Source organism: Rhizobium esperanzae (assembly GCF_014197615.1).
Classification (GTDB): domain Bacteria; phylum Pseudomonadota; class Alphaproteobacteria; order Rhizobiales; family Rhizobiaceae; genus Rhizobium; species Rhizobium esperanzae_A.
In genome coordinates this window covers 57,672-112,898 of sequence record NZ_JACIFY010000012.1, presented here as the reverse complement: position 1 = coordinate 112,898, position 55,227 = coordinate 57,672, and the positions used below count along the sequence as shown (strand labels likewise).

Below are 55,227 nucleotides of genomic sequence, written 5' to 3'. Positions count from 1 at the left end.
GTATTCCACCGGTACCCAGGCGCCCATCACAGGCATGTTCATGAACTCCGGCGGGAAGGCGTTCTTGAACTGGTCGTAGGTGTTCTTCGAATATTTCGGATGCTGGGGTTTCAGGATATGCGACGGACCCGGGCAGAAGTTCGGGTAGGACATCGTATAGAGATATTGCTTCGGGAAGGCCTCCTTGAAGGTCCACTCGACGGTATAATCGTCGATCTTCTTCAGCGTCGTGCCGACGCCGAAAGCCTCGGGCGAGGCGCCGCCGCCGAGCGGCGAGACGTTCGGATCGACGACTTCGTCGTCCCAGTAGAACATGATGTCGTCGGCGTTGAACGGCGCGCCGTCGGACCATTTGGCGCCTTCGACCAGGTGCATGGTCAGCTTATGGCCGTCCGCGGACCAATCCCAGCTCTTGGCCAGGTTCGGCAGCGGCTCGGTATCCTTGGCTTCCACCTGGAACAGCGGCGCGGTGCGCGTCAGGCATTCGGAAAGGCCGATATCGATGCCGCCCCAGCCCTGCGTCTGGCCGGCGCCGTAGTTCCAGCCTTCCGGCCGGCCGCCGATGACATGGCGCATCGTATCGCCGTAGACGCCGATGCCGTCGGGCATATTGCCCGTCTTAAAGACCAGCGGCTCCTTCGGCAGCCGGTCCTTGACCGGCGGCAGCTTGCCGGTGGCGACGAAACTCTTCGTGACCCAGTCGGGCTCGTGATATTCGGGCAGCGCCTTGAACTCCAGGATGGAGTCGCGCGCCACATATTTGATCTTGCCTTCGGCCGGGAAGTCTGCCGGCGCCGGCGGAACGGTTGCTTCGGAAGCATAGGCATTCAACGCCAGCACCGAGACGCCGAGCGCCAGAGCGGCCAGAATGCCTGTTTTGCGGATATTCATCATCGTTCTCCCTCTTGTTCCGGAGCGCGGGTCACACGGGCTCCTTTTCCTCGCACGATGTGATGGCGGGCCTGATGTCATGGATTTTCCTCCCGGAAACCCATGACGACCCATCCGTCACGAAATTCAGACGGCCTGTTTGAGCGCCGCCTTTTCGGCGCGCAGCTCCTCGATCGAGCGGACGGTGCGGCGCGCAGCCCCCGCCCAGTCGCGGGTCTGCACCTTCGATTTCGACAACCGCTCCTTGGCGGCCGGCACGGCATCGGCATATTGCGGCAGCCAGCGCGCCTGGGCAACGACCATCTCGTCGACCATCTGCCAGACCTCTTCCGGCGTCGAGACGGCGCCGACCAGCGGATCGTGCAGCACGGCGAGCTTCAACAGGTCGATATCGCCCGAGATCGCGGCATGCACCGACATGCGCTGGACGTTGATCGAGGCAATGCAGGTCGCCGCACAGGCTTCCGGCAGGGTGACGCCGGAGACCATGTTGATGCCGAAGCGATCGACGAAGCCGGGCGATTCGATGATCGCATCGGCCGGCAGGTTGGTGATGACGCCATTGTTCTTGACGTTGAAATGGCCGCGATAGACCCGGTTGGTCTCCAGCGCCTCGAGGATGTGGCTCGCATGTTCGTTCGAGCGCCTGGCCGGGTCGATCGGCTTCGATGCGGATTCCAGGAATTGCGGAAATTCGGTCTCGAACCAGTTGCGCGTTTCGGTGGAGTGGCGGAGATAACCGCCGGTCTCGCCGTGGATCCAGTCGGACATGTCGATCCAGCGGGTGATTTCCTCCGGCCGCTTGCGGTACCAGGGCAGGTATTCCGAGAGATGGCCGTTGCTTTCGGTGGAATAGACGCCGAAACGCTTCAGCACGTCGATGCGCAGCTTTTCCTGCTGCGAATAGACCGGATGCGCCTCGAAGGCGGCGACCAACTCGTCCTTGCCGATCCTGCGGCCATTGAGGCGCAGGTCGATGAACCAGGTCTGGTGGTTGATGCCGGAGCAGATGTAATCGAGTTCACTCAGCGACTTGGCGCCGAGCACCTCGGCGATCTGTTCGGCGCCGTGCTGGACGCCGTGGCAGAGGCCGACGGTGTCGACCTTGCCGTATTCGATCGCCGCCCAGGTGTTCATCGCCATCGGGTTGGCGTAGTTGAGGAACTTGGCGCCCGGCTCGGCGACCTCCCTGATATCCTTGCAGAAGTCGAGGATGACGGGAATGTTGCGCTGGCCGTAAAGAATGCCGCCGGCGCAGATCGTATCGCCGACACACTGGTCGATGCCGTATTTCAGCGGAATTCTGATATCGTCGGCATAGGCTTCGAGCCCGCCGACGCGCACGCAGCTGATGATGTAACGGGCGCCTGCCAGCGCCTGGCGGCGGTTGGTCGTCGCCGTCACCTTGGTCGGCAGCCCGTTCGCCTCGACGATCCGGTCGAGGATCGCCTTGATCATTTCGAGATTATGCTCGCTGAGATCGGTCAGCGCGAATTCGACGTCGCGGAACTCCGGCACGCACAAGATGTCGGTGAACAGCTTCTTGGTGAAACCGACGCTGCCCGCACCGATGATAGCGATTTTGAAACTCATGATCTTCACCTCGACCCAATGGAATGCTAGAGAAAAGATTGATGTGGAAAAACAGGCCGCATGCCGGCGCATGGGGTTGAAAAAGCCGTAAAACTGCCTGTTTTCCTCCCGGCCGCTCGATCGACCGTGGTTCTCTTCTTTGTTGTCGAGCGGGATTATGCCCGAAATCGGCGGGCCGACCAGAGAAGGATTATGCTTTCAGGGGTAATTTTGTGCTGCATGATTTAATCGCCAACGGACAGTCGATGAGAACGGTTTCGCTGCCCCGCGGACGGCAGCGGCTGCATGCCATGCCGACCAGCACCGGCTATGAAGTGCGCGAGAACGAAACCTATGACTGGGACGGCAGAAGACGCGGCCAGACGCCTTTCACCGTGCTGCAGCACACGATCAGCGGCTCGGGCCGGCTGCGCTACCAGAACCGCAACTATCGCCTCCAGGGCGGCGATACGCTGCTGGTGCTCGTCCCGCACAATCACCGCTACTGGCTGGAGAAGGGCGAGCGCTGGGAATATTTCTGGATCTCGATGAACGGCGAGGAAACGCTGCGCATCCACCAGCTGGTGCTGTCGACCGCCGGTCCGGTCTTGAAGCTGCAGCGCTCGACCATCGATCATCTGGCCGATTGCAGCCTGCGCCTCGTCAAGGGCGCGACGTCGCCGGGTGCGGCCTCGGCGGTTGCCTATGAGGCGGCGATGGCGCTCTACGACGACGTCTTCGGCTCGTCGGCCTTTGCCGCCGAGCCGAGCCTGATGCAGCCGGTGATCGACCATATCAATGCCAATCTCGAAAAGCCGCTGCCGGTCAGCGAGCTTGCCGGCATCGTCGGCCTCAGCCGCGCGCATTTCTCACGCAGCTTTGCCGAGAGCGAGGGCGTGCCGCCGGCCGAATTCGTGCTGCAGCAGCGCCTGCAGCGCGCCGTCAAGCTTCTGACCAAGGCCGACTTCCTGCCGGTCAAGGAAGTTGCCATCATGTGCGGCTTCGAGGACGCCAACTATTTCTCAAAAGTCTTCCGCCGCGTCTACGGCACCAACCCCACCGAATTCCGCACGACCGGCATGTATGCCAGCATCGGCAAGCTGAAATAGCCGGTTTCCCCGGCTTCTTCAGGCCCGAACCTCGAACACCATGTTGAACGGGGTTTCCGTGGCGCGGCGGAAATGCTTGAAGCCGGCGTCGAGCGCGACCTTGCGGAGCTTCATTTCCCCCGCCTGGGCGCCGAGCCCGAGCCCGACTTCCTGGGAGAGCGATGCCGGCGTGCAGATCATCGTCGAGGCGCCGTAGTAGACGCGTCCCACCGGATTGAGATTGTCCTTCAAATGGTCGTGGGCGAAGGGCTCGACGATCAGCCAAGTGCCGTTCGGCGCCAGCGTTTCCCTGACATGCCGGCCGGCGCCGACCGGATCGCCCATGTCGTGCAGGCAGTCGAACATGGCGACCATATCATAGCCGCGCCCGGGAAATTCCGCCGCCTTGCCCTGCTCGAAGGTGACACGGTCGGCAACGCCAGCTTCTTTGGCGGCGGCCTTTGCTCTTTCGATCGAGGGCCCGTGATAATCGAAGCCGGTAAAATGCGAGGCAGGATAGGCCTGCGCCATCAGGATGGTCGAGGCGCCGTGGCCGCAGCCGACATCGGCGACACTGGCGCCTGCCTTGAGCTTTTCGTCCATGCCGGCAAGTGCGGGAATCCATTCGTTGACCAGGTGGCTGTTGTAACCCGGGCGGAAGAACCGCTCGGTGCCGCGGAAGAGGCAGGTGCTGTGTTCATGCCAGCCGAGCCCCTTGCCGGTGCGGAAGGCGTCAGCAATCTTCGGCTCGTCCATCCACATGGATTGCACCACCTCGAAGGCGCCGACGAAGAAGGCCGGGCTGTTTTCCTCGGCAAAGACCATGGCCTGTTCCGCCGTCAGGCTGAAACGATCGGTTTTTTCATCGTAAACGACATAATCGGCAGCCGCCTGGGCGCTCAGCCATTCCCTGAGGTAGCGCTCCTTCACCCCCGTTTTCGCGGCAAGCTGCTCAACGGTCAACGGCGTGCCGTCGGCCATCGCCTTGAAGATCCCCACCTTGTCGCCAAGCACGACCAAGGCACCGGACATGGCGGCGCCGACATCGCCGACGAGACGACCGACCAGCGCATCGAGTTTCTGCATATCTGGCTCACGCATTGTTACCTCCCGGCGTGACAAAGGCAGTTAGATTAGGCTTTAATAATATTCCGTCAATCAACCTCCCCCATCGCCCAATCAGGGTAGAGCAATTGCCCTGTTCCGCCCCGGCAAGACATGCGCTTGCCTTCTTCTCCGGCGGTCACATCTCTAATAGTGCTGATCGAGAGCAGGCCGTGAATTCCGGAACGACGGCAATGCTCCATTCCTTTTTCGACATCAGGTGGTTATTTTGTCCCTATCTCCAGCTCAGTGCAGGGCCGCGCGTGCTCTCGTCGGATGGTCCAAAGACGACTTGTCTTCAGCTGCGAAAATCGCCAAAAAGACGATTGCCGATTTTGAGGCAGGCATGCTTTCCCCGTCTGCGCGAATCCTGCAGGATGTGAAGCGTAGCTTGGAGGATGCGGGCGTGCTTTTCATTCCGGAGAATGGCGGCGGCGCCGGCGTTCGCCTTGCGAAAGGCGCGAATGCCTCGATCGACACGAACGAAACCGAGACGGTTCAATACGAAGAACATCTCAAAAACGACGCCCCTCCCGGCGCTGGCGGCTGAATGGCAAAGAAACAAAAGCTTGAGCACTCCGAACTGGCAGGGGAATTTTCCGATGACGGGATTACCGTGCTCGTCGATATCTTCCGTACCTCCGGCAGCAACGAAGACTGGACGATGGAAGTCGTTACCCAGGCGGAGGATCTGATCCGCTGGGACGAACCCTTTGCCACCGACCGGGATGCCTTCGACGAATTCCTGGCCGTGGTGGCGCGCGACGGCATTCGCTCCTTTCTCGAAGACGAAGAACCTTCCGTGCATTGAGGACCATTCGTGAAAAGCATCAATGATCTCATCGCCTCGGCGAAAACCGTCTGCGACCGATACCGGGCCGGGCGGATGGAGCGGGAAACCGTGCGCGAATGGGTCCTCGGCCTTGGCGCCTATCCGGCGCCGCACGGAGACCGCGTGCGCGAAGCGGCCGAATGGTTTCGCCTGCACAATCGCGAGCCTGTTTCGGAAGAGATCGTGCTGGTGGATATCGATCGGCTCAAGGCGATTTCAGCGCCCTGAACCCGGCCGCGCGAGCGGACAGGCGCAAGGGAAGATGAGGGGCTGATGAGCCGAGCCTTGAGAAGTGGAATTTGCAGGAACCGACTGGAAGCATTATGTTTGTGGCCGAGATTGGAGATCGACGATGCTCTTGCAGAAGTACCACGAAAACAAGGAAGCCCTGAAGCAGATCGGTCGGGAAGCACTGGCCGAAAGCCGCCGCATGGGCCTGACGATTTCTGCCAAGGATCGCCAGAACGAGGCCAAAGACCGGCAGAAGCGTGAGCGCAAGGACCGCGCCCAGGCTCCTGTGAGATAACACTGTTTCATGCCGGAATTGTTCTGCATCCTCCTTGCCGGACCAAACGGCTCCGGCAAGTCCTCAGCTTTTCCAAAGCTCAAGCTCGAAGGCGAGCTGATCAACGCGGATGAGATCTCAAAAGCTCTGCCCGAAGCCGACGACGGCCAGTCAAAGGATTGGCGGGCCGCTGAGATAGCGCTCGACAAAATCGCGGAGATGCTTGAAACCCGGCAATCATTCATCTTCGAAACGACACTGAGCAGTGCGCATTCCATCCGGTTGATGCGCAAGGCAAAGGCAGGCGGATTCACGGTCGGCCTCTATTATACCGCATTGGATTCCGTGGAGACGAACATCGAGCGCGTCAGGCAGCGTGTTCTCAAGGGTGGTCATGACATCCCTGAAGACGTAATACGGAGACGACACAGGGGATCCTTCGTGAAGCTATCCGAAGCTCTGAAGATCGCGGATGAGGTCCTACTGGTCGACAACAGCGATCTCGAACCTCACGTGGTTTTCGAGATCACTTCCGGCGAGGTCCAGTCCTTCGACATCGACGAAACCCAAGAGCTGCACGCCCTGTTCGCGGCCAAGGTCTGCGAGGCGTACGATCTCATCCGGCAGGACAGCGGCTTCAGGAAACGATAGCTAAGGCAAGAAGCTTTGCCCACGTCATCGTCGCCGATCATCGCTTGGCCGTTCGATCCGGGCTGACGCAATTACGCCGTTACTCGACGGCGTAGGACCAATGGCGATTGTGAGCCTTATGCATAATGGCCTCTTCGCAGCTTCCATGCTGAGAGGTCTAGGGGTTCCGCAGCTTCGGCAAATGTGACAAACCCTTACGAGGCTGACATGGCTCTGCATCTGACGCGCATAGCGGAAGTCACGCGCGGCCAGGCATCTTTAATTCGTCCGATAAGTAAAAGGAACAGCACGTGGCAGCATTTCCGGAAAAGGCAAAGGTCGTCATCGTCGGCCTCGGCGGCATCGTCGGCGCCTCGATCGCGCATCATCTCGTCGAGCGCGGATGGGACGATATTGTCGGTATCGACAAGTCGGGCATACCGACCGATATCGGCTCGACGGCCCATGCCTCGGACTTCTGTTACACCACGAGCCACGACTACCTCTCGGTCTGGACCACGCAATATTCGATCGATTTCTACGAGAAGATGGGCCACTACGCCCGCATCGGCGGCCTCGAAGTGGCACGCACCGGCGACGATGCCTGGATGGAGGAAATCAAGCGCAAGCTTTCCTCGGCACGCGCCTTCGGCACGCGTGCCCATTATGTCAGCCCTTCCGAAATCAAGGAAAAGTTCCCGCTGATCGAGGAAGATCAGGTGATGGGCGGCCTTTTCGATCCGGATGCCGGCCTCGTCATACCGCGGTCGCAGACCGTTGCCGGCAAGCTGGTCGACGCCGCCGAAAAGGCCGGCAAGCTGCAGGTCTTCGGCAACACCCCGGCGAAGTCGCTGATCGTCGAAGGCGGCCGCATCAAGGGCGTCGTCACCCATCGCGGCACCATCATGGCCGACCATGTCATCGTCTGCGCCGGCCTCTGGGGCCGCCTGATCGCGGAAATGGTCGGCGAAGACCTGCCGGTCATGCCGGTCGACCACCCGCTGACCTTCTTCGGTCCCTATAACGAGTTTGAAGGCACCGGCAAGGAGATCGGCTTCCCGCTGCTGCGCGACCAGGGCAACTCCGCCTATATGCGCGATACCGGCGACCCGTCGACGACCGAGGGCGGCCAGATCGAGTGGGGCTATTACGAAGCCACCAATCCGCGCATGTGCCATCCGCGCGATCTTCTCGAAAAACACGAAGCGCGCCTTTCGCCCTCGCAGCGCGACCTCGAGATGGAACAGATCATCGAGCCGCTCGAGCGCGCCATGGAACTGACGCCGATCCTCGGAGAACTCGGCTATAATGAAGGTCACTCCTTCAACGGCCTGCTGCAGGTTTCCGCCGGCGGCGGCGCATCTTGCGGCGAAAGCCAGAAGGTCAGGGGTCTGTGGTATTGCGTTGCCATCTGGGTCAAGGACGGCCCGGGCTACGGCAAGCTGATCGCCGACTGGATGACCGACGGCCGGACCGAAATCGACCACAACAGCATCGATTATGCCCGCTTCTATCCGCATCAGCTGACGGAAGAATTCATCGAGGGCCGCTGCTTCGAAGCCGCCCAGAAGATCTATTTCCCGGCCGTTCACACCCGCGAACCCTATGCCTCCGGCCGCAACGTCAAGCGCTCGCCCTTCTACGAGCGCGAAAAGGAACTCGGCGGCTACTTCATGGAACTTGGCGGCTGGGAGCGCGCGCATGGCTACGCCGCCAACGAGCACCTTCTGGAGAAATATGCCGACCGCGTTCCGGTGCGCGAGAACGAATGGGACAGCCGCCATTTCTGGCGCGTGTCGAATGCCGAACATCTGGCGATGAGCGAGGATTGCGGCATCGTCAATCTCAGCCACTTCCACATGGTCGATATCGAGGGGCCTGACCATGTAGAGCTGATGGAATGGCTGTGCGCCGCCAAGGTCGGCGGCGATGCCAACATCGGCAAGGGCGTTTACACCCACTTCCTCGACGACGAGGGCATGGTGCGCGCCGACTTCACCGTCTTCCGCATGGCCGACCGCTGCCGCCTCGTCAACGGCGCCGATGCCGGCCCGCGCGACCTGCACTATATGAAGCGCGTCGCCCAGGACCGCGGCCTTGACGTGACCGTCACCGACGTCTCGGAAAAATTCGTGACGATCGGCATCTGGGGTCCGAACGCGCGCGACACGCTGAAGAAGGTCGTGGCCGATCCGGCCGGTCTCGATCAGGAAAACTTCGCCTTTGCGGCGATCAAGCCGATCGAAATCGCCGGTAAGCCGGTCACCGCTTTCCGCATCTCCTATGTCGGCGAGCAGGGCTGGGAACTGCACATGAAGTACGAAGACGGCCTCGCCGTCTGGGATGCGCTGCGCTCGACCGGCGTGATGGCCTTCGGCGTCGAGACCTATGCAAACTCGCGCCGCATGGAAAAGAGCCTGCGCCTGCAGAATGCCGACCTGCTGACCCAGTACAACCTGATCGAAGCCGATCTCGCCCGTCCGAAGGTCAAGGAAGCCGATTTCCGCGGCAAAGAAAAGCACCTGGAATACAAGGCGCGCGAACATCAGCCCGCCATGCTCTGCACACTTGTGGTGACCGAGAATACCGACAAATCGGGCGTGAAGCGTTATCCCCTCGGCAACCTGCCGGTTGTCGATCCCGCCACCGGAGAGGTTCTGGTCGACGAGCTTGGTCGTCGCTCCTACACCACCTCGATCGCCTACGGCCCGACGGTCGGCAAGAACATTGCTCTGGCCTATCTGCCCTGGTCGCATTGCCAGGTCGGACGCAAACTCAATATCGAGTATTTTGCCGAGACCTATCCGGTGGAGGTTGTCGGCGTCGGCTACAAGCCGATCTACGACCCCGAAAATCTGAAGCCGCGCACCTAACACATCGGCCCGAAGTCGGAATCGATTTTCGGAAAGCACGATGCGAGGATTACGGCGCCGCGCGTTAAAAAGCGCGGCGCCGTAAGCACTTAAGAATCTCCTGCCATGAATGTCAGCTTGACAAATTATGAGTCTTTACTCATAATTGTGCCAGATGGAAAGCTTGCCCCGCCCTACCCGAGCGCTCCTTTGGATAGCGTCGAGCCGCAAAGACTATGCGGAATTTCCGCCCAAAGTGCAGGAAGCTTTTGGCTTTGAGCTGTTTCTGGCGCAGACGGGGCAACATCCTCCATCGGCAAAGATGCTCAAGGGACTCGGCGCGGGTATAGTAGAGCTGGTCGAAGACCACGACAGCGATACCTACCGCGCCGTTTACACCGCCCGTTTTGATACGGCCGTCTACGTGCTGCACTGCTTCAAAAAGAAGTCCAAGCGCGGCATCAAAACACCCAGAGCGATATCGAGCTGATTAAACGCCGTTTCCGTGATGCGGAAGCCGATTATGCAGCGAAACAAAATGAGGAGTGCAAGCGATGAAAACCGAACATGTCGAGGTTCATGCCGGTCATCCCAATATCTTTGAAGAGCTGGGACTACCGGACGCCGAAAACCACTTCTTGAAAGCGCAGATTGTAGCAGCTCTGCACCGCCTCGTTAACGAGCGCAAACTCAACCAGGCGAATGCCGGAACCCTTATGGGTATTACTCAGCCGGAAGTGTCCCGCCTCTTCCGGGGCCATTTCCGGGAATACTCCGTTGAACGCCTCATGAGCTTCCTGACAGCTTTCAACCAGGATGTTGAAATTGTCGTAAGACCTCATGCCAAGGCCGGAGAAGCCGGCCACATAACCTTCAACGCCGGCATGGCTTAACGAGATCGGCCCGCCCGACATACTCATTATTGTTGGCAGGCGGCGTCGAGTTCACCCGCCAGTTGCGTAGAATGTGGAAGCGCTATCTGCCGTCGTCGTTTTCAGCTTCGGCAGAAGCGTCGGGAGCGCGGCTCGGGACGAACCGTTTCGAAATCAGCCAGCAGCCGAGCGCCCACAGCGCCCCGGCGCACCACCCGGCGAGAACGTCGGTCGGATAATGAACCCCGAGATAGATCCGGCTGAGCCCGATGATGACGGCCAGGAAGACGCCGGCGCCGATCACGAAGATCCGCGTCGCGCGGTAACGCTGGGTGCGCGCCAGCAAGGCGCCGAGCGTCAGATAGGTCACCGCCGAGACCATGGCGTGCCCGGAGGGAAAGCTGAGATCGCTGACCTCGACGAGATGCGGCACGATATCGGGACGCGGCCGGGCGATCAGGATCTTCAGGAGCGTGCTCGCCAACCATCCCGATAACACCGAGGAAAAGACGAAGATCGCGATCGGCCAGCGGCGGTCGAGCAGGAGATAGACGGTGACGAGAACGGTCATCAGCGTCAGCACGGTGACGCCACCGAGGCTGGTGATATCGCTGACGGCATGGGTCAGCCAGGCGGGACCGATCGGCACGCCAAGTTCGCCCTGATGTCTCAGCGCCAGCAGGATGGCCTTGTCGAAACCAAAGGTCTCGCCCTCGAGCACCTCGCTCGTCAGCCGCTGCAGCACGAACAATCCACCGGCAACGCATGCCAGTGTGATCAGCGTCAGCGGCTCATATGCGGTGAGCCTCGCCAAAAATCCGCGTCGTTGAACCTCGCTCATCGCTGCCGTCGAACTCCCTTCACACCGTCTCCTTCATCGCCAGATCGGCAAGGTGAGCCGCAAATTCAAGACCTTGGTGCCCGGTAGCAAAAGCTCAACCTTCTTTTGTTATGGCTGGAGCGATTGTCCTGGAGATGGTTTCGCGATGAAAATTCTGACCGCGATGGTTCTGATGGCAGCCGTGCTGCAGCCGGTCGCAGCCCTTGGCGAGACCGAATGGATGGGCGACGCAAGACAATGGTCGGTCGGCTATGCGAGCGAGAGCCCTCCCTATTGCCGGCTGCTGTGGAACAGCGAGATCGGCAAGACCGTCGAATTTCGCCAGAGCGCCACCGAAACCTTCTGGCTGGTGGCAAAGAACAGCTGGGACATTCCGGCCGGCACCACGACCGAGGTGACGCTGACCGATCGCAATGTGACGAAAGTCGTTGCCGCCGAATTCTTCGATAAGACCACGCTTCGCCTCTGGCCGCCGGCGAGCAAGGGAAGCGGCGGGCTGAAGAAGATCATCAAGAATTCCTTTTCAGGAACCCCTGACGTGCAGTTGACCTTTGCCGGCGACGAAGGCGACTGGACGCTGCCGCTCTCGCGGGTGGACCAGCTCTACCCCACCTTCGCCCAATGCCTCAAGCGCCTCGAAGCCATCGGAAAGCCGAAGCAGGATTCCGACACCAGCAAGCCGTTCTGACGGTCTGCCCGATCAATCCATCGGTGGCGGGGCAGTCTCGCGGATCAGGCTGCGGACGGATTCGATATCGCCGTTGAGCGGCCGCTCGTCGCCATAGTGGGAGATACGCTCCCGCACGGCCTGATAGACAAGATCCGTTCCCACCGCCCGCGGCGCCGTCGCCGCCAGGAAATCATGCGCCTGGGCGGCGGCCATCAATTCGATCGCCAGGATATATTCGGCATTGTCGATGACCGCGAGCAGCTTGCCGGCGGCGGCTGTCGGATGGGCGAGGAAATCCTCCTGCAGGCCGGAGGTCAGGCCGCCATCCATGGCCGCGGGCGCGGCAAGGCGGCGGTTCTCGTTGCTGAGCGCCGCTGCGGTATATTGGGCGATCATGAAGCCGGAATGGCTGCCGGCGTCGCTTGCCAGAAACGGCGGCAGGCCACTGACCAGCGGATTGACGAGCCGGTCCATGCGCCTTTCGCTGATCGCGCCGATCTGTGCCAGCGCAATGGCGAGGCTGTCGGCCGCCTGCCCGAGCGCCGGGGCGACGGCATGCGCCTCGGAGGAAACGATCGGCTGCTCCGGCGTGCCTGAGACAGCCGGATTGTCGGTCACCGAGACCAGCTCCTGATCGGCGATGCGGGCGGAATTGTCGAAGACGTCGCGGGCAGCGCCATGGGCATGCGGCACCGACCGCAGGCTGAGCGCATCCTGAGTGCGCCGGCCGAAAGCGGCGGCGACAAGGCCACTGCCCTGGAGGCGCGCGCGCAGCGTCGTTCCGACCTTTTCGATGCCGGCGGACGGGCGCAGCTTCAGCACCGCCGCGTCGAAGGCAGCGATCTGGCAGCCTGCCGCTTCCAGCGTCAGCGCCGCGATGGCATCGGCCCAGTCGAGCAGCCGTTCGGCACGCAAAAGTGCGGTGGCGGTCAAACCGGTGGCGCAGGCCGTGCCGTTGACGAGGCTCAGCCCCTCCTTGGCGCCGAGCACCAGCGGCTCGAGGCCGATCGCGGCAAGTGCCTGGCGGCCGCTCAGACGTTGGCCGCCGAACGTGGCGCTGCCTTCGCCGATCAGGACGAGCGCCGTATGGGCATTATGGGTGAGGTAGCCCGCCGAGCCCTTGGACGGCACGTCGGGAATGCAATCATGCGCCAGCAGGGCAGTGAGATGCTCGACGATCTCGCGCCGCACGCCGGAATGGCCATGGGCGAAATTGGCGATCTGGGCGGCGATGATGGCGCGCACCGCGCGGGCATCGAGCAACGGGCCGACGCCGCAGGCGTGGCTCAGCACGATGCTGCGCGACAACAGGCTCTGCGAGGCGCGATCGACGACGGTATCGGCAAGCGCCCCGACGCCGGTGTTGACGCCATAGGCGCGCACGCCTGTTTCAACGATGCTGGCGACGATACGGCTTGCCTGCTCGACCCGCGCCCAGGCGGCCGGCGACAGCGCAAGCGCCTCCCCTGCCCCGACGCGCGCGACGTCGCGCCAGGTCAGCACCTGATCGATCGTGATGGTCATTGGCCGCTTCCGAAATGGCCGATGAACTGTCGGAAGGCGGGCGTGGCGCCGCTGGTGAACATTTCCTCCGGCTTGCCGCTGCTTTCGATCAGCCCCTGGCGCATGAAGACGACGCGGTTCGAGACGTTGCGGGCAAAGCTCATCTCATGGGTGACGACGAGCATGGTCATGCCCTCCTCGGCAAGCGCGCGCATGACACGCAGCACCTCGCCGACAAGTTCCGGATCGAGCGCCGAGGTCGGCTCGTCGAAGAGCATGACCTTCGGTTTCATCGCCAGCGCGCGGGCGATGGCCGCGCGCTGCTGCTGGCCGCCGGAGAGATGGGCGGGATAGGCATGGCGCTTGTCTGCGATGCCGACCTTTTCGAGCAGCGCCTCGGCCTCGGCGATGCAATCGGCGCGCGGCCGCTTCAGCACGTGAACGGGACCTTCGATGACGTTCTGCAGGATGGTCATATGGGACCAGAGATTGAAGGACTGGAACACCATGCCGAGTTCGGAGCGGATATGATCTACCTGCTTCTGGCTGGCCGGCTTTGTCTTGCCGTTTTTGTGAACCATTTCAATATGCTCGCCGTCGACCCAGATCTCGCCGTCGCTGGCGGTTTCGAGCATGTTGATGCAGCGCAGGAACGTCGATTTGCCGGAGCCGGAGGCGCCGAGCAGCGAGATCACATCGCCATCCTCTGCATCGAGGGAAATGCCGCGCAGGACCTCGTGCGTGCCGAAGCTCTTGCGGATATTGCGGACCGAAAGTCGGGTAACGCCTGGCATGATTGCTCCAATCAGGTCAAAAACTGCCTATGCCTTCAGCGGCTGCGGGGCCGCGCGGCGGTGTCGGGACAGCGAATATTCGAGCAGGGCCATGCCCTGCAGGATGATGAAGTTCAGCACGAGATAGATGATCGCCGCACAGAGGAAGACTTCCATCGTGCGGTAAGTCTGCGAGATCAGCCGCTGGGCGACACCGGTGACCTCCCAGACGGTGACGAGACTTGCGAGCGCCGTCGACTTCATCATCAGCACGATCTCGGTGGAATAGGCCGGCAGCGCGTGGCGGAAGGCGATCGGCGCCAGGATGCGGCGCACCAGCAGGAAGCCGGACATGCCGATCGAGCGCGCCGCCTCGATCTCCTTCGGCGAGACGGCGCGGATGCCGCCGCGAAAGATCTCCGCCGTGTAACCGGCGGTGCAGAGCGCCAGCGACAGGATGGCGCAGACCATCGGCTCGCGCAGGAACGGCCACAGGAAGGAATAGCGGATGACGCCGAACTGGCCGAGGCCGTAAAACACCAGGAACATCTGGATCAGCAGCGGCGAGCCGCGGAAGACGAAGATATAGCCTTTGGCGAAGCCCGAAAGCACTCTGTTGCCGCTGACCCGCATCGAGACGATGACGAGGGCGAGCAGGCCGCCGAAGAAGATCGACAGCGAAAACAGGATCAGCGTCGTCGGCACCGCCTTCAGCAGCGTCACCATGGTCGAAGCAAGAAAGGTGAAATCCATCGTCGCCTCCTTACGCCTGGCCCATGGCCGATGCCGGCATGCTGCGGTTGGCCCGGCGTTCGGCACCGTTGAAGATGCGGTCGGAAAGGCTGGTCAGGATCAGATAGAGGCAGCCGCCCGCAATGAAGAACAGGAAATACTGCCGGGTCGAGCCCGCCGCCACCTGGCTGGTGCGCATCAGTTCGGCAAGGCCGGTGACGGAGATCAGCGCCGAATCCTTGAGGCTGAGCTGCCAGACATTGCCGAGGCCGGGAATGGCCAGCCGCAGCACCTGCGGCATGATGATGCGGCGAAAGCGCAGGCCGCGATGCATGCCGATCGCCGAGGCCGCTTCGAGCTCGCCCTTGGAGATGGCGAGGAAGGCGCCGCGGAACACCTCCGCCTGATAGGAGCCGGAGATGATGCCGACGGCAAGCGCGCCGGCGGCAAAGGAAGGCAGGCCGAGGAAGCCCTCATAGCCCATCGCCTTGCCGATCGAGGTGACGGCCGAGGAGCCGCCGAAATAGATGAGATAGATGATCAGCAGCTCCGGCACGCCGCGAAACACGGTCGTATAGACATTGCCGAAGGCGACGAGGAAAGGGTTGCCCGAGAGTTTTGCCGCCGCGACGATTGCGCCGAGCACCGCGCCGATCGCCAGCGCCGTCGCCGTGACGGCCAGCGTCATCAAGGTGGCGAGAATGAGCAGCGCGCCCCATCCGGTCGAGCCGAAGCCAAGCAGTTCCAAACTTGCCATATCGTCCGTTCCCCGTCCGCGGCAGTGTTTTGTGGATTGACAATAACATGCTGTCTCCGGCCACAAAGCCGGAGACAGGTGTTTGCGGCCGGAAGGCCGAAACGCTTATTGCTGCGGGCTGACGTCGACCTTGAACCACTTCATCGACAGGTTCTTGACGGTGCCGTCGGCAAGCGCCGACTTGATCGCCTCGTTGAACTTGTCGCGCAGGTCCGTATCGGCCTGGCGAATGCCGAGGCCTTCGCCCTCGCCCCAGATCGAGCCGACGATCTCCGGACCGGTGAAATCAAGCGTATCGTTGGCGGACTTGAAAGCGTTGGCGAAATAGACGGCATCGTCGAAGCCGAGGTCGATGCGGCCGTTCTGCAGGTCGAGGTCGCGGTCGGCGCCGGTCTTGTATTCGCGGATCTCGGCAATGTCGCCGAAATTGTCATAGACGAACTTGGCGTAGACGGTCGCTGCCTGGATGCCGATCGTCTTGCCCTTGAAGGCGGCCTTCAGCGCATCGATTTCCTTCACGCCGGTCTGGCCGGGCGTCATCTTGATGGTGGCGCCGGTGCCGGCGGCCTTGGCGAGCGGGCTGTCCTTGGCGGTGGCGAAGGCAGCAGGGGTGGCGGCATAGGGAATGGTGAAGCCGATCACCTGCTTGCGCTCGTCAGTGATGGACAGAGCATCCATGATGACATCGAACTTGCCGGCATTGAGCGCGGGGATCATGCCGTCCCAGTCGGAAGCAACAAGCGTGCATTCGATCTTGGCGCGTTCGCACAGCACCTTGGCAAGCTCCGGCTCGAAGCCGCCGAGCGTACCGTCGGCATTGGTGAGGTTCCACGGCGCATAGGCGCCTTCGAGCGTGATGGTCGCCTTCGTCCAGTCCTTGGCGAATGCGGGTGCTGCGAAGGCGGAAAGAGCGGCGACGCCGCAAAACAGGATTGTGCTGAATTTCATTGATGAATTCTCCTCTGGAGTTGAAACAGACCTTGCGGCACCACGCCGATCTTCGCCGGCTTGCCCTTTCTATCCTATTTCTGTGTCCAGGACCGATTGGGAGGTTGTATATGGTACCATATGAGATATTTTGTGATATGCAAGAGGAAAGTCGGTTAATGCGGCGAATTCCATTCGTGCAAAAGGAATAGGCAATGAAGCGTTCCGGGGAGATGAAGCGCGAGCTGGCGGAAAATGATAGCACGCCGCTTTATGCCGGCGTCAAGCAGGTGATCCTCGACCGCATCCACAGCGGCGAATGGCCGCCGAAATACCGCGTGCCGTCGGAAAACGAGCTGGTCGTCGAACTCGGCGTCAGCAAGATGACCGCCAACCGGGCGCTGCGCGAACTCGCCAATGAGGGCGAACTCGTCCGCATCCAGGGCGTCGGCTCCTTCGTCGCCGAGCGCAAGGGTTATTCGGCCCTGTTCGAGGTCCGCAACATCGCCGAGGAAATCGCCGAACGCGGCCATATCCATGAGGCTTCCGTCGTCGTGCTCGCCCGGGAAACGGCCTCTCCCGAGATCGCCGACGCGCTCGAACTTGAAATCGGCGCGGCGGTTTTCCACTCGCTGATCGTCCACAGCGAAAACGGCGTTCCGGTGCAGATCGAGGACCGCTTCGTCCATCCGGAGGCCGCTCCCGAATATCTCGACCAGGATTTCACCACGCTGACACCGAATGCCTATCTGACGGCCGCCGCCCCGCTCAGCGGCTCCGAACACGTTGTGGAGGCGGCAATGCCGCAGGCCTGGGAATGCAAGCTGCTGACCATCCTAAAGACCGAGCCGTGCCTGACGATCCGCCGGCGCACATGGTCGGCAAAACAGGTGGTGTCGACCGCCCGCCTCGTCTATCCCGGCTATCGCTACCGGCTGGAAGCGCGCAGCGGCAAGATGTTCGAAGAGTGAAAACATCGCCATGTTGTATATGGAACATAGCGACTATTGCGATGCCGGCGTGAAACGCGCCACCAGCGCGTGGCGATCACCGGGATAGGTGAAGCGCACATGGGTCACCGGGCCGGCACCGCTCCAGGTGCGGCGTTCGACCACCAGGCAGGCGGTGTTGCGCGCAATGTCGAGGGCGGCGGCCAGTTCGGCATTGGCGGAAACGGCATGAATCCGGTGTTCAGCCGTGCTCCACGGCACCTGGTTGAGCAGCCACGGTCCCGGCGCCACCGTCAGAAAATCGGCATCGGCGGCCTCAGGCACGGTTTCAAGACTGATCAGTCTCTCCTCCAGACAGAAGGGCCGCGCCCCGGCATTGTGGATGCAGACCACCTCGACGACCGAGGACGCCACCGGCAGTTCCAGCCGGCTTCTGTCTTCCGCCCTGGCCTTGCGGCTCGCCTTCCTGGAAACGGCATAGGAATAGGGCAGGTTCAGCGACTGCACCTCGGCCTTGATGTCGTGGATTTCGAGAACGGCCGATTGCGCCTGCGGCTGGGTGACGAAGCTGCCGGATTTCTTGCGGCGCTCGATCAGCCCGGCCTTGGCGAGCTGGGTCAGCACCTTGTTCACCGTCATGCGCGAGCAGTCATACTGCGTGGCGAGATCGACCTCGAAGGGAATACGATGCCCCGGCGGCCATTCGCCCGAGACGATACGGCCCTCGATCTCACTGAGGATACGCTGGTGCAAGGTGAGATCCCTGCTTTGGTTCATCGCCACGTTCCGATTGGTCTCCCCGCTCTAGAGCATGTCGTGCAAAAATGTGCAGCGGTTTTGCGATAACGACATGCGTAAAAACAAAGACCTAAAGCACGAGAAGCGAATCTGAAAGATCGCGACGCGCTTTAGATCGAATGCCTTGAAAGGAAAAGTGCTTTTTCAGGCCGCGAGCAATTCGCCCATCGCAGCGAGGAAACGCCGGTCGATGGCGTCGCGCTCGCGATGGCGACCGCCTTCCACCTGCTTGCGGCCGCGTGCCCAGACGCAATCAACGGAAATGCCGCCGGCAAACAGCCAGTGATCGAGGATCTGGTCACCCGAGAGATAGGGAACGGCCGACGTATCGAGCGAAACGAGATCGGCGTGATGGCCCTCTGCAAGACCGGCCGGCGCTTTCAGCGCAGCACCGCCGCCGGCAAGGGCGTGGGTGAACAGCGAAAGCGCCGTCGAACCACCGAGGGCTGCCACGACATTGCGGGCGCGCAGCGCCAGGCGCTGCGAATATTCGAGCTGGCGCAGTTCCTCCGGCACGGAGATCAGCACATTGGAATCCGAGCCGATGCCGTAACGCCCGCCCTCTTCGAGGAAGAGCGGCGCGGCAAAGGCGCCGTCGCCGAGATTGGCTTCGGTGATCGGGCAGAGGCCGGCAATCGCCCCGCTCTTCGCCATCCGCCGCGTCTCGTCCTCGGTCATGTGCGTCGCATGGATCAAGCACCAGCGTTCGTCCACAGACATATGATCGAGCAGCCACTGCACCGGCCGCGCGCCCGACCAGGCGACGCAGTCCTCGACCTCCTTCACCTGTTCGGCGACATGGATATGGATGGGGCCGTCGCCCGCCATCGGCACCAGCCTTGCCAGTTGCTCGGGGGTTGCGGCGCGCAGGCTGTGCGGCGCCAGCCCGAGTTCGGCGCCGTCGAGCCGGCCGGTCACCGCCCGGCATCCCTCCATCAGCCTTTCGAAGCTATCGAGCGAATTGACGAAGCGCCGCTGGCCGTCGATCGGCGCAGCACCGCCGAAGCCGGAATGAGCATAGAAGACGGGCAGCAGCGTCAGGCCGATACCGGTCTCCGCGCTCGCAGCACCGATGCGTTCGGCAAGCTCGGCGATATTGGCATAGGCGCCGCCATCCCGGTCATGATGGAGATAGTGGAATTCGCCGACGCGGGAAAAACCCGCCTCCAGCATCTCCGCATAGAGCTTGGCGGCGACCGCCTCGACATGCTCAGGCGTCATCGCCAGGGCAAACTTGTACATGACCGTGCGCCAGCTCCAGAAGCTGTCATTGGCCGGCCCGCGCACTTCGGCAAGACCGGCCATCGCCCGCTGGAAGGCATGGCTGTGCAGGTTGCCCATGGCGGGAACAAGGAGAGCATGGCGTTCATCGCCGGGTGCTGCGGCAACACCCGGCTCGACGCGGGCGATGCGCCCGGCCTCAACCGTCAGCCGCACATTCTTCTGCCAGCCTTGCGGGGTCAGCGCCGTCTCTGCGTGAAGTGTGGTCATGGCCTTCTTCTCCTCCTGCCGCGCCGCCTATCTTTCTTTTCCAGAAAAGCGCGCAAAATTTCTCTTGTCACCTGTTGATTATGTATATACATGTTTTGGCATAAGGAAAGGCGCAAAGCTGATGACCGGGAACAATTTTTCAGAAGGAAGCCCATCCGCCGACGCCAGGCCGGCGCTTTGGCGCAATGCGCGGCTCGCCACGCTTGCCCCTGACAAAGCGGGGCTCGGCATTGTCGAAAAGGGCGCCGTGCTGATCGAAAACGGCCGCATCGCCTTTGCCGGCGCCGAAAGCGACCTGCCGGCAGCCGCCATCGAACGGTCCGAGATCGTCGATCTCGAAGGCCGCTGGGTCACCCCCGGCCTCGTCGACTGTCACACCCATATCGTTCACGGCGGCAACCGCGCCCGCGAATTCGAGATGCGCCTTGCCGGCTCCACCTATGAAGACATCGCCCGTGCCGGCGGCGGCATCGTTTCCTCTGTCAAGGCGACCAATGCGCTGTCGGTCGAAGAACTGGTCGCCGAGGCGCTGCCGCGGCTCGATACGCTGCTTGCCGAAGGCGTCACGACGATCGAAGTGAAGTCCGGCTACGGGCTGAACCGGGCCGGCGAAGTGAAGATGCTGCAAAGCGCCCGCCTGCTCGGCCATATCAGGCCGGTGCGCGTCGCCACCAGCTATCTCGGCGCCCATGCGACGCCGGTGGAATACAAGGGCCGCAACGGCGACTATCTCGATGATGTCGTGCTGCCCGGCCTCGACGACATGTATAATCTCGGCCTGGCCGATGCCGTCGACGGCTTCTGTGAAGGCATCGCCTTTTCCACGGCCGAGATCGCCCGCGTCTTCGACAAGGCAAAGGCGCTCGGCCTGCCGATCAAGCTGCATGCCGAGCAGCTCTCCAATCTCGGCGGCGCCAGGCTCGCAGCCTCCTACGGCGCGCTTTCGGCCGATCATCTGGAATATCTCGACGAAGACGGCGTTGCCGCCATGGCGGCGGCCGGCACCGTCGCCGTGCTGCTGCCCGGCGCCTTCTACGCTATCCATGAGAAGCAGAAGCCGCCGGTGGAAGCGCTGCGCCAAGCGGGCGTGCCGATCGCGATCGCCACCGATTGCAACCCCGGCACCTCGCCGCTCACCTCGATGCTGCTGACCATGAACATGTCGGCGACGCTGTTCGGCCTGACCGTCGAGGAATGCATCGCCGGCGCCACCCGCGAGGGTGCCCGGGCACTCGGTCTCATCGCCACGACCGGCACGCTCGAAGCCGGCAAGTCCGCCGACCTCGCCGTCTGGAATGTCGAAAGCCTCGCCGAGCTCGTCTACCGCATCGGCTTCAACCCACTTCACGCACGCCTCTTCAAGGGCGAAAGGAACGGCCGATGACCATTACGCTCCACCCGGGCTCCGTCTCGCTCAAGGATCTGGAAATCATCTATTGGACGGGTGCGCCGGCAAGGCTCGATCCCACCTTCGATGCCGGCATAAACAAGGCCGCCGCCCGCATCGCCGAGATCGCCGCCGGCAATGCCCCGGTCTATGGCATCAACACCGGTTTCGGCAAACTCGCCTCGATCAAGATCGACAGCGCCGATGTCGCCACCCTGCAGCGCAATCTCATCCTGTCGCATTGCTGCGGCGTCGGCGCGCCGCTGCCGGAGAATATCGTGCGGCTGATCATGGCGCTGAAGCTGGTTTCGCTCGGGCGCGGCGCCTCCGGCGTGCGGCTGGAGCTGGTGCGGCTGATCGAAGGCATGCTTGATAAGGGCGTCATCCCGCTGATCCCGGAAAAGGGCTCGGTCGGCGCCTCCGGCGACCTGGCGCCGCTCGCCCATATGGCGGCGGTGATGATGGGCGAGGCCGAAGCCTTCTTCGCCGGCGAACGCCTCTCCGGGGCCGAAGCTCTGGAAAGAGCCGGGCTGAAACCGGTCGTGCTCGCCGCCAAGGAAGGCCTGGCGCTGATCAACGGCACCCAGACCTCGACAGCCCTGGCGCTCGCCGGCCTCTTCCGCGCCCATCGCGCCGCCCAGGCGGCCCTCATCACCGGCGCCATGTCCACCGATGCCGCCATGGGCTCCTCTGCGCCCTTCCATCCGGACATTCATACGCTGCGTGGCCATAAGGGCCAGATCGACACGGCAGCAGCCCTTCGCGCCCTGCTCGAACAATCGGTCATCCGCCAGAGCCATATCGAGGGCGACGAGCGGGTGCAGGATCCCTATTGCATCCGCTGCCAGCCGCAGGTCGACGGCGCCTGCCTCGATCTCCTGCGCTCGGTCGCCCGCACGCTGGAGATCGAAGCCAACGCGGTCACCGACAATCCGCTGGTGCTCTCGGACAATTCCGTCGTCTCGGGCGGCAATTTCCACGCCGAACCCGTCGCCTTCGCCGCCGACCAGATCGCGCTCGCCGTCTGCGAAATCGGCGCCATCTCGCAGCGCCGCATCGCGCTGCTGGTCGACCCCACCCTCTCCTACGGCCTGCCGGCCTTCCTCGCCAAGAAGCCGGGCCTGAACTCCGGCCTGATGATCGCCGAGGTCACCTCGGCGGCGCTGATGTCGGAGAACAAGCAGATGTCGCACCCGGCCTCGGTCGATTCGACGCCGACCTCGGCCAACCAGGAAGACCATGTCTCCATGGCTTGCCACGGCGCCCGCCGCCTGCTCGGCATGACCGAAAACCTGTTCGCCATCATCGGCATCGAAGCGCTGACGGCTGCCCAGGGCGTCGAATTGCGCGCGCCGCTGTCGACGAGCCCGGAGCTTGGCAAGGCGATCGCCGCGATCCGCGCCAAGGTGCCGAGTCTCGAGACCGACCGCTACATGGCAGGGGATCTCGCCGCCGCCGCCGAACTGGTGTCGACGGGGGCGCTGAACGGCTCGGTTTCGAATGGCATTTTGCCGGTTTTGGAGAACTGAGATGATGATGGCGAAGGAAAAAGTCCCCTCCCCAACCCCTCCCCACAAGGGGGAGGGGCTAAGGCTAGCCGCACGCTCTGCGTTCAAGATTGAATGCAGCGGGAGCCGCAGGTTAAGCCCCTCCCCCTTGTGGGGAGGGGTTGGGGAGGGGTTTTAATGACCGCACCATACGAAACCCGCCAGGGCACCTCGCCCATCATCCTCGGCTTCCCCCATACCGGCACCGAGGTGCCGGCTGACATCGCCGATCGCCTCAACGACAATGGCCGGATCCTCGCCGATACCGACTGGCACATCCACCATCTCTATGACGGCCTGCTCGACGATGTCACGACCGTGCGTGCCACCTTCCATCGCTATGTGATCGACGCCAACCGCGATCCGGCTGGTGTCAGCCTCTATCCCGGCCAGAACACCACCGGCCTCGTCCCTGAAACGGACTTCGACGGCAAGGCGATTTGGAAGGATGGGCAGGCGCCTGACGAGGCCGATATCGCGGCGCGGCTCAAGGATTTTCACGCGCCCTATCATGCCGCCCTTGCCGCCGAGATCGAGCGCGTCAGGGCAATCCATGGTGTGGCGATTCTCTATGATTGCCACTCGATCCGCTCGCATATTCCCTTCCTCTTCGAAGGCAAGCTGCCGGATTTCAATATCGGCACCGATATGGGCAAGACCTGCGATGGCGCCATCGAGCAGGCGACGCTGACCGTCACGCAAGCGGCGCAAGGTTACGACAGTGTGCTCAACGGCCGCTTCAAAGGCGGCTGGACGACACGCCATTATGGTCGGCCCGAGACCGGCGTGCATGCCATCCAGATGGAACTCGCGCAATCGACCCATCTGCAGACCGAGACGCCGCCCTTCGCCTATGACAGCGTTAAGGCGGACCGGCTTCGCATCCATCTCAAAGACATTCTGGTGCGCCTCGAACAGATCGCACCAGGCCTGAAACGCTGAAGATTGAAACCTGAGAACAGGGGAACCGTCATGACCAATCCACGCCATAACATCCGCGAAATCCGCGCGCCCCGCGGCAACGATCTCAATGCCAAGAGCTGGATGACCGAAGCGCCGCTGCGCATGCTGATGAACAATCTCGATCCCGATGTCGCCGAAAATCCGAACGAACTCGTCGTTTACGGCGGCATCGGCCGCGCCGCCCGCACCTGGGAAGATTTCGACCGCATCGTCGCCACGCTGAAGACGCTGACGGAGGAGGAAACCCTGCTCGTCCAATCCGGCAAGCCGGTCGGCGTCTTCCGCACCCACAAGGATGCGCCGCGGGTGCTGATCGCCAACTCCAACCTGGTACCGCATTGGGCGACCTGGGACCACTTCAACGAGCTGGATAAGAAGGGCCTTGCCATGTACGGCCAGATGACGGCCGGTTCGTGGATCTATATCGGCACGCAGGGCATCGTCCAGGGCACCTACGAGACCTTCGTCGAGGCCGGCCGCCAGCACTACGGCGGCAATCTCAAGGGCAAATGGATCCTGACCGGCGGCCTCGGCGGCATGGGCGGCGCCCAGCCGCTCGCTGCCGTCATGGCCGGCGCCTGCTGCCTCGCCGTCGAATGCAATCCCGACTCGATCGATTTCCGCCTGCGCACCCGCTATCTCGACGCCAAGGCCGAGACGCTCGACGAAGCGCTCGAAATGATCGACCGCTGGACCAAGGCTGGTGAGGCCAAATCCGTCGGCCTGCTCGGTAATGCCGCCGAAATCCTGCCGGAGATGGTTCGGCGCGGCATCCGCCCCGATATGGTCACCGACCAGACCTCGGCGCACGACCCGATCAACGGCTACCTGCCGAAGGGCTGGACGATGGCCGAGTGGAAGGCCAAGCGCGAAAGCGATCCGAAGGCGGTGGAAAAGGCAGCGCGCGCTTCGATGCGCGAGCATGTCGAAGCGATGATCGCCTTCTGGAATGCCGGCATCCCGACGCTCGACTACGGCAACAACATCCGCCAGGTCGCCAAGGAAGAAGGCCTCGAAAACGCCTTCGCCTTCCCCGGTTTCGTGCCCGCCTATATAAGACCGCTGTTCTGCCGCGGCATCGGCCCTTTCCGCTGGGCCGCCTTGTCCGGCGACCCGGAGGATATCTACAAGACCGACGCAAAGGTGCGGGAACTGACCCCCGGCAATACCCACCTGCACAACTGGCTCGACATGGCCAGGGAACGTATCGCCTTCCAGGGCCTGCCGGCGCGTATCTGCTGGGTCGGCCTCGGCGACCGTCACCGCCTGGCTCTGGCCTTCAATGAAATGGTCAGGAACGGCGAGCTTTCCGCTCCGATCGTCATCGGCCGCGATCACCTCGACTCGGGCTCCGTCGCCTCGCCGAACCGCGAAACCGAAGCGATGAAGGACGGCTCCGACGCCGTCTCCGACTGGCCGCTGCTGAACGCCCTGCTCAACACGGCGTCTGGCGCCACCTGGGTATCGCTGCACCATGGCGGCGGCGTCGGCATGGGCTTTTCCCAGCACTCCGGCGTCGTCATCTGCGCCGATGGCACCGACGATGCGGCAAAGCGTCTCGAGCGGGTGCTCTGGAACGACCCGGCGACCGGCGTCATGCGCCACGCCGATGCCGGTTACGAGATCGCCCTCGACTGCGCCCGGGACAAGGGCTTGCGCCTGCCCGGCATTCTCGGGAACTGAGCCTCGTGAGGATCCTGCGCGCCGGCGATTACAAGCGCATGCCGTGGAAGAACGGCGGCGGCGAAACGGTGGAGATCGCCGTTTCGCCAGAAGATGCCGGCCTTGCCGGCTTCGACTGGCGCGTCAGCATGGCGACGGTCGCGACGGACGGCCCGTTTTCGATCTTCCCCGGCATCGACCGGACGCTGGCGATTCTCGACGGCAACGGCATGGTGCTCGACATCGAGGGCCGCGCACCGGCGCTGCTGACGACGGCAAGCGACCCCCTCGCCTTCCCGGCGGATATTCCGGTCGCCGCCAGGCTCCAGGACGGCGCGATCACCGATCTCAATGTCATGACGCGCCGCGCGCGCCTTGCCCACACGCTGATCCGCATCGACATCGACGGCGGCACGTCCGTGCCGCTGACGTCGACGACATGCCTGCTGCTCTGCCATCGCGGTGCACTGTCCTTCCGGCGAGACAGCGAAAGCGGCGCGCTCTCGGCCGGCGATGCGCTGCTGATTGCGGATGCGGCCGGGACCGCACTGGAACTCGACGGCCAAGCCAGATGTTATCTTGTCTCGATCGCCACGCCCTGATCTTCGCCCAACGGCTTGAAAAAATTGGGCAATCAAAAAATGGTCCGGGCGTTCGCACGGACCATTGCGATTTCGGGCCATGGACGTCATTCCTGCTTTCGGTCTAAACTTCGCCTTGCTGATGCAGAAGAAGACCTAGACTGCCTGGACGTGCCGGGTAGCAATGGAGCAGGCGTGACGGATCCCTACGATATTCTCGGTGTTGAACGCGATGCGGACGAGGCCCAGCTGAAGGCCGCCTATCGGCGCCTGGCCAAGGTCGCCCACCCCGATTCGGGCGGCGATTCGCAGGCCTTCGACAATCTTCAGAAAGCCTATGCGCTGCTTCTCGACCCGGTCCGGCGCAAGGTGTTCGACGATACCGGTTATGACGTCGAATTGGCCGATGCCGCCGAGCTGCAGGCGCTTGTGATCATCGAGAAGCTCGTCACCGACGCGGTGCTCGACGAGCGCGCGCCCGGAAGTTTCGATCCCGTCGCCGTCATGCAGGACAGCCTGTCGGAGGAACTGCGCAAGGCGCGGTTCAGCAAGAGCGAGCTGGAGCGCCACGCCTCGCGCGTCGGCCTGCATCTGGAGCGGCTCGAAAAACAGTCCGGCCGCGATGTGCTCGCCCACATGTTCCGCGCCCGCATCGAAGCAATCGCCAAGGCGGTCGCGGAAACCGAGGCAAAGATCAAGGCGACCGAACGCGCCGCCGACATGCTCAGCGGCTACGTCTACGACATCGATCCGTCGCTGCTGCCGGAGGCCTCGGTCACCAATCTCGAATGGATCGACACCTCCAGAAACCGCTCCACCGGCTGACGAAGCCTCCGGCCTCCGCTCAAGATTTCGGTGGAGCTTCGACGCCGGAATAGGCCAATACGGCGTCAGGCAAGCGGGCACCTTCAACCTTGATGGCCGCGACAGCCCTATTGAGTTCGGCCGTCTCGGCTGGCGTGAATTGAACTGTTGCCGCCCCGGTGTTTTCGAGCATATGGGCCATCTGGGTGGTGCCGGGAATTGGGACGATCCAGGGTTTCTGGGCCATCAGCCATGCCAGCGCGATCTGGCCGGGACGGGCATTCTTCTTTTCAGCCCAGCTCTTCAGCAGCGTGACGAGCGCCAGGTTGCCCGGCAAGTTCTCGGGCGAGAACCGTGTCTCGATCTTGCGGATGTCTCCGTCGGCGAAACGCGTTCTTGCATCGATGGCACCGGTCAGGAAGCCGACGCCAAGCGGGCTCCACGGCACGAAGCCGATGCCGAGTTCCTCGCACGTCGGCAATACGGCTTCCTCCGGGCCACGCCACAGCATCGAGTATTCGCTTTGGACAGCGGTCAGCGGCAGTTCGGCATGTGCGCGGCGCAATGTCTTCAGCCCCATCTCGCACAGGCCCCAATGCAAGACCTTACCTTCTGCCCTCAGATTATTGACGGCGCCGGCGACGTCTTCGATCGGCACGGCCGGGTCGACACGATGCTGATAGAGGAGATCGATGCGATCCGTGCCCAGGCGCTTGAGCATGCCTTCGACGGCCTGCTTAATATGGTCGGGACGGCTGATAAGCCCTGGACGTCGCTCGCCGGTTTCCAGATCGATGTTCCAGCCGAACTTCGACGCAACCACGACCTGATCGCGGAACGGAGCGATGCCTTCGCCGAGAATTCGTTCCACTTCATGGGGACCATAGGCTTCGGCCGCGTCATAGAAGGTCACCCCACGATCGAACGCAGCGCGAATGATGCTGTGCATCTCCGGCCGGGTCGGGATCGTCTGCTGGTAGGTCCGGCTCATATTCTGAACGCCGAGGCCGATGCTGGAGACTTCAAGGGTTCCGAGCTTACGTCGCCCGATATCGGACGAGCCCGCCGGGATTGCCGGGCGTGTTGCCGCAGATGACGTCTGCGCCTGGGCGGCCCCGGCAAGCGGCGCTGCGGCCAGGGCTCCCGCCACGATCAAAAGGCCCCGGCGGTTGAGTTCCACGTTGTTCGTCATGCCTATCTCCATTGGTGGTTTTCGCGGTGGCGTGTCAGTCCGGGATCTTGAGCGTATAGGTTTTCGGGCTGATATTGGCCGGCTCGGGGCCACCGCGCTTGCCGGTGTCGAGCGCGTCGATGGCCGCGATCTCGTTCGGGGTCAGCGAGAACCCGGACACGTTGAAATTCTCGGCGATCCGCTCCGGACGAACGGATTTGGGAATGGCCGACCGGCCGCTGTCGAGATGCCAGCGCAGCAGGACCTGGGCCGGCGTGAAGCCATAGGTGTCGGCGATCGCCTTGACGTCTGGATGCTGCAGCGGGTTGGACACGGCATTCGGATCGGCGGGCATGTAAACATTGACACCACCGAGCGGCGACCAGGCCTGCGTGACGATGCCCCGCCGCGTATGCGCCTCTTCAAGGGCGTGATTGGTGAAGAAAGGATGCACCTCCACCTGATTCACCGCCGGCACGATATTTGAGCGGGCGGCAAGGACGTCCAGCTGCTCGATGCTGAAGTTGGATACGCCGATCGCACGGACCCGCCCGTCAGCAAGAAGCTTTTCCGCGGCGTTGTAGGCACGGACGGTGTTTTCAAACTCCGTGGGTACGGGTTGGTGAAGAAGATAGAGATCGAGGTAGTCGAGCCCGAGCTTGCGGAGGCTGACATCGAACGCCCGCAAAGCCGCGTCGTAGCCGTAATCGCTGATCCAGAGCTTGGTCGTGACAAACAGTTCGCTCCGATCGACCGCGCTGCGGCCAATCGCCTGGCCGACCTCGCGCTCGTTCATGTAGGCAGCGGCTGTGTCGATGAGGCGGTAGCCGGTCCGGATCGCAACGTCGACGGCTTGGGTGGTTTCCTCAGGCGGGCTGCGATAAACACCCAAACCGAGGGCTGGCATCTGCACGCCGTTGTTGAGAATGATCATCGTCATGATCAGTTACCTTTCATTGCAGGCTTGAATAGCGATTTCATGGCGTCGGACCATGCCGCTGCCCGGACGGGAGAGCTGGCAGGCCGATCCCTGATCGTCCGCATCGTGGCGGTTGGCCAGGTATTCCCTGAAGGCAGCGACGAGCGGAAAATACGCTGTCCCAACCTATTAACTAGGCAGCTGAATTCGATAGGGCCTATACTTTTGCTTCATAAATCCGCGCACACAAAATGGATGAACGATAACAATTGCTTAGCAACATGACGTTGCCGGAAAGCGCGGTTGACGCCGGGCTGAACTTTTTGTGATCGTTATGTGCGGTAGCGCAGGGAGTCGACCAACAGCGTAAAGGCCGGAGACGCAAGGTGCCGGCTGGGATAGTAGAGATGATAGCCCGCGAACGGCGGCGACCAATCCTCAAGGACCGCTATCAACTTTCCCTGGCGAATGAGAGGCTTGAGATAATCATCCGGCAGGCACGCCAGGCCGAGACCATCCACTGCCGCATCAAGGATCATTCCCACGTCATTGCAGATGAATTGCCCGTTCACGCGCACGTTCAATGGCCGTCCGTCTCGTTCGAACTCCCAGGCATAGAGACCGCCAAGCGTCGGCAGGCGCAGATTGATGCACGTATGCTGGGTCAGCTCATGCGGTGTATGCGGTGGCGGGTGCCGCCCAAAATAATCCGGAGATCCCGCCACGATCATGCGCAGTTCGGGACCGATCTTGACCGCGACCATATCCTTTTCCACGTGCTCCCCCAGGCGCACACCGGCATCGTAGCGCTCTGCCACCAGGTCGATAAGGCGATTTTCCACGGAGATCTCGATGTTGACATCCGGATAATCCCGCATCAGCGATTTGGCCGCCGGCATGACGATCGTCTCCGCAGCATGACGGATCGCGCTGATGCGAACGGTGCCGGAGGGCTTGTGGCGCATCGTGCCGAGAACATCCAGCCGACTGCGAATGTCGTCGAAGGCCGGCCGCAAGGTCAGAACCAGCTGATCTCCGGCCTCGGTCGGGGCAACATTGCGCGTAGTCCGGGTGAGCAGCCTTAGGCCGAGGCGCTCCTCAAGCCGGCGGACGGTATGGCTGAGCGATGATTGCGAGGTGCCGAGTTTGGCGGCCGCACGCGTAAAGCTTCGCTCTTCCGCCACCGTGAGGAAAGCAACCAGATCGCCGAGTTCATCCCGCTTCATTCATGAATCCTCAGCATAAGTTCATGCAGATCATAGCATCTAGTCGGACCAATCAGCGAAGACTATTTTCTATCCCAACGCTCCGAGGCCCTCTCGACGTTCGGGAAACAACCCTCCGAAGCCCAACCTGACCAACGGGATCATGATCCCGGTCTGATGATCCCCGGCAACCAGGCACGCACAGAAGGCGTGCCAAGGAAGGAACAACAATGAGCAACAATATCAAAGGCAAGGTCGTTCTGATCACCGGCGCGAGCAGTGGCCTCGGCGCGGAGACTGCCCGTCATCTTGTCAAGGAAGGCGCCAAGGTCGTTCTTGGCGCGCGTCGTCTCGATAGGCTCAAGGAATTGGCTGCGGAGCTTTCTCTCGGCGAGGATGCAGTGTTCCAGCTTGACGTCACCGATCGCAATCAGCTGCAGTCCTTCGCAGACCATGCGGTGAACACGCAGGGCCGCATCGACGTCCTGCTGAACAATGCCGGACTGATGCCGCATTCGCCGCTCGAGCGTCTGAAGGTCGATGAATGGGACCGGATGATCGATGTCAACCTCAAGGGCGTGATGTACGGGATCGCCGCAGCACTTCCGCAGATGATCGCCCAGAAGAGCGGCCATATCATCAACACCTCCTCTGTCGCCGGTCATCTGGTGCGGCCGGGAGGCGTCGTCTACTCCGCCACCAAGCATGCCGTCCGCGTCATCTCGGAAGGGCTGCGCCAGGAGGTAAAACCCTACAATATCCGCAGCACGATCATCTCGCCGGGCGCCGTCAAGACGGAACTGCCGGACCACATCACCGAGGCGGACGTCGCGGCCGGCGTCAAGGATTTTTACGAGAACGTTGCCATACCCGCCGACAGCTTTGCCCGCTGCGTGGTGTTTGCCATCAACCAGCCTGATGACGTCGACATCAACGAGATCCTGTTCCGCCCCACAGCACAGCAGGTCTGAACGGCTGGCGGCTCGCCAAAGGAGAAGCATCATGAAAACGCTCGCCACCGGCATCGCCATTTCGGCGCTCACCGCCGCCTCCGCCGAGGCCCAGGAGAGCCGCCGCGTCGCCCCGCCAGCCGTCTATAAGGTTGCGCCGGGGCTCGGCCATTTCACCGATGATGTGCTGTTCGGCGAGTTCTGGATGCGGAAGGAACTGAGCCCCCGTGACCGGAGCCTGGTGACCATTGCCACTCTGGTCGCGACAGGCAAGAGTGCTCAGGTCGGCAGCCATGTCCGCAGGGCACTCGATAACGGTGTTCAGCCCGGCGAAGTTGGTGAAGTCGTCACCCATCTCGCCTTCTATTCGGGTTGGCCGAACGCCATTTCTGCGGTTTTGGAGGTCGAGAAGGTTTTTGACGAGCGGAAAATCGCACCGGTCACCGCCTCGGCCCGAATCCAGCTTGAGGCCGCAGCTGAAGCGGCGCGTGGCGACGCCGTGGACACCGGCATCCTGCCGACGGCGCCGGCGCTTGCCGATCTCACCAACCGCGTTCTGTTCGGCGACCTCTGGCAGCGGCCGGACCTGTCGGCCCGCGACCGGAGCCTGGTCACCATGGCCGCACTTGTCGCTCTCGGCCAGCCCGACCAACTGGCCTTCCATGCCAGCCGTGCCATGGACAGCGGCCTGACACGGGAGGAAAGCGCCGAAGCGGTCACCCATGTCGCATTCTATGCTGGATGGCCGCGCGCAATGTCCGCCGTGCCGGTTCTCAGAAACGTGTTCGAGACCCGCGACACTGCAGCCATGACGCAGACCGCCGCAAAGGACATGAAGATCATCAGGCGCGGTCAGGAACCCATGGCAGGTCCGGCAGAGCGCTTCACCGGTGAGGTCGTGGTGACGGCCGCTTACAAGGGTGACGGCCCGGCCCGTATTGGTGGCGCAACCGTCTCCTTTTCCGCCGGCGCACATACGGCCTGGCATACCCATCCCCTCGGTCAGACGCTGTTTGTCGTTTCCGGAAAAGGATGGGTGCAGAAAGACGGCGGGCCGATCGAAGCGATGGAACCCGGCGACGTGGTCTGGATCCCGCCGATGGTCAAGCACTGGCACGGCGCTGCAAGCACTGAACCAATGGTCCATTTCGCTGTCTCGGAAGCAGTCGACGGCAGCTCCGTCAGTTGGATGGAGAAAGTGTCGCCTGACGATTACGCCAAGGGCAGCGGCGCTGAGCAACGCTCGCCTGCACAAGGAGAATAGCCATGCAGGCGGAAATCGACCGAAGGCGCTTGCTGATCGGACTGCCTGCAGCAATGGCCGGTCTTACCCTGGTGAGTGACCCTCCGCAGGCGCAGGAGGCGGGCGGCTCTTCGACGCTGGTGGCATATTTCTCCAGGAGCGGCAACACGCGCGTCATCGCCCTCCATGTCCGCAGGATCCGGCAGGCCGCGCTGTTCGAGATCGAGCCCGCCATACCGTTTCCCGAGGACTATGAGCAGACCGTCGCCCAGGCCCGCCGGGACATCGACGAAGGGCACCTGCCTGAACTCGCGCAAACCGTCGAGGATATCAGCCGGTATGACACGATCTACCTCGGCCTGCCGATCTGGGGGATGACGGCGCCCTCCGTGGTCCGCGCATTCCTGCGGGCACATGACCTGTCCGGCAAGATCCTCCACCCATTCATCACCCATGGCGGCTACGGGTTGGGAGATAGCATGGACATCATCCGGACTTTCGCTCCCCGCGCCGACGTGCAGCCTCCCTTCTCGATGGAGGCGGACCAGGAGCGGAAAACGATGGAGCAGGTACGCGGCTGGCTGTCAGCCTGACCGTCGAAAGTCCGGCGCGCAATAATGCATGCCGTTATCCCGGGCGATATGCCTTAATAAGACAGCTTCGGATACCAGTCCGGTGCCCGGCCTTCCGGCGTCGTGTCGATCAGGGTCCAGAGCGGCATCAGGTCGGGCGCGCCGCGCGGGTCCTCGCCGGGATCGGAGGTGACGTCGCCCATTTCCTGGCTCCAGAAGTGGCGGATGGTGCCGTCGCGCCGCGTGAAGACGTTGAAGGCAGCACCATCGCCGCCGTCCTCGCCGACCGCGTGATAATCGCGGCTGTATTCATCGGTCAGGTCGGAATAGAGCGGCAGGTGATGCCAGCCGCGTTCCTTCTTGAAGGCGAGCAGCTTTGCGATCGGCGAGCGGGCAACGACCGCAAGGGCGGCGCGCTGCTGGATATCGGGTACCTCACCGTCCCAGGCCGACAGCAGCGAGGTGCACATCGGGCATGGGCGCTCGCGCTCGGGGCCGAACATGTAGCTGTAGACGATCAGCGTCTGCTTATCCGCGAAAAGCTCGCCGAGCGAGATCGGCCCGCCGGCGCCTTCGAAGCGATAATCCTTCTTGACTTCGCCGCCCGGCGGCAGCGCCCGGCGCTGTCTCGCGACGCGCTCGATGTGCCGGCGCAATTCGATCTCTTCGGCGAGCAGCGCGTCGCGGGCGATGCGATATTCCTCGCTCTCATTGGGAAATTTTACGCCATTCTTTGCCGCAAGCACGGCGGCAGGGACCAGATGCTGGTGATCCATCACATATCCTCCTTCTGTTGTCGCGCGTCTCGGGCGCTCAAAGGATGTGCCGCGATCGCAACGGATTTCCAGCACATCTTCAGGAAGACGATCCGCAGATGCGAAAATCGACAGGACCCGGCGGGAAAAATTCGCCGTCGAGGAGGAATGGAACAAAGACCACGGTCGCGACCGAGACGACCGGCATGAAGAACCTCATGCCGGTCGATGGCGGTTTACGCGGCGCGGGGCCGCGTCCCTGTCTTTCAGTGCTTGAGAACGACCTTCCCGGGAGCACCTGCCGCAACCGCGTTCTGGGCAAGGCCGATCTGCTCCAGGGTGAAGGTGTGGGAAATCGGGATGACCAGCTCACCGCTGGCGGCGGACGCCAGAATAGCGTCGAGCATGGCCGCATCGGTGCGGTGGTATAGTTCACGGACGACAAGGCGGCCTCCGGTATTGGCGCCTTCCGGCACCGGAACGATGCTCGCAACCGTGCCGCCGTCGCGGACGTGACCGATGAGGTTGCCGGCCACCGGGCCGGCCGTGCTGATCGCATAGTCGAAGCTCGGGCTTGCGGCGGCAACCGTGATGTCGAGCGCTTCGCCCGCCAGCCCCCGGCCTTCGTTCAACCGCTCGGGCCGAACGCCGGCAACCGGCTGGGCGCCGATCTGCTTGAGGTATTGGATCGCGGACCGTCCGACCGTGCCGAGGCCGCCGGAAACGAGAACCCGGTCGCCGGCCTTGACACCGAGCGCTTGGACGGTCTGCCGGCCGGTAAGACCTGCCTTGACCAGCGACGCGCCCTGCTCGAAGCCGAGTGCGGCCGGCAGCCTTGCAATGGATGTGAGGGGAACGACACCGTATTCCGCATGAGCGCCTTTGCCGTTTGCGGCAAAATCGGCGACAACCCGGTCGCCGACCGCAAAACCGGTCACGCCTTCACCGAGGGCCGAGGTGATGCCGGCGGCGTCACCGCCGAGCACGGCCGGCAGCGGAAGCGGGATATACTGGGCCATGAAGCCCTGGCGGAGAATGAGATCGAAAGGATTGACGGCGGATACCTCGATCTTGATCAGGACTTCGCCCGGCCCGGGCTTCGGCGCTGGAAGATCGGCGATTTCGAACTGGTCGATATCACCGTAGGATTTGAGAAGTGCGGCTTTCATGGCGTCTCCAGAATTTCAGCGTTTCGTTGCGCCTATGCCCGGCTGCCGCTCGGCGGCCGGGCATAGGCGATTTCCGGATGGCGCCGTCTCAGGCCGTGGCGGGACGACGCTTGCTGTCGAGCGTCCAGGCTCCGCCGCCGGCAAAGGCGATGTAGAGGAAGATAAAGCAGAACAGGATGGCGCCTTCGCCCATGTTCAGCGCCGGCCAGAAGCCATACGGCATGTGGCCCATGAAGTAGGCGGCAGCCATTTCGCCCGAAGCGATGAATGCCGCGATGCGCGTTTGAAATCCGACGAGCATCAGAGCGGAGGTGATCACCTCGATCGCGCCTGCAACCAGCAGGAGGGCGGGCAGCGGATAGGGTACGCCTTGAATCGGACCCGGAAACTGCAGAAACTTCATGGTGGCATGTTCGAGGAAGAGCAGGGCCGCCATGATGCGCAGAAGTGCGAGGACGTATGGCGTCCATTTGCCGGTATTGATCATCGAGTTTCTCCAAAGAGGTTGATGGGAGGTCAGGCGGCGGAGGCCGCCTTCTTGAGTTCCTGGTTTTCTTTCCAGAGCTTCATCGACATGGCGAAGACCCCATCGACATAGTTCCGGTAAACCGTCATGCCCGCCGGATCGCGGCCGGCCTTCGCTGCGAAAAATGCAATGATATTGTCGGATTCGGTGACGTAGCGGCCGGGCTCGAGCTGCGCCGAAGGAAAGCTTACCTTGTCGAGATGCGGCGAAAGCTCCGCCCGGATCTTCTCCTCCTGCTCGGTTCCGGGAACGAAGTCGCGGCTTTCCACGTCCGATGCCAGCCCCGCTTCCAGAAGGAAGAGGCGAACCTTGAGGCAGAAGGGGCAGTTTTCCTTGAGGTAGACGATCGGCTTGAAGGTTTCGCTGGTCATTGCGCATCTCCATGTGATCGAGGGGTTGAGGGAACGCGGCCGAAACGGAAGCTCGATGCGGTGAGCCCGCCGGCGAAGTCCTTCTGGTGATAGGTGGTGGCGCCGGCTTCGTTCTCGGCGGCGCCGACCACCACCATCAGCGGGATGAGATGGTCTTCGCGCGGATGCGCCGCCCGGGCAGCCGGCGCCTGCTGCCAGTCGATGAGCCGCTCGGTGCGCTTGTCGCAGGCCGTGTGAACCAGAGTTTCCTGCAGCCAGGCGTCGAAGCGGCGGGACGGCTCATATCCGCCCGTGCCGCGCATGGCCGAAAGGTTGTGATAGCTGAGACCGCTGCCGATGATCAGGACGCCCTCGTCACGCAACGGCGCCAGTGCCCGGCCGACGCTGACGTGCAGAGCCGGATCGTAACCCGCATCCAGCGAAAGCTGCACGACAGGGATGTTCTCTTCCGGATAGAGCGGCTTCATGATGCTGAAAGTGCCGTGATCGTAACCGCGCGTCGGATCGAGCGCCGCTTCGATGCCGCTCGCCCGCAGCAGATGCTGCACGCGGTTTGCGAGATCGGGTGAACCCGGCGCATTGTAGGTGATGTGATAGAGGTGTTCGGGAAAGCCGTAATAGTCGTAGACCATGCCCGGCTTGACGCCCGACGATATGGCAAAACCATCCTCTTCCCAGTGACCCGAGACCACGAGGATCGCCTTCGGCGCATCGCCGAGTTCGGCGCGCATGTCGACCAGCGACTGTTCGAGCACATCGAAGTTGCGGCGGAATTCACCCGTCATATAGGGCCAGGGGCCACCGCCATGGCTGACGAAATAGGTCGGGAGTCTGGAATTTGTCATCGGAATTGTCCTTCGCATCATTGCCACGAGCATTGGGGCAGCGCTTCGATGGGAGGATTTTGATTTTTTCTCCATTATTGATCAATGTGGCGGATATTGAAGAACCATTTCCTGGATGTTGATGATTAATGGATACGTTGACCAGCCTGCGGGTGTTCTGCACCGTCGCCGAACTGAAAAGCTTCACCGCTGCCGCCGATCGCCTTGGCGTTTCACCGGCAATGGCGAGCAAGCATGTGATGCAGCTCGAGAACCGGCTGGGGACGCGGCTGCTCAATCGAACCAGCCGCCATGTCAGCCTGACGGAGACCGGGCGGCTTTATTTCACCCAGACCAGGGAGATGCTCGAACGGCTGGACGAGGTGGAAGATGCGATCGGCAATGTGACGGTGGCGCCCCGCGGCACCCTGAAATTGAGTGCGCCGGTTTGGGCGGCAACCGGCTATTTTACAGACATGCTGGCAGCCTATAACCGGCGCTACCCCGATGTCTGCCTGGACTTGGATCTCAGCGGCCGGCTGGTGAACCTGGTTGACGAAGGTTTCGATCTTGCGCTGCGGGCAACGTCGCAGGACCGGCTCGATCCCGGCCTCGTCGCCCGCCCGCTGACGAATGTGCAGTTTCGTCTGATGGCCTCGCCGGATTACCTCACGCGAACCGGGCGGCCTCAAAACGTCGCCGAACTCAACGGCCACGCCCTGCTTCGCTACTCCGGCGTCAGCCTCGGGGAAAGCATGTCGCTGGAAGGTCCGGACGGACCACACAAGATCACCTTCCGCACCGTGATGCTGAGCGACAACGAGACGATTATGCATCTCGCGGCCCTGCGCGGCATGGGTCTCGCCTTCCTGCCGGCATGGATGGCTGAGCAGGATATCGAAGCCGGCCGCCTGGAAATTGTGCTTCCGGCCATCAGGCTCGGCTTCAACAGCACACTTTACGCCGTCTATCCGAGCCGCAAATATCTCTCGGCCAAGGTCCGCACCTTCATCGACTTTCTGACGGCAAGCACCCGGGAGATGGGATAATTTTGCTCAGCGCGAACGCGGCGCGAAAAAAATCCCACTTCGGAATCCCGAAATCCCCCCGCTTCGGGATTCCGAAATCCGACGCGTTTTCAGCGTCGTCGCCGCGGGAAAATATGCAGTGATTTCAACGGTGCAGCCAATTTCGGGATTCCGAAGTGCTATATAGAGTATGGTGGGAGTTGCTCTCCATCGCACCAGCACGAACCCAAGGCCGTCGCTCCAGCCGATATCCGAAAAGCAAAAAGGGCGCTCGACCCTTGCGGGGAGCGCCCTTATCCTGTCGGACAGCGAACAGTTCGACGACGTCGATACCGCGCGCATCCATTTTTCAGGCAGGAGCCGTATATGGACCCTTCAGGCCTGACTTTCAAGGGACAGTTTTGCCGATGTCTGACAGGTTTCTGCTTCAAGGCCCCCGTGATGCCCGCTTCACCATTCTGCTGGCGCATGGCGCCGGCGCGCCGATGGATTCGGCATCGATGACATCGGCGGCGGAGGCGCTCGCCACAGTCGGTTTCCGTGTGGCCCGCTTCGAATTCGCCTACATGGCGGCGCGGCGCACGGCGGAGGGCCGCAAGCCGCCGCCGCGGGCCGAAACGCTCAATCCCGAATATGAGGCGGCGATAACCGCGCTCGGTGCCGATGGCCCGCTGATCATCGGCGGCAAGTCGATGGGCGGCCGGGTCGCCAGCATGATCGCCGACAATCTCTATCGCAAGGGAAAGATCGCCGGCCTGCTCTGCCTCGGCTATCCCTTCCATCCGCCCGGCCAGCCGGAAAAGCTGCGCACCGGCCATCTTACCGGGCTCGCGACGCCCGCGCTGATCTGCCAGGGAACGCGTGATGAATTCGGCACACGCGACGAGGTGCCGGCTTATGATCTCTCCGACAGGATCGAGATCCTCTGGCTTGAGGATGGCGACCACGACCTCAAGCCGCGCAAGACGATCTCCGGCTTCTCCGCTGCCGATCACCTCGCGACAATGGCCAAGACAGCCAAGGCCTGGGCGGAAGGCTTGCCGGTTTAGGCGCTCCCTCTGGGCTGCCGTCGTCGGCTTGCAAGCTTCCTGACATCGATGCGCCGCTCGGTGGCGGAAACGGTGATTTCGAAGTGATCGGCCTGCACCACGTCACGAATGTTCCTCGGCCGGTGCGCGGCGATGTTGACGCCGCCTCTCAGCCGGACACTGTCATAGAGGATGCCGGCGCCGCCGCTCGAGCGCACCTGTTCGCCCAGCACCTGCGACGCCCTATAGCTTTCGCCGTCATAGACGTCCGGCCGCAGCGCCTGTTCGCCGCGAATGTCGAGGTAATCGCCGATCAGGATGGCCGAATAACTTCGATAGGTGCGCGCCATCGTCGCCACCCCGCGCGCCACAGCCTCGCGCCGGAGATGATGGCCGACCTCGGCGGCGGCTGTCTTCAGAGTGTCGGCGGCATACCAGGCGCCGAGATCGGGGCCGTTGAAGCGCGTGCCGCCGGGGGCGACATGCAGGAAGGCCGCCATGACGATACTGGCATTTGCAGTGCCGTAAACCCACTCATCCCTGGGAAGCCGCTGGATGCGATCGGCAACGAGACGGTCGTTGGTCCATCCCACAAGCTCCATCACCGCTTCGAGATCGGCCGCCCTCGCCACCGTCTCGAAAAGCCCGATCGGCGGAAATTGCGACGGGATCAGCCGGTAGGATGGGCGCGGCGCTTCGGCGAAACGGTCGCTCACCGGAAGACGATGTCCGCATCTTCGTAAGCCGTGAAATCTTCGTCGAGCTTGTTCGGCTGCATATAGACACCGCCGCGCGCGCCATCGAGGAAGCGGCGCACGGTCATCAGCCCGTCCTGGGTGCCGTTCGCCACGATGTCGAGCGGCGGATGCCCGCCGAAAACCGGCGCCTGATGCGGTGTGCGCAGCCAGGCGACGCCGGCACGTTCATCGGCAAAAAGCACGCCGAGCGCCTGATGGATGCCGAAGAGGGCGGAGATCCGGGTCAGCGTATCGACATCGAGGGTGAAAGCCCCGTGCTCGCGGGCCTGCTTGGCCCAGCTGTGATAGGTCGAGCGAGAGGGATAGCCGAGCACCAGCAGCCGCTGTTCTTCGCTCAAGCCCCAGAGATCGGCGATCGCCAGGAAGGTTCGCAAGGCCGGCGCACTCAGCCGCCGGCGGTTGGCCGGCGCAAAGCGCTCCATCTCCAGCCGCTGTGGCCCCTCGCCTTCCCGGTCCGTGCGTCGCGCATGCTGCATGACGGCCTCCTGTCTTGAATGAGATATAGTCCAAATCTGGACAATCATCAAGCCAATTTCAAGAGCCGGGCTTCAGGAAAGCTCCCCGGCCGCCTCGCGGATCGTCTGCATCAGGATCGATTGCGGCAGCGACGGCACGGCATCGGCACGCATCGTCAGCCCGACCGGCCCCTTGGTTTCGCCGGTATCGACCGGCAGCAGCGCCAGCCGTCCGTCGGCGACATCGTCGGCCACCACGCCGTTGGAAATGATCCAGATCGCATCGCTTGCCCTGAGGAAGGCGCGGCCGAAGGAATCCGACACGGTTTCGATCTGGTTCGGCAGGCTGGAGACGCCGTTGGCGATGAGGAAATTTTCGACCACCGGCCGGATGATCGAGCCCCGCGTCGGCATCAGCACCGTGTAGTCGCCGAAACCGGCAAAGGGCGATTGCCGGCCGTCGAGCAGCGGATGGCCGGGACGCACGGCAAACACCACCTGCTCGGAATAGAGATGCTCGAAGGAAAAGCCCGCCATCTTCTCCGCCCCGGCCAGGCGGCCGACGACGACGTCGAGATCGCCGACGCGAAGCTGCTCCAGGAGCACGGCATTCTCGCCGGTGACGATCTTCACCCGGCTCCAGGTCCGCTCCTTGAGGAAGAGTTCCATCGCCCGCGGCATGATGCGCGACGACACCGTCGGCAGCGCGCCGATGCGGATCGGCGGCGCATCGGCGAACTGCTCCTGCGAGACGGAATCGAGCCCCTGGCGCAGCGCCGTCAGCGCCGCCCCGGCGTGGCGCAGGAAGACCTCGCCGTAGCGGGTGATCCTGATGCCGCGGCCGTCACGCTCGAAGACGGCAACACCCAGCGCCTGCTCCAGCTCACGGATCGTCTTCGTCACCGCCGGCTGGCTGACATGCAGCAATTCGGCCGCCTTCATGACGCTCTTCTGCCGCGCCACTTCGACAAAGGTCTGCAGATGACGAAACTTGACGCGGCTGTCGATCATTCCATAACTCCAGGGTTATCGAAATGCCTTAAAATATCATTTTACTTAACCGGATCAACCATTCAGTTTTGCGGTCAATCCACATTCCGTCATCCTCGGGCTTGACCCGAGGATCCAGGCCGCGGCAGCCGGATAAAGGGCCACCCCGGCCGTGCTGACATGAGGAGAGTAACGTGCAATTCGCCCGCATAAACGACGTGACGATCCATTATCAGGTGATCGGTGCGCCTGCCGACAGGCCGGTGATCGTATTCACCAATTCGCTCGGGACGGATTTCCGCATCTGGCGCGATGTCGTGGTGCGGCTTGCCGGAGACTACGCCGTCGTGCTGTACGACAAGCGCGGCCACGGCCTGTCCGATGTCGGCCAGCTCCCCGCGTCGATCGAAGACCATGCGACCGATCTCGCCGGGCTGCTCGATCTGCTGTCGGTCAAAAATGCCGTCGTCTGCGGGCTCTCGGTCGGCGGCCTGATCGCGCAGTCGCTCTATCAGCGGCGGCCGGATCTGGTCGGCGCGCTGATCCTTTGCGACACTGCCCACAAGATCGGCACGGCTGAGAGCTGGAACGCCCGTATCGCCGCGGTGGCGAAAAACGGTATCGCCAGCATCGTCGACGCCATCATGGAGCGCTGGTTCACCCCGGCCTTCCGCCGGCCGGAAAACACCGCCTATTCCGGCTATTGCAACATGCTGACGCGCCAGCCGGTCGAGGGTTATATCGCCGCCTGCGAAGCCATCCGCGATGCCGATTTCACCGAAGCGGCCAAGAGGATCGCTGTGCCGACGATCTGCATCGTCGGCGACCAGGACGGTTCGACGCCGCCCGATCTCGTGCTCTCCACGGCGCGGCTGATCCCGGACGCCCGTTACGAGGTGATCGCCGATTGCGCCCATATTCCCTGCGTCGAGCAGCCGGAGGCGCTGACGGCGATCATCCGCGCTTTCCTCACATCGATCCCACCTGGAGACACCAGCCGATGAACGAGACCGCCTCCTCCGAGCGTTACCGGCAGGGCATGGCGACGCGGCGCGCCGTGCTCGGCGACGCCCATGTCGAGCGCGCCGCAGCGGCAACGACCGAGTTCGACCGCCCCTTCCAGGAGCTGATCACCGAAGCCGCCTGGGGCCATGTCTGGTCGCGCCCGGCGCTGACCAAGCGCGAGCGCTCGATCGTCACCATCGCGCTGCTCGCCGCACTCGGCCAGGATGACGAGGTCGCCATGCATGTGCGCGCCACTGCCAATACGGGAGCAAGCCGCGAGGATATCTGCGAGGCGCTCTTGCATGTGGCGATCTATGCCGGCGTCCCCGCCGCCAACCACGCGATCAAGATTGCCAAGCAGGCCTTTGCACAAATGGACGCCGAGAAGGCAGCCTGAGGGAGAGAGATGTCCGAACGACCCAACCAAAAGCCGGAGACCGGCGCCTTCTTCGCCCGCGACCGCGCCTGGCATGCGCCGGCCCTGACCCCCGGCTACAAAACCTCGGTGCTGCGGGCGCCGCAACGTGCGCTGCTGTCGCTCGACGGCACGATTTCCGAAACGACAGGCCCGGTCTTCGGCCATTCGATCATCGGCGAACTCGACAACGACCTGATCCTGAACTATGCGCGGCCGGGCGAAAGCGCCATCGGCGAACGCATCATCGTCCATGGCCGGGTGCTCGACGAGCGCGCCAGGCCGGTTGCCGGTGCGCTGGTCGAGTTCTGGCAGGCCAATGCCGGCGGCCGCTACCGCCACAAGAAGGAAAGTTATCTCGCAGCGATCGACCCGAATTTCGGCGGCTGCGGCCGCGCCATCACCGATGAGGAAGGCCGCTACCATTTCCGCACGGTGCGGCCCGGCGCCTATCCCTGGCCGAACGGCGTCAACGACTGGCGCCCCGCCCATATCCATTTCTCGATCTTCGGCCACGGCTTTGCCCAGCGGCTGATCACCCAGATGTATTTCGAGGGCGATCCGATGATCTGGAAATGTCCGATCGTCGGCACCATCCCCGACAAGGCGGCGATCGAGCAGCTGATCGCACCGCTCGACTGGGGCAATACCATCCCGATGGATTCACGCGCCTATAAATTCGATATCGTGCTGCGCGGCCGCCGCTCGACGATGTTCGAAAACAGGCTGGAGGGCAATTGACCATGCAGCAGCTCGGCTATCTCAAGGAAACTCCGTCGCAGACGGCAGGCCCCTATGTCCATATCGGCCTGACGCCGAACTTCTGCGACATAGCAGGCGTCTACGACAGCGATCTCGGCACCCAAATGGTCAACGACAAGACGCTCGGCGAGCGCATCACCGTCACCGGCCGCGTCCTGGACGGCGCCGGCGCCCTGGTGCGCGATGCCGTCGTCGAGATCTGGCAGGCCGACAGCGCCGGCCTCTACAACAGCCCCTCGGAAATGCGCGGCGCCGCCGACCCGAATTTTACCGGCTGGGGCCGCTGCCCGACGCGAGCCGAAGACGGCGTCTACAGCTTCGAGACCATCAAGCCCGGCCGCGTCCCCTTCAAGGACGGCCGCAGTCAGGCCCCGCACATCACCCTCTGGATCGTCGCCCGCGGCATCAATGTCGGCCTGCACACGCGCATGTACTTCCCGGAAGAGACGGAGGCCAATGCCGGCGACCCGCTGCTTGCCCGCATCGAACATCGCGAGCGCGTCGCAACGATGATCGCCACCCGCGACGGCGCGACCTGCCATTTCGACATTCGTCTGCAGGGTCCTGACGAAACGGTGTTTCTGGATATTTGAGAGTATTTGGGCGGCTTGTTCAGAAAACTCTGCGCAAGTGGCCCCCTCACCCTGCCCTCTCCCCGCTGGGGAGAGGGGAATAGTGCCATGCGAGATCGCCCCGAGTCCCCTTCTCCCCTAGGGGGTCCGAAGGACGGGTCGAGACCGGTGGCTCGACCCCGAGGTGGCGGCAGCCGGATGAGGGGGCCACCATCACCAACGAGCAGACCATGACCGCATCGCCCTTCGACCACCCCTTCCTCTCCGGCCTTCTCGGCGACGATGAAATCGCGCCCTATTTTTCCGCCGAGGCCGATCTTCGCGCCATGCTCTCCTTCGAGGCAGCACTGGCCAAGGCCGAAGCCGCCCATGGCCTCATCCCTGCCGAAGCTGCAAGGCGGATTGCCGAAATCTGCGCCGGCTTTTCCCCCGATCTCGCCAGCCTGCGATCGGCAACGGCAAGGGACGGCGTCCTCGTCCCCGATCTCGTCAAGCAGCTGCGCAGCGCGGTCGGCGAGGAAGCGGCCAAGAGCCTGCATCTCGGCGCCACCAGCCAGGATGTGATCGACACCAGCCTGATGATCCGCCTGAAGGCCATCACCTTCCTGTTTGCCGGCCGGCTTTCCACGATTGCCGCGGGGCTCGATACGCTCGACCGCCAGTTCGGCGGCAACCGGCTGATGGGTCACACCCGCATGCAGGCGGCGATCCCGATCACCGTCTCCGACCGGCTTGACGCCTGGCGCGCACCGCTGATCACCTATCGCGACCGCCTGACCGAGCAGAGTTTTCCCGTCCAGCTCGGTGGCGCCGCCGGCACGCTCGACAAGCTCGGGACGCAAGGCCCGGCAATCCGCACCGCGCTCGCTCAGGAACTCGGCCTCACCGATATCAGGCAATGGCAGAGCGGGCGTCTGCCGATCGCCGATATCGCCGGCCTGTTCTCGTCGATTTCGGGCAGCCTCGGCAAGCTCGGCCAGGATATCGCCCTGCTTGCCGAGGTGGGCCACGAGATCGAAATCGCCGGCGGCGGCACCTCGTCGGCAATGGCCCACAAGCAGAACCCGGTTGCCGCCGAAGTCCTGGTCTCACTTGCCCGCTTCAACGCCACGCTTCTATCGGGCATCCATCAGTCCCTCGTCCATGAACAGGAACGCTCGGGTGCCGCCTGGACACTCGAATGGCTGCTGCTGCCGCAGATGACGATGGCAACCGCCGCCTCGCTGCGGTTGGCGGGGGAATTGGTAGGGAATATCAGACGGCTTGGAACGGCTTAAAGCGCGTTGCAATCTTTCAGATCCGCGCGCTTTTGCTTCAAGGCGCAACGAGCATCAACCGAGCTTGGCTATTTCACGCAGATTATCGGCCGTCGTTGTCGGGAATTCGAAGAATTCGAGATAGGCCGGGATCTGTTCGAACAACATATCCGTTCCCACCTGAAAGGCGCAGCCCCGCGCCCGGACAGCTTCGAGAAAAGGGGTTATCTCCCTGCTCAGCACGACCTCGCCGACGAAGGTCGAAGGAGAAATGCGCTCGACATCGATGGGCAGAGGGTCACCCCGGCGCATGCCGAGAGGCGTGGCGTTGACGACAATGTCGAAGCCGGCCGGATCGAGAGAGCCGATCGTCACCTGCAGCTGCGGATAATACGTCTTCAGGCGGTCGAGCAGTGCTGTCGCGGTCGTCGCATTGGCGTCGAAGATCGCCAGATGAGCCACACCGGCCTGTGCCAGCGACGCGGCGATCGCCGAGCCGACACCGCCGGCGCCGACGACGAGCGCACGAGCGCCTTCGACTTTTTTGCCCTTGCGCAGAACGCCGCGGACGAAGCCTTCGCCGTCGAACATGTCGCCGATCAGCCTGCCGTCCGCACCGAGACGCACCGCATTGCACGCGCCCGCGACTTTGGCATTGGTCGATGTTTCGTCGAGCAGCGCCATCGTCGATACCTTGTGGGGCATGGTGATCAGCGCGCCGTGGATATTGGAGAGCCGGAAGACAAGCTTCAGGAAAGTGGGATAATCCTCCGGCCTGCAGCCCATCGGCACGACGACCGCGTCGATCCCGGTCTTCTCGAAATAGGGATTGTAGATCAGAGGCGCCTTGAAGGACTCGGTGGGATAGCCGAGATGGGCGATGAGCTTGGTCGTCCCGTTGATCATGTGGCTAGACTTTCTGGGGATTGGAAGAGACGCCGGCGTCGGAGAGATGGATCATCTGCCCCGAGCCCGCCGACCTCTTGATCGCTTCGACGACCCTGAGGGTCGCTAGCCCCTCTCGGCCACTGACGAGAGGCGCGGCATCGCCGCGAATGACGTCGCAAAAATGCCTGAGCTGAACGCAGAGCGGATCGGCTGCCGCGTGAGGCACACGCTCCTCGGCAAGCTTCTCCAGCCAATCCGGCTTCGAAGCGCTGGTCCAAAGCCTCAGATCGGGAATCCCGAGCGAACCCTTCGTGCCGCCGATCTGATAGCAGAATTGATCGTAACGGGGAAAAGCGGGGTTTTCACCGGTGGTCGCCTCCCAGCTCCAGGGCGCGGCGACGGCATCGCTGCCGCTGAGGGTGGCGAGAACACCGCTGGCAAACCGAAGCGAGACGACGGCGCTATCCTCGACGGCGTGGTGCCGCACGGCGTGCGATTCCATCGCCTGGACGGCATCGACCTCACCGAAGAGAAAGCGGAAGAGGTCGACATCGTGGATCAGGTTGACGAAGACCGGACCGGCGCCGGCTTCACGCCGCCAGGCGATATCGAAATAGTCGTCGGGTTTGGCGACCCAGAAGGTGCCGTGCACCGCGATGATACGGCCAAGCCTGCCGCTGTCGACGATTTGTTTGGCCGCCTGGATCATCGGGTTGTGACGCCTGTGATGGCCGACCAGGAGCGGTATCCCCGCCCTCTCGCCGGCGGCAACGAGCGTCGCGGCAGCAACGACGTCGTCGGCGATCGGTTTCTCCACGAGAACGGGAATGCCGGCGGCGACAACCTCCATCCCGTTCTCGACGTGAAGCTGGTTCGGCGTTGCCACGATGACGCCGTCAGGCCTGTCCCCGGCGCGGATGTCCTGGAAGGACGCGTACCATCGGATGCCGGCATTTCGGGCAAAGTCGCGACCGGCGGCAGAAGGATCGATCACGGCGGAAAGAACCGCGCCGGGCTCGGACATCACGCGTTCGGCATGGCGTCTGCCGATCAGGCCGACTCCCATGACTGCAATCTCTAACGGCTTCATGATCGGCTCCTGGATTTTGACGACGGATCGGTCTTGCCCCTACTTCCGCAGGATCTCTCCCAGAAATTTCCGGGTCCGCTCGTGCTGCGGGTTGGTGAAGAATTCGGCCGGCGGGGCTTCTTCGACGATCGCGCCGCTCGCCATGAAAATCACCCGGTCGGCGACCTGGCGGGCAAAGCCCATTTCGTGGGTGACGCAGATCATCGTCATGCCCTCGTCGGCGAGCCCGATCATCGTATCCAGCACTTCCTTGACCATCTCCGGGTCGAGCGCCGACGTCGGTTCGTCGAACAGCATGACTTTCGGCCGCATGCAGAGCGCGCGGGCAATGGCGACACGCTGCTGCTGGCCGCCAGAAAGCTGGACCGGGTATTTGTCGGCCTGCTCCAGTATCTTGACCCGATCGAGCAGCCCGCGCGCGCGTTCCTCGGCCTCCGCTTTGCCGACGCCGATCGCCTTCATCGGCGCCAGCATGCAGTTCTGCAGCACCGTCAGATGCGGAAAAAGATTGAACTGCTGGAAGACCATGCCGACCTCACGGCGGATCGCATCGATTGTCTTGGCCTGGTCGCTGAGCAGGATGCCGCCGACCCGGATCTGACCTTTCTGGTAGGTCTCGAGATGGTTGATACAGCGAATGAGCGTCGACTTTCCGCTGCCGGAAGGGCCGCACAGGACGATCCTCTCGCCACTGCGAACGGTCATGTTGATATCGTGAAGGGCTTGAAACGAGCCGTACCACTTTTCCACCTGCGCCATGGTGATCATGGCTTCCGCGCGTTGAGGGGGAACGGGTCTGGTCATCGGGAGAACTCCAGGATTGGCGGCCAGGGCCGCATCGAAGAAAAAGGCTGCGGATCAGCGCGCCGAGGCGGCGAACTTCCGCTCGAGGCGCGCGCCGAGAATCGTCAGCGGGCAGCACATCAGGAAGTACAGGATGCCGACGACGCCGAAGACCGTCAGCGGCTGGAAGATCTGATTGGAGATGATGTTGCCGGCCCGCGTCAGCTCGGTGAAGCCGACGATCGAGGCGAGCGAAGTGCCTTTGATCAACTGCACGAGGAAGCCGATCGTGGCAGGCAGCGAGATACGCAGCGCCTGCGGCAGGATCACGTCCCTCATGCGGGAGACGTATCGCAGGCTGAGCGCCTTTGCCGCTTCCGTCTGGCCGCGCGGCACCGCTTCGATCGATCCGCGCCAGATCTCGCCGAGATAGGCGCTGGCATGCAGCGTCAGCCCGATGGCGACGGCCACCCAGGCATCGAGCATCAATCCCACCAGAGCCAGGCCGTAGTAGACCACGAAAAGCTGCATCAGCAGCGGCGTTCCCTGGAAGACGGCGATGTAGCCTGATGTCACGCGTTCCAGCAGCGGGTTGCCCGAGACGCGGGCCAGAGCGACGCCGAGCCCGGCAATACAGCCGCAGACGAAGCCGACCGCTGATAGGACCACCGTCCATTTCAGGCCGATCAGGAGGAAGGCGAACTCATCGTGACCCATGGAATTCCTCCTACTTGACGGGATATTTGAAGTAGCGGGCCGAAAACAGCGCAAACAGGCGCATCATCACCCAGGAAATCACGAAATAGAAAAGCGTGACCGTGAAGTAGACCTCGAAACTGCGGAAGCTCTCCGACTCGATGCGCTGGGACACCGAGGTCAGCTCATAGGCCGAGATCGCCGAGGCGATGCTGGTGGTCAGCGTCAACAGCACGAACTGGCTGGTCAGGGACGGATAGATCGCCCGCAATGCCGGCTTGAGGATGATCAGCCGGAAGACCTGCGCCTTGTGCAGGCCAAGGGCGAGGCCCGCTTCCATCTGCCCCTTGGCAATCGACTGGACGCCGCCGCGGATGATCTCGATGGCGTAGGCGCCGCCGTTGATCCCGAGCGCGATGATCGCCGTCGGCGTCGGATCGAGCCGGATGCCGGCGAGCGGCAGCGCGAAGTAGATGAAGAAGATCTGCACCAGGAACGGCGTGTTGCGGATCAGTTCGACGAAGGCGATGACCAGCCAGCGCGCCGGCTTGAAAGCGGAGTCGCGCAAGGCAACCCCGCCAATTCCGATGACGATCGCCAGCAGCATCCCGCAAATGGCAAGCAGGAATGTCCCGAGGCAACCGAGCAGGAGGCTCGGCAGACCATCGATAACGGGGGTGAAATCCAGCGTGTAATTCATGCCTTCGCTGCTCCCACCATGCCGGCCATTGCTTCGATGGCGAGTTCATAACCGCGGGGGCCAAAGCCGATCATGATGGCGGTGGCGACGCGCGAGACCAGGGATTTGTGATAGATCTCCTCGCGGGCATGCACATTGGAAATATGCAGCTCGATCTTCGGGGGATCGAAGGTTTTCAGCGCATCGAGCAGGGCGATCGAGGTGAAGGTATAGCCGGCCGGATTGATGATGATGCCGCAAGCCTCCTTGCGGGCCTGATGCACGCTTTCCACCAGCTCGCCCTCGAAATTGGTCTGGCGGAAGTCGATGGCAAAGCCGAGGCTCGCAGCCCTGGCCAGGCACTTGTCCCTGATATCGCTGAGCGTCGCCGAGCCGTAGATCGCCGGCTCGCGCTCGCCGAGCAGGTTCAGGTTCGGTCCGTTGAGCACAAAGATGGTTCTGGTCATGTCGCGCACCTCAAACGGGCGTAGCCTTAAGCATAGCGATTGCGTTGACCGGCATCGGCATGCCCGTCTTGTTTGGCGAGACGCTTACACCCTCCCGACGTCATCCTCGGGCTTGTCCCGAGGATCTACTGCGGGCGGCGGCAGATGCTCGGGACAAGCCCGAGCATGACGGAAGAGAACGATCTCACTTCGCCGCGAACGGAATGCCTTCCAGCGTTTCCGGGAATTCCGGCACCGGAACCTTCATCCACTTGTCGTAGACGGCCTTGAGGTCGCCGTTTGTCTTGATCTTGTCGATGAAGGTGTTGAGCGCCGCATTGATTTCCTTCTCGCCGAGACGAGTGCAGGCGCCGTTGTAGAGCTTCTGGAATTCGAGCTTGTTTTCGAATTCGCCCGGACGTGCCTTGTTCACCCGGTCCATGTAGAAGATGTTGCCGCCCAGCGTGTCGACCTGGCCGGAAACAAGGGCCTGGACGCTGGCAGCGTCACCGTCATAGCGCCGGATCGTCGTGCCCTCAGGCGCGTTCTTCGTCACCTGCGTGTCCTGCGCTGCACCCTTGGCGACGCCGACCGTGAACTTGGCCATGTCGGCATTCGTCTTGATCTGCGCCGATTTGGGGCCGATCAGCACGATGGCATTGGCAACATAGGGCTTGCTGAACTGCACCGCCTTGGCGCGATCCGGCAGCATGGCCATCGTTGCAAAGAGAACGTCGACGCGGCCGGCCGTGAGCGCCGGAATGCGGTTGTTGACTTCAAGCGGCACGAATTCGACGGAAACACCCAGTTCCTTGGCGAACAGCGTTGCGATGTCGGCGTCGAGACCGTCCTGCTTGCCGCCGCTGGCCACAAAACCCCAAGGCGGATTGTCACCCTGAATTCCGACGATGATTTTGCCGCGCGCCTTGATTTCGTCAGGCGTCACGGCAGCAGCCGGCTGCGCCAAAGTGACGGCGGCCACCACGGCTGCGGCTCCGAGCATCGCGTTTCGGCGAGTCAGCATAGATTTGAACATGGAATTCCTCCTCCTTTGACGGTCGATGGACCGGACAGCCACCTCACCTTTTGACTGTGGAGGCAATGATTGCCAGAGCATGACACCAAAATCAACAGAGTTTTTCGAAATCATCTGAGAGTTTAGGATACGACCAGCTATTTTAATTTCTCACGACATTTGCAATAATAGATGAGAGCGATTTTCCCCTGCGTGCGGTGCGGATACCGAAAGGGCTTTGATATGAAGACCTCGATTGCGACTGTGACGATCAGCGGCGAACTGCCGGAAAAGCTCGAGGCGATTGCCCGAGCGGGCTTCGACGGCGTCGAGATTTTCGAAAACGATTTCCTGGCATTCGACGGAAGCCCGGCCGACGTCGGCAAACTCGTGCGCGACCATGGCCTTGAGATCACCCTGTTTCAGCCGTTCCGGGATTTCGAGAGCATGCCGGAGCCGCTGCGAAGCCGCACCTTCGATCGCGCCGAACGAAAATTCGACGTGATGCAGCAGCTCGGAACGGATCTGGTGCTCGTCTGCTCGAACGTCTCGCCGGCAGCCTTGGGCGGCATCGATCGGGCGGCTGAGGATTTCCGCGAACTCGGCGAGCGCGCCGCCCGGCGTGGACTGCGCGTGGGTTACGAGGCGCTCGCCTGGGGCCGCCATATCAGCGACCACCGCGACGCCTGGGAGATCGTACGGCGCGCCGATCATCCGAATGTCGGCCTTATCCTCGACGGCTTCCACACCTTGTCACGCAAGATCGACGTCAATTCCATCCGCTCGATTCCCAAGGAGAAGATCTTCATCGTCCAGCTTGCCGATGCGCCTGATATAGACATGGACCTGCTCTACTGGAGCCGCCACTTCCGCAACATGCCGGGAGAAGGCGACCTTCCCGTTACGGCCTTCACCGAAGCCGTCGCCGCCACCGGTTACGACGGGTATTTCTCCCTGGAGATCTTCAACGACCAGTTTCGAGGCGGCCTGTCGCGTGCGATTGCTGCCGATGGCCACCGCTCGCTGATCTATCTCGGCGACCAGGTGCGGCGCCATCTCGGCACCGGCAGCATGGCCGGGGCGGCGATGCCGGAAAGAGCGGCCGTTCAAGGCGTCGGCTTCGTGGAGTTTGCCACCGACGAACAGGACGAGGTCGAACTGGTGGCATTGCTGCGCACCCTCGGCTTCAAACAGACCGCCGTCCACCGCACCAAAAAAGTCTCGCTGTTCGAGCAGGGCGAAATCCGCATCCTCGTCAATGTCGACCAGGCGGGATTTGCCAACGCCGCCTACGCCGTGCACGGCACCTTTGCCTATGCCATCGCGCTCGATGTCGACGATGCGGCAAAAGCCTATGAACGCGCCCTTGCGCTCGATGCCGAACCCTTCGTCCAGCCTGCCGCCGACGGCGAGCTCGAGCTGCCGGCCATTCGCGGCGTGGGTGGCGGCATCATCTACCTCATCGACGACAAGAGCGCCTTGGGCCGCTTTTCCGAAATCGATTTCCGGCCGGTCAATGATGAGAGCGGCATGGCATCCGCCGGCCTTTTGCGCGTCGACCACGTCGCCCAGACGGTCGGCTACGACGAAATGCTCACCTGGCTTCTGTTCTACACCTCGATCTTCGAGACCCATAAGACCCCGATGGTCGACATCATCGACCCCGCCGGGGTGGTGCGCAGCCAGGTCGTCGAGAACCGGTCGGGCGCGCTGCGCATCACCATGAACGGCGCCGAAAATCGCCGCACCCTGGCGGGACATTTCATTGCCGAGAAATTCGGGTCCGGAATCCAGCACCTGGCATTTTCAACCGATGACATCTTCGCCACCGCCGAAAAACTTCGCGCCTGCGGTTTCAGGCCGCTGCACATCTCGCCGAACTATTACGACGACGTCGAGGCACGCTTCGGGCTCGATCCTGTCATGACCGAGCAGCTGAAGGCGGAGAACATTCTCTATGACCGGGACGAGCATGGCGAATATTTCCAGCTCTACAGCGGCACCTATGGAGAGGGTTTCTTTTTCGAAATCGTCGAGCGGCGCGGCTATCGCGGCTATGGCGCGCCGAACGCGATTTTCCGGATTGCCGCGCTGAAAAGACAGATGCGCCCGGAAGGCATTCCGAAGGACGCCTATTGAACTCAGTTCAAGCATGATGCCGCGGTATCAAGCTGTTCTACGGAATTCGGCCGCTCTTGAGCACATGTTCCACGCCGCTTTGAACATGCCGCCTGACCACCTCGGTGGCGCCGGCGACATCGCGTCGAAGGGACAGTTCGAACAAGAGCCTGTGGTCGTCGACGACAGGCTTGCCGCGAAAGCTTTCGGCCAGCATGTGGTAGCGCAGAAAACGGTCGAAGACGGAGGACAGTGTCGCCATCAGCGTGACGGAATTGCAGGCCGAGACAATCGCCTGGTGGAATTCCCAATCGTAGCGGACCCAGTCGACCGTGCGCGACACGTCGCCCGCCAGCAGCTTGCGCTCGGCAGCAGCCAGCCGGTGATGGGCAGCGACGATGCGCCCCTCCCATTCGAGATTTCCCGCCGCGAAGGCGAGGCCGATCGCATGCGTTTCCAGCACGATCCTCAGATCGGCAAGCTCCAGCAGTTCCCGCCGCGATGCGGGGCTGACTTCAAAACCACGCTGCCCTTCGGCGACGACAAGGTTCTCCGTGGTCAGGCGGCTCAGAATTTCGCGCAGCGACGAAATGCCGATCGAGTAGCGTTCCTTGGCCTGCTCCAGCTTGATCTTGGCCCCCGGCGGCAATGTGCCCGATATGATATCCTCGCGGATCTGCCGGAAGACGATATCGCTGACTGTTTCAGCCGGGTCGTGGACTTGCGTGAGCATGGCTTTTCCTGCTTTGCCGAGATGCATTCCCTGTGGTGCTATTTCAAAGTCCCGCGCGCCAGGGCATGTTCGACCCCGCCTTGAATATGCAGGACAAGCACGCGCTTGGCCGTCTCCGCATCCCGTCGCAGCGCCGCATCCAAAAGCTGCTGGTGTTCATTGGCCGCGACATCGCCGCGGTAGGATAAGGCAACCATCTGGTATCTGAGATATCTGTCAAAGATCGCCGCGTGCGTTTCCATCAGCAATTTCGATCCGCAGGCCGATATCAGGGCCTGGTGGAACTCCCAGTCGTAACGCTTCCAGTCCTCGGCCCGGCTGGTATCGCCTGACGCCATCACCTGCTCCATCCGCGCCAGTTTGTAATGGGCCGAGACCAGCGGCGCCTCCCATTCCACGTCTCCGCGCGCAAAGGACTGCTCCAGGGCATGCGTCTCCAGCAGCAGCCTCATCGCCGCCGTCTCCTTGAGATCGGACACCGACACCGGCGAAACTTCGAAGCCTTTCTGCCCCTCGGCAACGACGAGACCCTCGGAGGACAGCCGGTTCAGCACCTCTCTCAGCGTGCTGATGCTGGTCTCGTAGGACTCCTTCAGGCTGTCCAGCTTCAATTTTTGTCCGGGCGCCAGCCGCCCGAAAATGATATCGGCCCGAATCCGCCTGTAGCTGCTCTCGGCAATGGTCTCGTTCACGACAGGCTGCAGCATCATGAGTCTCTTATATTTCCGATATCGTCGGATATATCGCCTTTCGGCAACGCTAAGCAAGCAAACATTCGTGCCGGAGCCAGCACAATTTTCTCATATGATACGGATTTCTGCCGGTATTGAAGCCGGGGAAATCTACCCGCGCTGCACCGACACGCGCCCGGCCTTCAAAATCATCTGAGAGGCCTTCAGCGCGGCCGGCTTGACAGGGAGGATTGGGACTTGGAGCGGCGGCAATTGTTTTTTCAATCGCACGCAACCATCTAATAGGCATGAGTTACGGGAAAATTGTCCCGCCCCAGCAGCCCGTTTACCGAAAACCAACCATACTGGGTTGCTTTCCGACGCGAAAGCCGATTGCTTAGGAAAATCTACTCCTTCTTCCGCTAGCGGTGAGGAGAATGAAAGGGGGCACAGGCAAACCCGTGGAATTCTGCTGCTTCGCATCGAGGTGAACTATGATTACGATGGCGATGCGGGAAGGCCGGTTTGAAGAAAGATGACGACAGAACTGTTTCAGGTAAAATTTTGGGGCGTCCGCGGCAGTATTCCCGTATCCGGCCCCGAGTTCGACCGCTACGGCGGTAACACGTCCTGCATCGAAATTCGCTGCGGAAAACATCGGATGATCTTCGACGCGGGCTCCGGCCTGCGTGAGGCGGGGCTGTCACTGCTCGCCGACGGTGTCAGCGATGTCGACCTGTTCTTCAGCCACTGCCACTACGATCACATTATCGGCCTGCCCTTCTTCAAGGCGATCTATTATCCCTCGATCAACGTCAACATCTGGTCGGGCCATCTCGACGGCAAGATGAGCACGCGGGAAATGGTCGAGCAGTTCATCAGCCCGCCCTGGTTTCCTGTCAAAACCGACATCTGCCAGGCGACGATGAATTTCAGCGACTTCCACCCCGGCCAGGTGCTGACGCCCCACAAGGGCGTCACGATCAAGACCTTCATGCTGAACCATCCGGGCGGCGCCATCGGCTATCGCGTCGAGTGGCAGGGCCGTTCGGTCGCGCTGATCTACGACATCGAGCATATTCCCGGCAGCCACGACCCGGTCTCGCTGGAGATGATGCAAGGCGCCGATCTCGTCGTCTACGACTGCACTTACAATGAAGACGAGATGCAGCGTTTCAAGGGCTTCGGCCATTCGACCTGGGAGCACGGCACCGAGCTGGCAAGGATGGCGGGCGCCAAGCGCTTCGCCCTGTTCCACCACGCCCCCTCGCGCACCGACGAACAGCTGGCTGAGATGGAAGCCAAGGCGCAGGCCGCCTTCCCCGAATCCTTCGCCGCCCGCGACAACCAGACCGTTGTGATCTAAAGCGCGTCGCGATCTTTCGTAGTCTCGCACATTTTG

At 62.5% G+C, this 55,227-nt stretch carries 60 protein-coding genes (1 of these 60 cut by a window edge); 29 read left to right on the top strand and 31 right to left on the bottom strand.

What is annotated here, in order from left to right:
- Positions 1-894, bottom strand: partial view of an ABC transporter substrate-binding protein gene (locus tag GGD57_RS17400; RefSeq protein WP_184471574.1) — the 5' end (the start) only. Its footprint begins 1,194 nt before the window's first position; 894 of the gene's 2,088 nt are visible here — the first part of the coding sequence; the start codon lies at positions 892-894; its stop codon lies off the left edge, out of view.
- A 123-nt stretch (positions 895-1,017) separates the two neighbouring features.
- Positions 1,018-2,484, bottom strand: coding sequence for an alpha-glucosidase/alpha-galactosidase (locus GGD57_RS17395; RefSeq protein WP_184471573.1), 1,467 nt, complete (start codon positions 2,482-2,484; stop codon positions 1,018-1,020).
- Positions 2,485-2,729: 245 nt separating this feature from the next.
- On the opposite strand from GGD57_RS17395, the gene GGD57_RS17390 reads away from it, so the two are divergent.
- A complete protein-coding gene (locus GGD57_RS17390) occupies positions 2,730-3,572 on the top strand; it encodes an AraC family transcriptional regulator (protein ID WP_184471647.1) in 843 nt (280 codons plus the stop codon).
- Between the two features lie 18 nt (positions 3,573-3,590).
- On the opposite strand, the gene GGD57_RS17385 is transcribed toward GGD57_RS17390, so the two are convergent.
- Entirely contained in the window at positions 3,591-4,652 is a 1,062-nt protein-coding gene (locus GGD57_RS17385; RefSeq protein ID WP_184471572.1) for a class I SAM-dependent methyltransferase, read from the bottom strand.
- A gap of 232 nt (positions 4,653-4,884) precedes the next feature.
- On the opposite strand from GGD57_RS17385, the gene GGD57_RS17380 reads away from it, so the two are divergent.
- The 8 genes from GGD57_RS17380 to GGD57_RS17340 all read left to right on the top strand — a co-directional run bounded on the left by GGD57_RS17380 (position 4,885) and on the right by GGD57_RS17340 (position 10,367).
- Positions 4,885-5,205, top strand: a complete 321-nt coding sequence (locus GGD57_RS17380) for a helix-turn-helix domain-containing protein (protein ID WP_184471646.1) — start codon at positions 4,885-4,887, stop codon at positions 5,203-5,205.
- Entirely contained in the window at positions 5,206-5,466 is a 261-nt protein-coding gene (locus GGD57_RS17375) for a hypothetical protein (protein WP_184471571.1), read from the top strand. It abuts the gene before it with no gap.
- A 9-nt stretch (positions 5,467-5,475) separates the two neighbouring features.
- Positions 5,476-5,715, top strand: coding sequence for a hypothetical protein (locus tag GGD57_RS17370; protein WP_184471570.1), 240 nt, complete (start codon positions 5,476-5,478; stop codon positions 5,713-5,715).
- Positions 5,716-5,839: 124 nt separating this feature from the next.
- On the top strand, positions 5,840-6,013 hold the full coding sequence (locus GGD57_RS17365; RefSeq protein WP_184471569.1) for a hypothetical protein: 174 nt from the start codon (positions 5,840-5,842) through the stop codon (positions 6,011-6,013).
- 9 nt (positions 6,014-6,022) lie between these two features.
- Entirely contained in the window at positions 6,023-6,643 is a 621-nt protein-coding gene (locus tag GGD57_RS17360) for a zeta toxin family protein (protein ID WP_184471568.1), read from the top strand.
- 290 nt (positions 6,644-6,933) lie between these two features.
- The gene (locus tag GGD57_RS17350; protein WP_184471567.1) at positions 6,934-9,495 is read left to right on the top strand and encodes an FAD-dependent oxidoreductase; all 2,562 of its coding nucleotides are present in this window, start codon (positions 6,934-6,936) and stop codon (positions 9,493-9,495) included.
- A 235-nt stretch (positions 9,496-9,730) separates the two neighbouring features.
- A complete protein-coding gene (locus GGD57_RS29475) occupies positions 9,731-9,964 on the top strand; it encodes a type II toxin-antitoxin system RelE/ParE family toxin (RefSeq protein ID WP_348645984.1) in 234 nt (77 codons plus the stop codon).
- A 64-nt stretch (positions 9,965-10,028) separates the two neighbouring features.
- Positions 10,029-10,367, top strand: coding sequence for a helix-turn-helix domain-containing protein (locus GGD57_RS17340; RefSeq protein WP_184471566.1), 339 nt, complete (start codon positions 10,029-10,031; stop codon positions 10,365-10,367).
- Positions 10,368-10,449: 82 nt separating this feature from the next.
- Here GGD57_RS17340 and GGD57_RS17335 read toward each other — a convergent pair whose 3' ends face one another.
- Entirely contained in the window at positions 10,450-11,187 is a 738-nt protein-coding gene (locus GGD57_RS17335) for a phosphatase PAP2 family protein (RefSeq protein WP_184471565.1), read from the bottom strand.
- 145 nt (positions 11,188-11,332) lie between these two features.
- On the opposite strand from GGD57_RS17335, the gene GGD57_RS17330 reads away from it, so the two are divergent.
- Complete coding sequence (locus tag GGD57_RS17330) at positions 11,333-11,875, top strand: hypothetical protein (RefSeq protein WP_184471564.1); 543 nt, start codon at positions 11,333-11,335, stop codon at positions 11,873-11,875.
- 12 nt (positions 11,876-11,887) lie between these two features.
- On the opposite strand, the gene GGD57_RS17325 is transcribed toward GGD57_RS17330, so the two are convergent.
- The 5 genes from GGD57_RS17325 to GGD57_RS17305 all read right to left on the bottom strand — a co-directional run bounded on the left by GGD57_RS17325 (position 11,888) and on the right by GGD57_RS17305 (position 16,570).
- Complete coding sequence (locus GGD57_RS17325; RefSeq protein WP_184471563.1) at positions 11,888-13,381, bottom strand: HAL/PAL/TAL family ammonia-lyase; 1,494 nt, start codon at positions 13,379-13,381, stop codon at positions 11,888-11,890.
- Entirely contained in the window at positions 13,378-14,154 is a 777-nt protein-coding gene (locus tag GGD57_RS17320; RefSeq protein WP_184471562.1) for an ABC transporter ATP-binding protein, read from the bottom strand. Before GGD57_RS17320 ends, GGD57_RS17325 begins: the two co-directional genes overlap by 4 nt.
- Before the next feature lie 27 nt (positions 14,155-14,181).
- On the bottom strand, positions 14,182-14,886 hold the full coding sequence (locus GGD57_RS17315; RefSeq protein WP_085739793.1) for an ABC transporter permease: 705 nt from the start codon (positions 14,884-14,886) through the stop codon (positions 14,182-14,184).
- A 10-nt stretch (positions 14,887-14,896) separates the two neighbouring features.
- Complete coding sequence (locus tag GGD57_RS17310; protein ID WP_184471561.1) at positions 14,897-15,622, bottom strand: ABC transporter permease; 726 nt, start codon at positions 15,620-15,622, stop codon at positions 14,897-14,899.
- 105 nt (positions 15,623-15,727) lie between these two features.
- Complete coding sequence (locus GGD57_RS17305) at positions 15,728-16,570, bottom strand: transporter substrate-binding domain-containing protein (RefSeq protein ID WP_184471560.1); 843 nt, start codon at positions 16,568-16,570, stop codon at positions 15,728-15,730.
- Positions 16,571-16,764: 194 nt separating this feature from the next.
- On the opposite strand from GGD57_RS17305, the gene hutC (GGD57_RS17300) reads away from it, so the two are divergent.
- Positions 16,765-17,520 carry a histidine utilization repressor gene (gene hutC / locus GGD57_RS17300; protein ID WP_097611584.1) on the top strand — a complete coding sequence of 252 codons (756 nt, stop codon included), beginning with the start codon at positions 16,765-16,767 and terminating at the stop codon, positions 17,518-17,520.
- Between the two features lie 33 nt (positions 17,521-17,553).
- On the opposite strand, the gene hutC (GGD57_RS17295) is transcribed toward hutC (GGD57_RS17300), so the two are convergent.
- A complete protein-coding gene (gene hutC / locus GGD57_RS17295) occupies positions 17,554-18,276 on the bottom strand; it encodes a histidine utilization repressor (RefSeq protein ID WP_184471559.1) in 723 nt (240 codons plus the stop codon).
- Positions 18,277-18,441: 165 nt separating this feature from the next.
- On the bottom strand, positions 18,442-19,788 hold the full coding sequence (locus GGD57_RS17290; RefSeq protein ID WP_184471558.1) for a formimidoylglutamate deiminase: 1,347 nt from the start codon (positions 19,786-19,788) through the stop codon (positions 18,442-18,444).
- A gap of 121 nt (positions 19,789-19,909) precedes the next feature.
- Here GGD57_RS17290 and hutI point away from each other — a divergent pair, with 121 nt between their 5' ends.
- The 6 genes from hutI (at position 19,910) to GGD57_RS17260 (ending at position 26,753) form a co-directional block, all read left to right on the top strand.
- Positions 19,910-21,172 (top strand): imidazolonepropionase, encoded by a 1,263-nt coding sequence (gene hutI, locus GGD57_RS17285; RefSeq protein ID WP_184471557.1) that lies wholly within the window; start codon positions 19,910-19,912, stop codon positions 21,170-21,172.
- On the top strand, positions 21,169-22,704 hold the full coding sequence (hutH, locus tag GGD57_RS17280) for a histidine ammonia-lyase (RefSeq protein WP_184471556.1): 1,536 nt from the start codon (positions 21,169-21,171) through the stop codon (positions 22,702-22,704). Before hutI ends, hutH begins: the two co-directional genes overlap by 4 nt.
- Positions 22,705-22,860: 156 nt before the next feature.
- Positions 22,861-23,664, top strand: coding sequence for an N-formylglutamate deformylase (hutG, locus tag GGD57_RS17275; protein ID WP_184471555.1), 804 nt, complete (start codon positions 22,861-22,863; stop codon positions 23,662-23,664).
- A gap of 30 nt (positions 23,665-23,694) precedes the next feature.
- Positions 23,695-25,368 (top strand): urocanate hydratase, encoded by a 1,674-nt coding sequence (hutU, locus tag GGD57_RS17270; RefSeq protein ID WP_184471554.1) that lies wholly within the window; start codon positions 23,695-23,697, stop codon positions 25,366-25,368.
- Positions 25,369-25,373: 5 nt separating this feature from the next.
- Positions 25,374-25,949: a HutD family protein gene (locus GGD57_RS17265; protein WP_184471553.1), complete on the top strand. Its 576-nt coding sequence runs from the start codon at positions 25,374-25,376 to the stop codon at positions 25,947-25,949.
- Positions 25,950-26,123: 174 nt separating this feature from the next.
- The gene (locus tag GGD57_RS17260; RefSeq protein ID WP_184471552.1) at positions 26,124-26,753 is read left to right on the top strand and encodes a DnaJ domain-containing protein; all 630 of its coding nucleotides are present in this window, start codon (positions 26,124-26,126) and stop codon (positions 26,751-26,753) included.
- A 19-nt stretch (positions 26,754-26,772) separates the two neighbouring features.
- Here the strand turns inward: GGD57_RS17260 and GGD57_RS17255 are convergent, their stop codons facing one another.
- The 3 genes from GGD57_RS17255 to GGD57_RS17245 form a co-directional block, all read right to left on the bottom strand.
- On the bottom strand, positions 26,773-27,924 hold the full coding sequence (locus GGD57_RS17255; RefSeq protein ID WP_184471551.1) for an aldo/keto reductase: 1,152 nt from the start codon (positions 27,922-27,924) through the stop codon (positions 26,773-26,775).
- 34 nt (positions 27,925-27,958) lie between these two features.
- Positions 27,959-28,843, bottom strand: coding sequence for an aldo/keto reductase (locus GGD57_RS17250; RefSeq protein ID WP_184471550.1), 885 nt, complete (start codon positions 28,841-28,843; stop codon positions 27,959-27,961).
- A 311-nt stretch (positions 28,844-29,154) separates the two neighbouring features.
- Complete coding sequence (locus GGD57_RS17245) at positions 29,155-30,048, bottom strand: LysR family transcriptional regulator (RefSeq protein WP_184471549.1); 894 nt, start codon at positions 30,046-30,048, stop codon at positions 29,155-29,157.
- A gap of 209 nt (positions 30,049-30,257) precedes the next feature.
- Between GGD57_RS17245 and GGD57_RS17240 the strand changes: the two genes are divergently transcribed.
- From GGD57_RS17240 to GGD57_RS17230, 3 genes are read left to right on the top strand one after another with little or no spacing between them, the layout of a single operon-like run.
- Complete coding sequence (locus GGD57_RS17240) at positions 30,258-30,998, top strand: SDR family oxidoreductase (protein WP_184471548.1); 741 nt, start codon at positions 30,258-30,260, stop codon at positions 30,996-30,998.
- Between the two features lie 31 nt (positions 30,999-31,029).
- Positions 31,030-32,241: a (R)-mandelonitrile lyase gene (locus tag GGD57_RS17235; RefSeq protein WP_184471547.1), complete on the top strand. Its 1,212-nt coding sequence runs from the start codon at positions 31,030-31,032 to the stop codon at positions 32,239-32,241.
- A 2-nt stretch (positions 32,242-32,243) separates the two neighbouring features.
- A complete protein-coding gene (locus tag GGD57_RS17230) occupies positions 32,244-32,813 on the top strand; it encodes a flavodoxin (RefSeq protein WP_184471546.1) in 570 nt (189 codons plus the stop codon).
- 53 nt (positions 32,814-32,866) lie between these two features.
- Here the strand turns inward: GGD57_RS17230 and GGD57_RS17225 are convergent, their stop codons facing one another.
- From GGD57_RS17225 to GGD57_RS17205, 5 genes are all read right to left on the bottom strand, one after another.
- Complete coding sequence (locus GGD57_RS17225) at positions 32,867-33,568, bottom strand: DUF899 family protein (protein ID WP_184471545.1); 702 nt, start codon at positions 33,566-33,568, stop codon at positions 32,867-32,869.
- Between the two features lie 245 nt (positions 33,569-33,813).
- Complete coding sequence (locus GGD57_RS17220) at positions 33,814-34,716, bottom strand: NADP-dependent oxidoreductase (RefSeq protein ID WP_184471544.1); 903 nt, start codon at positions 34,714-34,716, stop codon at positions 33,814-33,816.
- A gap of 88 nt (positions 34,717-34,804) precedes the next feature.
- Positions 34,805-35,203 (bottom strand): DoxX family protein, encoded by a 399-nt coding sequence (locus GGD57_RS17215; protein WP_184471543.1) that lies wholly within the window; start codon positions 35,201-35,203, stop codon positions 34,805-34,807.
- A gap of 29 nt (positions 35,204-35,232) precedes the next feature.
- Positions 35,233-35,613 carry a glutathione S-transferase N-terminal domain-containing protein gene (locus GGD57_RS17210; protein ID WP_184471542.1) on the bottom strand — a complete coding sequence of 127 codons (381 nt, stop codon included), beginning with the start codon at positions 35,611-35,613 and terminating at the stop codon, positions 35,233-35,235.
- Positions 35,610-36,458, bottom strand: coding sequence for a DODA-type extradiol aromatic ring-opening family dioxygenase (locus tag GGD57_RS17205; RefSeq protein WP_184471541.1), 849 nt, complete (start codon positions 36,456-36,458; stop codon positions 35,610-35,612). Before GGD57_RS17205 ends, GGD57_RS17210 begins: the two co-directional genes overlap by 4 nt.
- Before the next feature lie 128 nt (positions 36,459-36,586).
- Here GGD57_RS17205 and GGD57_RS17200 point away from each other — a divergent pair, with 128 nt between their 5' ends.
- Positions 36,587-37,486 (top strand): LysR family transcriptional regulator, encoded by a 900-nt coding sequence (locus tag GGD57_RS17200; protein ID WP_184471540.1) that lies wholly within the window; start codon positions 36,587-36,589, stop codon positions 37,484-37,486.
- 386 nt (positions 37,487-37,872) lie between these two features.
- On the top strand, positions 37,873-38,514 hold the full coding sequence (locus GGD57_RS17195) for an alpha/beta hydrolase family protein (RefSeq protein WP_184471539.1): 642 nt from the start codon (positions 37,873-37,875) through the stop codon (positions 38,512-38,514).
- On the opposite strand, the gene GGD57_RS17190 is transcribed toward GGD57_RS17195, so the two are convergent.
- The 3 genes from GGD57_RS17190 to pcaQ form a co-directional block, all read right to left on the bottom strand.
- Positions 38,511-39,209, bottom strand: a complete 699-nt coding sequence (locus tag GGD57_RS17190) for an RES domain-containing protein (protein ID WP_184471538.1) — start codon at positions 39,207-39,209, stop codon at positions 38,511-38,513. The two genes, GGD57_RS17195 and GGD57_RS17190, sit on opposite strands and share 4 nt — an antisense overlap.
- On the bottom strand, positions 39,206-39,727 hold the full coding sequence (locus tag GGD57_RS17185) for an MbcA/ParS/Xre antitoxin family protein (protein ID WP_184471537.1): 522 nt from the start codon (positions 39,725-39,727) through the stop codon (positions 39,206-39,208). Before GGD57_RS17185 ends, GGD57_RS17190 begins: the two co-directional genes overlap by 4 nt.
- A 72-nt stretch (positions 39,728-39,799) precedes the next feature.
- Positions 39,800-40,717 (bottom strand): pca operon transcription factor PcaQ, encoded by a 918-nt coding sequence (gene pcaQ / locus GGD57_RS17180; protein ID WP_184471536.1) that lies wholly within the window; start codon positions 40,715-40,717, stop codon positions 39,800-39,802.
- Positions 40,718-40,890: 173 nt separating this feature from the next.
- On the opposite strand from pcaQ, the gene pcaD reads away from it, so the two are divergent.
- The 5 genes from pcaD (at position 40,891) to GGD57_RS17155 (ending at position 44,727) form a co-directional block, all read left to right on the top strand.
- Positions 40,891-41,700 (top strand): 3-oxoadipate enol-lactonase, encoded by an 810-nt coding sequence (pcaD, locus tag GGD57_RS17175; RefSeq protein WP_184471535.1) that lies wholly within the window; start codon positions 40,891-40,893, stop codon positions 41,698-41,700.
- A complete protein-coding gene (gene pcaC, locus GGD57_RS17170; RefSeq protein ID WP_184471534.1) occupies positions 41,697-42,098 on the top strand; it encodes a 4-carboxymuconolactone decarboxylase in 402 nt (133 codons plus the stop codon). The genes pcaD and pcaC overlap by 4 nt, the downstream gene beginning before the upstream one ends.
- 9 nt (positions 42,099-42,107) lie before the next feature.
- The gene (gene pcaH / locus GGD57_RS17165; protein WP_085739772.1) at positions 42,108-42,857 is read left to right on the top strand and encodes a protocatechuate 3,4-dioxygenase subunit beta; all 750 of its coding nucleotides are present in this window, start codon (positions 42,108-42,110) and stop codon (positions 42,855-42,857) included.
- Between the two features lie 2 nt (positions 42,858-42,859).
- On the top strand, positions 42,860-43,471 hold the full coding sequence (pcaG, locus tag GGD57_RS17160; RefSeq protein ID WP_184471644.1) for a protocatechuate 3,4-dioxygenase subunit alpha: 612 nt from the start codon (positions 42,860-42,862) through the stop codon (positions 43,469-43,471).
- Positions 43,472-43,680: 209 nt separating this feature from the next.
- Positions 43,681-44,727, top strand: a complete 1,047-nt coding sequence (locus GGD57_RS17155) for a 3-carboxy-cis,cis-muconate cycloisomerase (RefSeq protein WP_184471533.1) — start codon at positions 43,681-43,683, stop codon at positions 44,725-44,727.
- 54 nt (positions 44,728-44,781) lie between these two features.
- Here GGD57_RS17155 and GGD57_RS17150 read toward each other — a convergent pair whose 3' ends face one another.
- From GGD57_RS17150 to GGD57_RS17120, 7 genes are all read right to left on the bottom strand, one after another.
- Positions 44,782-45,612 (bottom strand): shikimate dehydrogenase family protein, encoded by an 831-nt coding sequence (locus GGD57_RS17150; protein WP_184471532.1) that lies wholly within the window; start codon positions 45,610-45,612, stop codon positions 44,782-44,784.
- Positions 45,613-45,616: 4 nt separating this feature from the next.
- Entirely contained in the window at positions 45,617-46,684 is a 1,068-nt protein-coding gene (locus GGD57_RS17145) for a Gfo/Idh/MocA family protein (RefSeq protein WP_184471531.1), read from the bottom strand.
- Between the two features lie 39 nt (positions 46,685-46,723).
- Positions 46,724-47,488: an amino acid ABC transporter ATP-binding protein gene (locus GGD57_RS17140; protein WP_281423751.1), complete on the bottom strand. Its 765-nt coding sequence runs from the start codon at positions 47,486-47,488 to the stop codon at positions 46,724-46,726.
- A 54-nt stretch (positions 47,489-47,542) separates the two neighbouring features.
- A complete protein-coding gene (locus GGD57_RS17135) occupies positions 47,543-48,184 on the bottom strand; it encodes an amino acid ABC transporter permease (protein WP_184471530.1) in 642 nt (213 codons plus the stop codon).
- 10 nt (positions 48,185-48,194) lie between these two features.
- Positions 48,195-48,863 (bottom strand): amino acid ABC transporter permease, encoded by a 669-nt coding sequence (locus tag GGD57_RS17130; RefSeq protein WP_085739767.1) that lies wholly within the window; start codon positions 48,861-48,863, stop codon positions 48,195-48,197.
- A complete protein-coding gene (locus tag GGD57_RS17125) occupies positions 48,860-49,309 on the bottom strand; it encodes a type II 3-dehydroquinate dehydratase (RefSeq protein ID WP_184471529.1) in 450 nt (149 codons plus the stop codon). The genes GGD57_RS17130 and GGD57_RS17125 overlap by 4 nt, the downstream gene beginning before the upstream one ends.
- 184 nt (positions 49,310-49,493) lie before the next feature.
- Entirely contained in the window at positions 49,494-50,324 is an 831-nt protein-coding gene (locus tag GGD57_RS17120; protein WP_184471528.1) for a transporter substrate-binding domain-containing protein, read from the bottom strand.
- Between the two features lie 222 nt (positions 50,325-50,546).
- Here GGD57_RS17120 and GGD57_RS17115 point away from each other — a divergent pair, with 222 nt between their 5' ends.
- Positions 50,547-52,442, top strand: a complete 1,896-nt coding sequence (locus GGD57_RS17115; protein ID WP_184471527.1) for a bifunctional sugar phosphate isomerase/epimerase/4-hydroxyphenylpyruvate dioxygenase family protein — start codon at positions 50,547-50,549, stop codon at positions 52,440-52,442.
- Between the two features lie 37 nt (positions 52,443-52,479).
- On the opposite strand, the gene GGD57_RS17110 is transcribed toward GGD57_RS17115, so the two are convergent.
- On the bottom strand, positions 52,480-53,154 hold the full coding sequence (locus GGD57_RS17110) for a GntR family transcriptional regulator (RefSeq protein WP_184471526.1): 675 nt from the start codon (positions 53,152-53,154) through the stop codon (positions 52,480-52,482).
- A 38-nt stretch (positions 53,155-53,192) separates the two neighbouring features.
- Positions 53,193-53,861, bottom strand: a complete 669-nt coding sequence (locus tag GGD57_RS17105) for a GntR family transcriptional regulator (RefSeq protein WP_184471642.1) — start codon at positions 53,859-53,861, stop codon at positions 53,193-53,195.
- 499 nt (positions 53,862-54,360) lie between these two features.
- On the opposite strand from GGD57_RS17105, the gene GGD57_RS17100 reads away from it, so the two are divergent.
- A complete protein-coding gene (locus tag GGD57_RS17100) occupies positions 54,361-55,191 on the top strand; it encodes an MBL fold metallo-hydrolase (protein ID WP_184471525.1) in 831 nt (276 codons plus the stop codon).
- Positions 55,192-55,227: the final 36 nt, after the last annotated feature.

Coding starts and splice junctions, on each gene's coding strand:
- GGD57_RS17115 (WP_184471527.1), top strand. CDS start 50,547: ATGAAGACCTCGATTGCGACTGTGACGATCAGCGGCGAACTGCCGGAA.
- GGD57_RS17305 (WP_184471560.1), bottom strand. CDS start 16,570: ATGAAATTCAGCACAATCCTGTTTTGCGGCGTCGCCGCTCTTTCCGCC.
- GGD57_RS17110 (WP_184471526.1), bottom strand. CDS start 53,154: ATGCTCACGCAAGTCCACGACCCGGCTGAAACAGTCAGCGATATCGTC.
- GGD57_RS17390 (WP_184471647.1), top strand. CDS start 2,730: ATGAGAACGGTTTCGCTGCCCCGCGGACGGCAGCGGCTGCATGCCATG.
- hutC (WP_097611584.1), top strand. CDS start 16,765: ATGAAGCGTTCCGGGGAGATGAAGCGCGAGCTGGCGGAAAATGATAGC.
- pcaC (WP_184471534.1), top strand. CDS start 41,697: ATGAACGAGACCGCCTCCTCCGAGCGTTACCGGCAGGGCATGGCGACG.
- hutH (WP_184471556.1), top strand. CDS start 21,169: ATGACCATTACGCTCCACCCGGGCTCCGTCTCGCTCAAGGATCTGGAA.
- GGD57_RS17315 (WP_085739793.1), bottom strand. CDS start 14,886: ATGGATTTCACCTTTCTTGCTTCGACCATGGTGACGCTGCTGAAGGCG.
- GGD57_RS17205 (WP_184471541.1), bottom strand. CDS start 36,458: ATGACAAATTCCAGACTCCCGACCTATTTCGTCAGCCATGGCGGTGGC.
- GGD57_RS17185 (WP_184471537.1), bottom strand. CDS start 39,727: ATGCAGCATGCGCGACGCACGGACCGGGAAGGCGAGGGGCCACAGCGG.
- GGD57_RS17220 (WP_184471544.1), bottom strand. CDS start 34,716: ATGAAAGCCGCACTTCTCAAATCCTACGGTGATATCGACCAGTTCGAA.
- pcaG (WP_184471644.1), top strand. CDS start 42,860: ATGCAGCAGCTCGGCTATCTCAAGGAAACTCCGTCGCAGACGGCAGGC.
- pcaQ (WP_184471536.1), bottom strand. CDS start 40,717: ATGATCGACAGCCGCGTCAAGTTTCGTCATCTGCAGACCTTTGTCGAA.
- GGD57_RS17105 (WP_184471642.1), bottom strand. CDS start 53,861: ATGCTGCAGCCTGTCGTGAACGAGACCATTGCCGAGAGCAGCTACAGG.
- GGD57_RS17130 (WP_085739767.1), bottom strand. CDS start 48,863: ATGAATTACACGCTGGATTTCACCCCCGTTATCGATGGTCTGCCGAGC.
- GGD57_RS17365 (WP_184471569.1), top strand. CDS start 5,840: ATGCTCTTGCAGAAGTACCACGAAAACAAGGAAGCCCTGAAGCAGATC.
- GGD57_RS17215 (WP_184471543.1), bottom strand. CDS start 35,203: ATGATCAATACCGGCAAATGGACGCCATACGTCCTCGCACTTCTGCGC.
- GGD57_RS17320 (WP_184471562.1), bottom strand. CDS start 14,154: ATGCCAGGCGTTACCCGACTTTCGGTCCGCAATATCCGCAAGAGCTTC.
- GGD57_RS17120 (WP_184471528.1), bottom strand. CDS start 50,324: ATGTTCAAATCTATGCTGACTCGCCGAAACGCGATGCTCGGAGCCGCA.
- hutI (WP_184471557.1), top strand. CDS start 19,910: ATGACCGGGAACAATTTTTCAGAAGGAAGCCCATCCGCCGACGCCAGG.
- GGD57_RS17100 (WP_184471525.1), top strand. CDS start 54,361: ATGACGACAGAACTGTTTCAGGTAAAATTTTGGGGCGTCCGCGGCAGT.
- GGD57_RS17385 (WP_184471572.1), bottom strand. CDS start 4,652: ATGCGTGAGCCAGATATGCAGAAACTCGATGCGCTGGTCGGTCGTCTC.
- GGD57_RS17255 (WP_184471551.1), bottom strand. CDS start 27,924: ATGACGAACAACGTGGAACTCAACCGCCGGGGCCTTTTGATCGTGGCG.
- GGD57_RS17225 (WP_184471545.1), bottom strand. CDS start 33,568: ATGGATCACCAGCATCTGGTCCCTGCCGCCGTGCTTGCGGCAAAGAAT.
- GGD57_RS17325 (WP_184471563.1), bottom strand. CDS start 13,381: ATGACCATCACGATCGATCAGGTGCTGACCTGGCGCGACGTCGCGCGC.
- GGD57_RS17140 (WP_281423751.1), bottom strand. CDS start 47,488: ATGACCAGACCCGTTCCCCCTCAACGCGCGGAAGCCATGATCACCATG.
- GGD57_RS17235 (WP_184471547.1), top strand. CDS start 31,030: ATGAAAACGCTCGCCACCGGCATCGCCATTTCGGCGCTCACCGCCGCC.
- GGD57_RS17195 (WP_184471539.1), top strand. CDS start 37,873: ATGTCTGACAGGTTTCTGCTTCAAGGCCCCCGTGATGCCCGCTTCACC.
- hutG (WP_184471555.1), top strand. CDS start 22,861: ATGACCGCACCATACGAAACCCGCCAGGGCACCTCGCCCATCATCCTC.
- GGD57_RS17245 (WP_184471549.1), bottom strand. CDS start 30,048: ATGAAGCGGGATGAACTCGGCGATCTGGTTGCTTTCCTCACGGTGGCG.
- GGD57_RS17240 (WP_184471548.1), top strand. CDS start 30,258: ATGAGCAACAATATCAAAGGCAAGGTCGTTCTGATCACCGGCGCGAGC.
- GGD57_RS17155 (WP_184471533.1), top strand. CDS start 43,681: ATGACCGCATCGCCCTTCGACCACCCCTTCCTCTCCGGCCTTCTCGGC.
- GGD57_RS17395 (WP_184471573.1), bottom strand. CDS start 2,484: ATGAGTTTCAAAATCGCTATCATCGGTGCGGGCAGCGTCGGTTTCACC.
- GGD57_RS17340 (WP_184471566.1), top strand. CDS start 10,029: ATGAAAACCGAACATGTCGAGGTTCATGCCGGTCATCCCAATATCTTT.
- GGD57_RS17125 (WP_184471529.1), bottom strand. CDS start 49,309: ATGACCAGAACCATCTTTGTGCTCAACGGACCGAACCTGAACCTGCTC.
- pcaH (WP_085739772.1), top strand. CDS start 42,108: ATGTCCGAACGACCCAACCAAAAGCCGGAGACCGGCGCCTTCTTCGCC.
- GGD57_RS17290 (WP_184471558.1), bottom strand. CDS start 19,788: ATGACCACACTTCACGCAGAGACGGCGCTGACCCCGCAAGGCTGGCAG.
- GGD57_RS17335 (WP_184471565.1), bottom strand. CDS start 11,187: ATGAGCGAGGTTCAACGACGCGGATTTTTGGCGAGGCTCACCGCATAT.
- GGD57_RS17330 (WP_184471564.1), top strand. CDS start 11,333: ATGAAAATTCTGACCGCGATGGTTCTGATGGCAGCCGTGCTGCAGCCG.
- GGD57_RS17375 (WP_184471571.1), top strand. CDS start 5,206: ATGGCAAAGAAACAAAAGCTTGAGCACTCCGAACTGGCAGGGGAATTT.
- GGD57_RS17150 (WP_184471532.1), bottom strand. CDS start 45,612: ATGATCAACGGGACGACCAAGCTCATCGCCCATCTCGGCTATCCCACC.
- GGD57_RS17210 (WP_184471542.1), bottom strand. CDS start 35,613: ATGACCAGCGAAACCTTCAAGCCGATCGTCTACCTCAAGGAAAACTGC.
- hutU (WP_184471554.1), top strand. CDS start 23,695: ATGACCAATCCACGCCATAACATCCGCGAAATCCGCGCGCCCCGCGGC.
- GGD57_RS17230 (WP_184471546.1), top strand. CDS start 32,244: ATGCAGGCGGAAATCGACCGAAGGCGCTTGCTGATCGGACTGCCTGCA.
- GGD57_RS17310 (WP_184471561.1), bottom strand. CDS start 15,622: ATGGCAAGTTTGGAACTGCTTGGCTTCGGCTCGACCGGATGGGGCGCG.
- GGD57_RS17135 (WP_184471530.1), bottom strand. CDS start 48,184: ATGGGTCACGATGAGTTCGCCTTCCTCCTGATCGGCCTGAAATGGACG.
- GGD57_RS17360 (WP_184471568.1), top strand. CDS start 6,023: ATGCCGGAATTGTTCTGCATCCTCCTTGCCGGACCAAACGGCTCCGGC.
- GGD57_RS17200 (WP_184471540.1), top strand. CDS start 36,587: ATGGATACGTTGACCAGCCTGCGGGTGTTCTGCACCGTCGCCGAACTG.
- GGD57_RS17250 (WP_184471550.1), bottom strand. CDS start 28,843: ATGACGATGATCATTCTCAACAACGGCGTGCAGATGCCAGCCCTCGGT.
- GGD57_RS17145 (WP_184471531.1), bottom strand. CDS start 46,684: ATGAAGCCGTTAGAGATTGCAGTCATGGGAGTCGGCCTGATCGGCAGA.
- hutC (WP_184471559.1), bottom strand. CDS start 18,276: ATGAACCAAAGCAGGGATCTCACCTTGCACCAGCGTATCCTCAGTGAG.